This window comes from Rhodobacter maritimus, assembly GCF_058747975.1.
The window spans coordinates 1,688,976-1,743,857 of record NZ_CM179095.1; the positions used below are offsets into that span (position 1 = coordinate 1,688,976).

The following is a 54,882-nucleotide window of genomic DNA, read 5'->3' on the forward strand; positions in this document are numbered from 1 at the left end:
TTCCCGCCGGCGGCGAGATCGCGCTGTTCGACCGCAGCTGGTATAATCGCGGCGTGGTCGAGCATGTCTTCGGCTTCTGCACCCCCGAACAGCGCGAGCATTTCTTCGCCCAGCTTCCCGATTTCGAGAAGATGCTGGTCGATGAGGGCATCATCCTTGTCAAGCTCTGGCTCAATGTCGGGCGCGCCGAGCAGCTGCGTCGCTTCCTCAAGCGCGAGAAAGACCCGCTCAAGCAATGGAAGCTGAGCTGGATCGATGTCGAGGGGCTGAAGAAATGGGATGCCTATTCCGACGCGATCAAGGAAACGCTGAAACGTTCGGACACGGCGGTCGCACCCTGGACGGTGATCCGCTCGGACGACAAGGCGCGGGCGCGCATCGCCGCAATCCAGACCGTCCTGAATGCCGTCGACTACGCGAAAAAAGACACCAAAGCCATTGGCAAGATTGACGAAAAGATCGCCGGCGGGATAGATCTTCTGGATGTCTAAGCAAGGCTATCACCACGGCAACCTGAAACAGGCGCTGGTCGAGGCTGCGCTGCGGCTGATCGAAACGCAGGGCCCCACCGGCTTTTCGCTGTCCGAGGCGGCGAAGAACGCGGGCGTGACCCCGGCCGCCGTCTATCGCCATTTCGAGGGGCGCGAGGATCTGATCGCGGAATGCGCGCGCCAGGGCTATGCGATCTTTGCCGACCTGCTCGATCACGCATGGAATGACGGCCAGCCCTCGGCGCTTTCGGCCTTCGGGGCGCTCGGGCGGGCCTATCTGGCCTTCGCGCGCCGCTATCCGGGGCATTACATGGCGATGTTCGAGGCCGGGATCTCGCCCAACCGTTCGCCCGAACTTGCGGCCGTGGCGACGCGGGCCGAGGGGGTGATGCTGCGCGCGGCCGAGGCGCTTGGCCGCCATATCCCCGCCGCGCGGCGCCCGCCGGCCGCGATGTTCTCGGCCCATATCTGGGCGCTCAGCCATGGCGTGGTAGAGCTTTATGCCCGCACCGCGCCGGGCACCCGCACGCCGCTTTCGCCCGAGGATCTTCTTGAATCGGGGATCGGGATCTATCTGCGCGGCCTAGGCCTTCTGCCGCCTGACAGCTGAGACGATCAGTCGAAAGCCACCCGCGCGACCGCGAAGATCCCGAAACCACCCATCATCAGCGCCGAGACCCGCCCGGTCCAAAGCGCAAATCCCGCGGGCAGGCGGCGATGCAGCGCCGCTACCGTTCCCGACAGCACAACCCACCACAACATGGAGCCAAGGAACACCCCCAGGACGACCGCGCCCGCCGCCCCCGCCGAGGCATCCCGCGCCAGCCCCAGCCCCGCGAACATCGCGGCAAAGCTGAGGATCGTGGTCGGGTTGGCGATGGTCAGCGCGAAGGTCAGCGCGGTGGTGGACCACAGCCCCCGCACCGCCTCTGCCTGCGGCGCCGCCCCTGCCACCTGCCCCGCGCGCGGCCAGGCCGTCCAGCCCAGCCAGAGCAGGAACGCCCCGCCGATCAGCCCCAGCGGCGTGTCGATCCGCTCCAGCACGCCGGCGAAGGCCGCAAAGCCCGCCGCCGCCGCGCTTGCATAGGCGGCATCGGCAAGCGCCGTGCCAAGCCCGCCGGCAACGCCCGCGAAGAACCCCCGCGCCAGCGTGCGCTGAATGCACAGCGCGCCGATCGGCCCCAAAGGCACGGCCACCGCAAGCCCCAGCAGAAATCCTTTCAAAAACAGCATTTCACGCCCGTCCATCACCTTGACCCAAGCCATTTGTCAGGGCCTTTGCGGAAAATGCAATGCCTTGCCCCAAGCCTTTGATTGCCAAGCGCCGCTCGCCATGGCCAAATGGGCTCGTAACCCGTGACGGAGTTTGGCGATGCGTTTTCTGGCGGCGGTTCTCATGATGCTCTGGCCCGTGATCGCGCAGGCAGAGCCCTATCCCGCGCCGGCCGATCTTGCCGTCAACGACTTTGCGGATCTGCTCTCGCCCGAGGCCGAGGCCCGGCTGGGCGATACGCTTGATACGCTGCGTAGGGAGACGGGGATCGAGGCCACGATGCTGACCCTGCCCGACCGGAACGCCTATGATGCCGCACCCTCGCTCGAGGCCTTCGCCACGCGGCTTTTTAACGGCTGGGGGATCGGGGATGCCACGCGCAACGACGGCATCCTGATCCTCGTGCTGCCCGAAAACCGCGAGATGCGGATCGAGCTGGGTGCAGGCTACAACCCCGAATACGACATTCCCGCGCAGGACATCGTCAACCGCGTGATGCTGCCCGCCTTCCGCGAGGGGCGCATGGAAGCCGGGATCGAGGAGGGCACGCAAGAGGTCATCGCGCAGATCGCCCGGCGCCACGCGGCAGGATTGGCCCCCGAAGCCCCCGCCCGCAAGACGGGCGAATCCGGGGGCAAGCTGATCGCGCTGCTTGTCGGCGCCGGCATGGTCGTCCTTGCGCTGCGCCGCCGGGCGGCAGGGCTGCTTGCGCGGTTTCGCCGCTGTCCGAACTGCCACCACAGGGGCCTGCGGCACGAACGCATCACCACCCGCGCGGCCAGCCGCGATATGGCCGGACAGGGCATCACACGCGATTCCTGCCCCACCTGCAATTGGCGGCAAGAGCGCAGCCATACCATCCCCCGGCGCCGTCCGGGGCGCGGCGGCGGCTCGTTCGGCGGCGGGCGGTCCTCGGGCGGGGGCGCAAGCGGGCGCTGGTAAGGGCTGGACAGGATCCTCCCAGACCGCATAAATGAACATATGTTCATTTCAGGGAGGGTGACATGGATCTGACATCACTGCGGGCAATCGTGACAGGCGGCGCCTCGGGGCTTGGCGCGGCCACCGCGCGCCATCTTGCATCGCTTGGCGGAAAGGTGACCGTCTTCGACCTCGATGCCGCCCGTGGTCAGGCCCTTGCCGAAGAGATCGGTGGCCATTTCGCCCCTGTCAACGTCACGGATGAGGCCAGCGTGGCCGCAGGCATCGCCGCCGCCCGCACCGCCATGGGGGGCATCGACGCGCTGGTCAACTGTGCGGGCATCGCCACCGGGGAACGTGTGGTCGGCCGCGAGGGGCCGCACCGCCTCGATACCTTCAGCCGCACGATCAACATCAACCTTGTCGGCTCGTTCAACGTGCTGCGCCTTGCGGCGGCCGAGATGGCCGGAAATGAAGGCCCCGAGCGCGGCGTGATCGTCAACACCGCCTCGGTCGCGGCCTTCGACGGGCAAAAGGGCCAGGCGGCCTATGCGGCCTCGAAAGCGGGCATCGCGGGGATGACGCTGCCCCTGGCACGCGATCTGGCGGGGCAAGGCATCCGCGTCTGCGCGATCGCACCGGGCATCTTTGCCACCCCGATGATGAAGGGCCTGCCGCAAGAGGTGCAGGACAGCCTTGCCGCCGAGGTCACCTTCCCGCGCCGCCTTGGCAATCCGGCCGAATATGCCGCGCTTGCCGCCTTCATCATCGGCAACGGCTACCTGAACGGAGAAGTCATCCGCCTTGACGGGGCGCTGCGGATGCGCTGAGCGCGCCTAAAGCTGCTGCGCGCGCATCCGCCGCGCCGCAGCCATCCCCAGATCCCGCGAGACACGTTCGAACACGGGATCGAACCCGGCAAACAGCGCCCCTGTCAGGTCGCGCCCCACCGGCGAGGCCGCAAAATCGTGATAGGCGGCCAGTTCCGCATCGCTCAGCGGCGCGTAGGCAAGGAAAAGATAGCTGCCAAGCCAGGACAGCATCTCTTCGCGCACCTGCTCTTCCTGCGCCCAGACATCGGCCAGCATGTCCTGTTCGGTGATCTCGTAGGGGAAGGCACCGCCCTCGACCAGTGCACGGTAGAAGGCAAGGTTGGCATTCAGCCCGCCCGTCACGTTCGGCTCGATCAGGTCGGCGGCCTGCATCAGCTCCAGAATGGCCATCGCGCGCGGATCGTCCTGGCCAAGCGCCGCGTCGAACGCGGCAAGGGCGACCTCCTCGACCGCATCGTCCAGCATCGCGCGCCGCGCCTCCAGCTCCAGCGTGACGATCCTGTGCCCGAGTTCCGCACTGTAGAATTCCGCGATTCCGTCTTGCGATTGCGCCCCGAGCGCCGCCGAGAACCGCTCATCGAACAGCGCGCGCAGCCGGTCCGGGGCGTTGATCATCGAAATCTCGGCCCGCCACATCGTATCGGGCGGCGCCTCGAACAGCTCTGCCGCGAGTTCCTCCCCGTAGGCTTCGCCTTCCTGTTGCAGGATCTCGAAAAGCTGGTCCGTCTGCAGAAGCCCGAGGATATGCGCAGGGTCGGCCTGCGCGGGGCCTGCAAGCAAAACGATCAGGACAGCAAGGCTGCGAGGGATCCTTCGCCACCATGCCGCAAAGGCCAGAACCATCCGAAAACCCCTGCGAAACCAACACAACCAATAACACCTAGCCCGCGCCGCGGCACTTGCCAAGCCTTTGCACCCTGCCAGCCCCAGCCTTCCCGCGCAGCCGATCCGGTCTTTTGTCAAAAAAGCGGTTGCAAGCCCCGCAACGGCGCTATAAATCCGCCTCACCTAAGACCACCGATGCGGAGAGGTGCCGGAGCGGTCGAACGGGGCGGTCTCGAAAACCGTTGTGGGTGTGAGCCCACCCAGGGTTCGAATCCCTGTCTCTCCGCCACAAATCATGCATAATTAACTGTTTTTATCGGGCATTTTTCAAAGTCAGATTTCCGACTGACCGACCTTTTTGCCAAGACGTTTTCCCTTGAAACGGCAGAGATCTTCTTGCTTGTCAGGCGGCCCCATCAGCCGTGCTGAGGCGTCCGAAGGAGCCGACCATGCGAAAGACTATCCCGGCCGCCGTCGCTTGCATGACATTGGCCTTTCAGCACCATACGAGGACGGGGGCTGATACCAAGCCGAATGGACCAGAGGCCGACCATGCCCGAACAATCAAGTCGGACCGCCTGATGGGGCAGTCCATGCAGATGCTGAGACGTCAAGGCGTCTAAAAACTGGAGGTCTTAATCCGTGACAACCACGCGCATCGAGGGTCGGCGCGACGATGACAGAATAACATTTGATGGACGCGCGCTGGTGTTCGCAAGTCGGATGACGCCTGTCATTCGATTGCTTGCCTTGGTCTTTACGATTCCCTTCCTCGCGCTGCTGCCTGTTTACATTCGGGAGGCGCCATTTTCTGACTGGCACGCGCTTTCCGGTCCGATGCTATTGATAACGTTGTTTTTCAGGCTCCTGCCGCTACTCCTGTTTTGCGCGGGCCTGTATTTCACGTTCTGGCATCCCAACAAGACCATCCGTCTTGATCCTGACAGCAAGACCGCGAAGCTCACCCTTTGGGCGCCCTTGCGTCGCGTGAACCACACCTACCCTTTGCAGGACATGAAGATCGCTCATGTCGCGCTGGAAGCGGATTACCCTGCGTATGATGAGCCCCATGTCATGCTAAAGTTTCCAGACGGGCGGCGACTACGCATGGAATGTTTTTATGACGACGATGAGACCAGGTTTTGGGTAGGGGAAATCACCGCTCGCATTTCTGATGCAAGCGAAGCGGTTTGAACGTCGCCAGCGTGTAGCAAGACAGTTGGCGTGCCGCCTGAATGAAAAACCAATGCATCTACGGCCGTTCCGTTCACCCTCCCGGGGCAGAGACCAGCCCGGCTGCGGCGCGTGCGCATATGTCGGCAATGCGCGGGTCATGTGCGTATCGACCTCGCACCGCCCAACCGCACAGAACGCCCTAGCCCTGCCGCGACAGCTTGCGCAGGATGCCATGCAGGGTCTGGACATCGGCGCGGGTGAAGGGCATGCGCGACCACATGTTGCGCAGGTTCAGCTTCATGTTCGGCGCCTTGCCGGGCGGAAAGAAAAACCCTGCCGCGTCAAGGCGTTCCTCGAAGTGATCGCCCAGCTTCTCGATCTCGATCCGGCTCGCCATGTCGGCGCCCGCCAGGCCCGGATCGACGGGCGGCACATCGCTTTGCCCGCGCATCCATTCATAGCCCGTCAGCAGCACCGCCTGCGCCAGGTTGAGCGAGGGGAAGCCCGGGTTCACCGGCACCGTGATGATCGCGTTGGCGCGGCTGACATCCTCGTTCTCAAGGCCCGCGCGTTCGGGCCCGAACAGCACGCCGACCCGCGCCCCCTGCCCGATCAGCGCCCGCGCATGGGCCATCGCGCTTTCGGGCGTGTGGATGGGCTTGGTCAGCTCGCGCCCGCGCGCGGTGGTGGCAAAGACGAAATCGCAATCCCCGATCGCGCCGGGCAGATCGCCAAACACCCCTGCCCGGTCAAGCACCTGCCCCGCCGCCCCCGAGGCCATCGCCACCGCGCGCGGATTGGGCCAGCCGTCGCGCGGCGCCACAAGGCGCATCCGGTCCAGCCCGAAATTCAGCATCGCACGCGCCGCCGCGCCGATATTCTCGCCCATCTGCGGGCGCACAAGGATGAAGACGGGCCTCGGGTCGGTCATGGCAGTTCCTTTTTGTTGCCCCGCGCATAAGGCCGCGCGGCCCCACTGGCAAGGGCGCGCGCCTTGCGCTAGGAAGACCAAAACCTGAAAGGAACCCCGGATGGCCGCCGAAGATCGCCCCCAGCTGTATCTGATCACGCCCCCTGCGCCGGATCTCGATCTTTTTCCCGGCCTGCTTGCCCGGGTTCTCGACAGCACGCCGGTCAGCTGCCTCCGCCTGGCACTTGCCAGCCGCGACGAGGACACGATCGGCCGCGCCGCCGATGCCTGCCGCATGGTCGCGCATGAGCGTGACATCGCCATCGTGATCGAGAACCACCTCAAACTGGTGGAACGCCACGGGCTTGACGGGGTGCACCTGTCCGACGGCGCGCGTTCGGTGCGCGCCGCGCGCAAGGATCTGGGCGCGGATGCCATCGTGGGGGCCTATTGCGCCGCCTCCCGGCACGAAGGCATGAACGCGGGCGAGGCCGGGGCCGATTACGTCTGCTTCGGCCCGCTTGGCGACAGCGCGCTTGGCACCGGCACGCGGGCCGAACGCGACCTCTTCACCTGGTGGTCCGATATGATCGAGGTGCCGGTCGTCGCCGAAGGCGCGCTGAGCCCCGCGCTTGTGCGCGACCTCGCCCCCGTCACGGATTTCTTCGCCATCGGCGAAGAGATCTGGAGCACCGAAGACCCGGTGGCCGCGCTTGGCGCGCTCTGCGCCGCGATGGGCTAGCCCGGCCATGGCGGGCTGGATGGAGGACGGGCCGATGGGCGATGTCGGCGCCCCCATGCCCGGAGAGCTGCGCGTCGAGCGCGCCGATCTCGCCGCCCATATCCAGGGCCTGCCGGGACCGCGCGCCCTGATCGCCATCACGGGCGCGCCGGGCGCGGGCAAATCCCACCTTGCCCGCGAACTCGCCTCCGCCCTCCAGGCGCGCTATCCCGGCGGCACCGCCATCGTGCAGATGGACGCCTTCCATTACGACGACGCGATCCTTCAGGCCCGCGGCCTCCAGCACCGCAAGGGCGCACCCGAGACATTCGACGTGGCAGGCCTCGCCCATCTCCTCGGGCGCCTGAGCGCCGAGGCGCCAGAAGAGATCGCCATCCCCGTCTTCGACCGCACGCTTGAACTGTCCCGCGCCGGCGCCGCGATCGTGCCGACCAAAGCCCGCTATATCCTGATCGAGGGCAACTACCTGCTGCTGACCCGCGCGCCCTGGCGCGACCTGGCCCGCTTCTTCGACCTCAGCATCCGCCTCGACACCCCCGAACCCCTGCGCCGCACACGCCTGCACCGCCGCTGGCACGCTCAGAACCTTGCCGGTGACGAAATCGCACGCCGGATCGACACGAACGACCTTCCCAACGGCCGGATCGTCGCGCAGGAAAGCCGCGCGGCCGACCTGCTGGTCCACGATCCGGGCTGAGCGCGCGCCCTTTCAGCTTCGTCCAAATATCCCCGCCGGAGGCTCCCGCCCCCCGCCACCTGCGCGCGCCGGGCCTATAGCGGCGCAATATCGCCCTCGGCCCGCGCAGCATGGAAGGCGGCCACGAAGCCCGCAAGACGCCCCTCCGCGATCGCATCGCGCAGGCCCTGCATCAACTCCTGATAGTAATGCAGGTTGTGCCATGTCATCAGCATCGAGGCGATGATCTCCTGGCTGCGATAGACGTGATGCAGATAGGCGCGCGAATAGTTCCGGCAGGCCGGGCAGGTGCAGGCCTCGTCCAGCGGGCGCGGATCATCCATATGGCGCGCGTTCTTGATATTCACCACGCCATGGCGGGTGAAGGCCTGCCCCGTGCGCCCCGACCGCGAGGGCAGCACGCAATCCATCATGTCGATGCCGCGCTCCACCGCGCCCACGATGTCGTCGGGCTTGCCCACGCCCATCAGGTAGCGCGGCTTGTCCTCGGGCAGGAAGCCCGGCGCATAGTCGAGCACGCCGAACATCGCCTCCTGCCCCTCGCCCACGGCCAGCCCGCCCACGGCATAGCCATCGAAGCCGATGGCCTTCAGCGCCTCGGCGCTTTCCTCGCGCAGATCGCGGGTCACTCCGCCCTGCATGATGCCGAAAAGCGCATGCCCCGGACGGTCGCCAAAGGCCTCGCGGCTGCGCGCGGCCCACCGCATCGACAGCTGCATCGAGGCCGCCACCTCGGCCTCGGTCGCCGGAAGCGCGGGACACTCGTCGAAGCACATCACGATGTCCGAGCCCAGAAGCTTCTGGATCTCCATCGAGCGTTCGGGCGACAGCATGTGCCTGGAGCCGTCGATATGGCTGGAAAAGCGCACCCCCTCTTCGGTCAGCTTGCGCAAGGCGGCGAGGCTCATCACCTGGAATCCGCCGGAATCGGTCAGGATCGGGCGGTCCCAGTTCATGAAGCCGTGCAGCCCCCCCAGCCGGGCGATCCGCTCGGCCGTAGGACGCAGCATCAGGTGATAGGTATTGCCCAGCAGGATGTCCGCGCCGGTCGCACGCACCGACTCGGGCAGCATCGCCTTAACGGTGGCGGCGGTGCCCACCGGCATGAAGGCGGGCGTGCGCACCTCGCCGCGCGGGGTGGAAATCACGCCCGTGCGCGCGCGCCCGTCGCGCGCCCTCACCTCGAACCCGAACCGTTCGCCCATTCCGGCCTCCTTCGCATCAGAGCGCCTAAATAGTGATTTCGCCGCCCATGCCAAGCGAAACCCGCGCTGCGGCAAATGCGCCTTGCTCTGGACGCGGGCGATAAATTCCTTATATCTTCACTCGACAATTGCGCGAGACCCGACATGACCCCCGACACTTCCGCGCCGCTTGAAGGCACGCCCCTGATCCGCCCGTCGACCACCGACCACCCGCTTTACGACAGCGTGGTCGAGGCCTGCCGCTCGGTGTTCGACCCGGAAATCCCGGTCAATATCTACGACCTCGGGCTGATCTACACGATCGAGATCAGCGACGAGAACGAGGTCAACATCGTGATGACCCTCACCGCGCCCGGCTGCCCGGTGGCCGGAGAAATGCCCGGCTGGGTTGCCGATGCGGTCGAACCGCTCGACGGCGTCAAGCAGGTCAATGTCGACATGACGTTCGAGCCGCAATGGGGCATGGACATGATGTCGGACGAGGCGCGGCTGGAACTGGGCTTCATGTAACGCAGGCATTTTCGGCTGCAATCTGCCACATGCAGGCAAAATCACTTGCATATAACCTAATGCAGGTATTATAACCTGCATATGTCTCGGATCTGCGTTCTCACCGGCGATCTCGTCGAATCCTCGAAACTTTCGGCACGGGCGCTCGATGCCGCCCTTCAGGCCGTGAGCACCGCTTTCGATGCGCTCTCCGGCATCATTGGCCCCGCTGAACTGGCGCGTGCGCGCGGCGATGGCTGGCAGATCGCGCTCAGTGAGACGCGCTTCCAATGCCGCATGGCGCTGATGGTGCGCGCGCATCTGCGCCGCGAAGGCGCCGGCCTGTCCACCCGCATCGCCCTGGCCGAGGGCGCGGGCGAGATCCCCGCCTCGGGCGATCTGAACAGCGCCCATGGCCCGACTTTCACCGCCTCGGGCCAGTTGCTCGACCGGCTGGAGGGGCCGCGCATCGCCCATGCGGGGGGCGGCGCGCTTGGCGCGGCGCTGCGGCTTTTCGATCACGTCTCGGAAGGCTGGACCCCGGCACAGGCACGCGCCCTCTCGGTCATGCTGCGCCCCGAGCCGCCCACACAATCGGCCGCGGCGCAAGAGCTTGGCATCGCCCGGCAAAGCCTTGCACAGGCATTGCAGGCCGGCGGATACGATGCCATCTCAGAGGCGCTGGACATGCTTGAACGCCCCGGAGGCGCGCCATGATCGAAACCTTCTGCGCCCTTCTTTGCGCCCATGTCGCTACCGATTTCCTGTTTCAGACCCGCCGGATGGCGCTTGCCAAGGCCGACCGCGCGCCCGGCTTTCTTGCCGCGCATCTGGCGATCCTGGCCGTGCTCAGCACCGCGGCGATCACCCCCACGGACCCCGCCGCGGCCGCCCTGCCCCTTGCCATCGTCGTGCTCAGCCATCTGGCGATCGACCTTGCCAAAAGCCTCGCCCCGCAAGACCGGCTCTGGCCCTTCATAGCCGATCAGGGCGCGCACCTGGCGGTGCTGGTTCTGGTGGCGGCCCTCTGGCCCGGCCTCTGGGCGGCGGGATACTGGGCGGGGATCAACTGGCTGCCGGGCGTGATGGTGCTGCTGGCGGGCCTTGTGCTGGCCACCCGCGCGGGCGGCTTTGCCGTGGGGCTTCTGATGCGCCCCTGGGCGGATGTCGAGCTGCCCACCGGCCTGCCGCAGGGCGGCACGCTGATCGGCATGCTTGAACGCGGGCTGATCTTCATTCTCGTGCTGGCAGGCCAGCCCGGCGGCATCGGCTTTCTGATCGCAGCCAAATCGGTGCTGCGCTTCGAGGCGACCTCGAAGGATCAGCGCGCGGGGGAATATGTCATCATCGGCACGCTGGCCTCGTTCGGCTGGGCGCTTGCGGCCTCTTATGCGACGCTTGCACTGCTCGCGGCACTGCCCGACCTTGGAATTCTTCCCGCGCGGCCCTAGATTGAGGCTCTGGATCGGAGAGAGATGATGTTCGCCATACCCGGCACCCCCCCTGTCACCCTTACCCCCCGCGCGGTCGCACAGATCGCCCGGCTGATGCAGCGCGAGAACGCGGCAGGCTTCCGCATCGGCGTGAAGAAGGGCGGCTGCGCGGGCATGGAATACACGATGGAGATCGCCTCGGAAGCGGGGCCGATGGATATCGTGGTCGAGGAAGGCGCGGCCCGGGTGCTGATCGCCCCGATGGCGCAGATGTTCCTTCTGGGAACCGAGATCGACTATGAAACCGGCCTGCTGGAATCCGGCTTCAGGTTCCGCAATCCCAATGTCACCGAGGCCTGCGGCTGCGGCGAGTCGGTGAAATTCGGCGCGCCTGCCGAAAACGGCTGAACCGCAGCAAAGGCCTGCGTTGATTTGGCCTTTGCGCCCGCGCGCCCGCTGCCCTAGTCTTCCCTCTGATATGTCCGAAGGAGGGAAAAGATGCGCCGCAAACTGGCCGCCGGAAACTGGAAGATGCACGGCACCCGCGCCAGCCTGGCCGAGGTACGAAAGCTGATCGCCGCCCATCCCGACCCGGCCTGCGACGTTCTGCTCTGCCCCCCCGCCACGCTGATCGCCTGGATGGACGAGGCGATCGGCGCCGCCCCCCTGCGCCTCGGCGGGCAGGATTGCCACGCAAGCTTTTCGGGCGCGCATACCGGCGACATCGCAGCGCAGATGCTGGCCGATGCCGGGGCAAGCCATGTGATCCTTGGCCATTCCGAACGCCGGGCCGATCACGGCGAAACCGATGCCGAGGTGCATGCCAAGGCCGAAGCGGCCCGCGCCGCGGGGCTGACGGCGCTCATCTGCGTGGGTGAGACGGAAGCGCAACGCGATACGGGCGAGACGCTCGAGGTGATCGGCGGGCAGCTTTTCGGCTCGACCCCAGACGGCGCGACCGGCAACAACACCGTGATCGCCTATGAACCCGTCTGGGCCATCGGCACCGGTCGCACCCCCAGCCTTGCACAGATCGCCGAGGTGCATGACTTCATCCGCTCGGAACTTCTGGGCCGCTTCGGCGCGGAAGGCACGATGATCCGCATCCTCTATGGCGGTTCGGTCAAGCCGGTGAATGCCGCCGAGATCTTCGCCACCTCGAATGTCGATGGTGCGCTGGTGGGCGGCGCAAGCCTGAAGGCCGAGGATTTCGGCGCCATCATCGCCGCGCTGGAACGGGCGGCGCAGGGCTGACTTTCCGCCTCCGGCGGGGATATTTGGACGAAGATGAAGGGGCTTTCACCTTTGCTCAAATATCCCCGCCGGAGGCATCAAAGTAAAAGGCCGCCCCTTGGGGCGGCCTTTTCTCATTTCACGATCGTTTCGGGCCCCATGACCGATGTGGGCAGCCATGTGCTGAGGAACGGCACATAGGTCACGAGGATCAGGAACACGAACAGCACCGCCAGGAAGGGCGCGGCCGCGCGCACCACGCGCATGATCGGCATCCCGGCCACGCCGGAGGTGACGAACAGGTTCAGCCCCACCGGCGGCGTGATCATCCCGATCTCCATGTTCACGACCATGATGATGCCCAGATGGATCGGGTCTACGCCCAGTTCGATCGCGATAGGGAAGACCAGCGGCGCGACGATCAGGATCAGCCCCGAGGGTTCCATGAACTGTCCGCCGATCAGCAGGATCACGTTCACGATCACCAGGAACATGATCTTGCCCAGGCCTGCGCCCAGAAGCGCCTCGGTGATCTTTTGCGGGATCTGCTCGTCGGTCAGGACGTGCTTGAGGATCAGCGCGTTGGCGATGATGAACATCAGCGTGATCGTCAGCTTGCCTGCCTCGAACAGGGTAGCGCGGGTGTCGGGGTGGAAGAACGCCGTCACTATGGCCACCGGCTTGCGCCAGAGCGGGGTCTTGACCTCGGCCTCGTCCAGCGGCCCCATGTCGCGATAGATGAAATTCGCGACGAAGAAGGCGTAGACGGCGGCAACGGCGGCGGCCTCGGTCGGGGTGAAGATGCCGGCGGTAATGCCCGGGATGCCGTAAAGACCAACCATGATGACGGCGATCAGCATCAGCCCCCAGAACGCGTCGCGGAAGCTGTCCCAGACCTCACCCCAGCCCTGCCATTCACCCTTGGGCAGCTTTTTCCAGATCGCGATCACAAGGATCGTGGCCATCAGCATGCCCCCGGCCATCAGCCCGGGAATGACGCCCGCAAGGAACATCCGCCCCACCGAGACATCGGTGGCCGAGGCGTAGACGACCATCACGATTGAGGGTGGGATCAGGATCCCGAGCGTGCCTGCGTTACAGATCACACCGGCCGCGAAATCGCGCGAATAGCCCACCTGGCGCATCGCGGCGATGACGATGGAGCCGATGGCGACCACCGTCGCAGGGCTCGAACCCGAAAGCGCCGCGAACAGCATGCAGGCAAAGACGCCCGCGATGGCAAGCCCGCCGGGCAGATGGCCCACGCAGGCGATCGCGAAGCGGATGATCCGCTTGGCCACGCCGCCAGTGGACATGAAGGACGAGGCGAGGATGAAGAACGGGATCGCCAGAAGCGTCGCGTGCCCCTCCATCGCCTGATAGAGCGACTGTGCAACCGCGGCCAGCGAGGTATTGGAGAACCACAGCAGGAACAGGGTCGAGCTTAGGCCAAGCGAAATCGCGATCGGCACGCCGATCAGCATGAAGCCGATGACCATCACGAAAAGAAGTACGATATCCACGGGATCAATCCTCGGCGTTCAGGTGACGGACATCTTCGATCGCATCCTCGGCCTCGTGGCTGACGATCAGAGCATCGCGCTTGCCGCGCAGGATGCCGACTGTCGCCTCGATCAACCGCAGCAGCAAAAGCAGGCAGCCGAAGGGCAGGATGAAATAGGGGATGAAGCGCGGAACCTTGGTATAGCTTTCACCTGCGTTGAAGCCGGGCTCGATGAAGCGCAGCCAGTCGGGCATCGGCAGGGTCTCTGTCTCGTACCAGGCCTGGTCGCGGGTCTTGATGAAACCCTCGGGGAACCAGCGCCCGCCGGTCTGCTGGAACCCGCCGAAGGGGGCCCAGTAATCCCATGCCCCTTTCAGAAGCAGAAAGGCGTAAAGGATGCACAACAGCGCCGCCAACAATGCCAGCCCCCGCCGCGGACCGCGCGACAGCCCCGCGATAACTGCGTCCACACCCAGATGCGCCGTCACCTTGACCGCATAGGACATGCCGAACAGGACAAGCCAGGCGAAAAGGATCAGCGTGGCCTCGAGGCCCCAGATGATCGAACTGTTGAAGACATAGCGCAGAACGACGTTGACGAAGGTAATGACCGTCATCAGTCCCAGGATCACCGCGATCGCGGTTTCCTCGAAGCTGTGCACGGCGCGGCCAAGGGCCGACTTGGGCTCATATTTGGCGCTCATCCGTTGATTTCCCCTGATCTGCCGGATCGAAGGCGCGCCGGACACGGCGCGCCTTGCTGGTTCATGCGATCAGTTCTGTTCGTTGATGGCCTGGGCCTCGTCGATATTATCCTGGCCCACGCCGTCGACGAATTTCTCCCAGACGGGTTTCATCGCATCGACCCACGCCTGACGCTGCTCGGGCGTCAGTTCGTTGATCTTGCCACCAGCATCCAGGATCGACTGACGCGCCTGCGCCTCGACCTCGGTCACGGCGGCGTTCCGCTCGACCGTCACCTCGTTCATGATCGTGGCCAGTTGCTCGGACACAGCCGGATCGAGGCTGTCCCACCAGTCGGTCGACACCACAACGAGATAGTCGAGCACGCCGTGGTTGGTCTCGGTGATCGAGTCCTGAACCTCGTAGTATTTCTGGCCGTAGCTGTTGGACCAGGTGTTTTCCTGACCGTCCACGACGCCGGTTTGCAGCGCGCCGTAAACCTCGGAGAAGGCCATCGGCTGCGGGCTGGCGCCAAGCGCTTCCATCTGCGCCACCAGCACGTCCGAGGGCTGGACGCGGAACTTGAGCCCCGCAGCATCGGTGGGCAGCAAGAGCGGCTTCTTGGCCGAGAACTGTTTCATCCCGGAATGCCAGAATTCCAGCCCCTTCAGACCGCGACGCTCCATGGACGCCTTCATTGCCTGCCCGGTTTCCGAGTTCTGGAAGGCGTCGACAGCGGCCATGTTCTTGAACATGAAGGGCAGATCAAAAATGTTGAAGACCTTGGTGAAGGCCTCGAATTTCGACAGCGAGGGCGCGGCCATCTGCACATCGCCCTGAAGCATCGCCTCGAGCACCTGGTCATCATCGTAAAGGGTCGAGTTCGGATAGACTTCGACGCAGGCGGTGCCGTTCATCTCGTTGTTAACACGCTCGGCGAACATCGACGCGGCAATCCCCTTGGGGTGCTTGTCGGCATTCGTGACATGGGCGAACTTGATCTTGATCTCGCCGTCCTCACAGCTGGCAAGCGCCGAGCCGGCAGAGGTGACAAGGACGATCGCCGTCATCGCGGCGGTAAAGTAGTTCATGGTATCCTCCCGAATTCGCCAGTAGCGGTGCGCCATGGGCGCCCCTTTACAGAGAAGCGCCAGAGCGCGTGCGTATCAACAATTTCGTGAACACGCCCGAATTTTTTGCCATTTGCCTTTTTTATGAATAGGTTGCGAAAATCAGGGCGGCCAAGGGGCCTGCCCGCCTGTGCGGAATTCCGCACAGATGTTAGCGCCTGTCGGGCGAAATGTCGCACATCCCGAAGGGCGCCCGGCCGGTCAGCCCCGGAAATCCTCCGGGCGCAGGGCGTGGCGTGCAAGCTTGTCATAAAAGGTCTTGCGGGGCAGTTTCAGCGCGGCGGCGGCCTCGGTCGCGTTGCCGCGGGCACGGGTCAGCGCCTCGCTCAGAAGCTGGCGCTCGACAATGGCCATGCGTTCGGCCAGCCCCAGGTTGTCGCCGGCATCCTCCTCTTGCGCGCCCACCCCCATCGCAAAGCGCATCGCCTCGGACATCAGCGCGCGTGCGTTGCCGGGCCAAGCCTGTGTCATCAGCCGCGCGGTCAATTCCGGCGTGATTTCGGGCATCGGCAAGGAGGATTGCTCGCATGCGATCTGCACATAATGACGAAAGAGCTGCGGGATGTCCTCGGGCCGTTCGGCCAGCGAGGGCACCCGCACCCGCATCACGTCCAGCTTCCAGTAAAGATCGGGATGGAAGGTGCCGCGTGTCACCTCGGCCCCCAGATCGCGGTAGGTTCCGGCCACCAGCCGCGTCGCGGGCTTCGTCTCAAGCAGTTCGAGCAGGGCAAATTGCGCGGGCTGCGGCAGGTCGGCCACCTCGTCGATGTAAAGCGTGCCGCCATCGGCCCGCGCGAACGCAGCCTCGAGCGCATCGGGCATCAGCGTCGCGGCCGGCAGCTTGACGAAGGCCCGCATCGCGGCGGCCGACAGCAGGTGGATCACCTCTGCCACCTTGGAATTGCCCGCCCCCGGCGCGCCGGTAATCAGCACATCCGCCCCCGAACGCGCGGCCGCGCGGGTGGCATCGCGCAGCGCCTCGGACACGGGCGATTGCCCCACCAGCATGCGCGCGGCCGCATCGCCCCGCTTCAGTTCGCGCCGCAGCGCACGGTTCTCCAGCACCAGCGCGCGCGTGCGCAGCGCCTTTTCCACTACGGCCAGAAGATCGCGCGGCGCACAGGGCTTTTCCAGAAAATCGAAAGCGCCCCCCGCCATGCCGCGCACTGCCGTGGGCACGTCGCCCTCGCCCGTCAGCAGGATCACCGGCAGTTCCGGATCGACCTTCCGCGCCAGATCCAGAAGCGCGAACCCGTCCTTTCCCGGCATGCGGATGTCGGACAGGATCACGCCGGGGAAATCCGCGCTGACATGGTCCTTCGCCTCGATATAGCTGCCCGCAAGCACCGGAAGCAGCCCGGCAAGATCCAGCGTCTGCCCAAGCGCCTCGCGCACCGCGCGGTCGTCATCGACCAGAAGAACCTTGCGCGTCATGCCGCCTGCCGCCCTTTCCCGGCGGCCTGAAGATCCACCGTGAAGACCGCGCCCCCCTCGGGCCGGTTCGTACCGCTGATCGCACCGCCAAAGCTTTGCACCAGACCGTAAGAGATCGAAAGCCCAAGCCCCATGCCCTCGGCGCTGCCGACCGCCTTGGTCGAATAGAACGGATCGAACAGCCGTTCGGGCTCGGCGATGCCGGGGCCGGTATCGGCAACGGTCAGCAATACGCGGCCCTTGCCGGAATGGGCCAGCCGGATGGTCAGGCGCCGCTCGGGGCTTTCGACCATGGCGTCGGCGGCGTTCGAGAGCAGGTTCACCACCACCTGCTGCAAGCGCACCTCGCCCCCGCGCACCTGCACCGCCCCGCCCGGCGGCACCCAGTCAAGCGTGACGCCGTGGCGCGCAAGCTTCCCCTCGACCAGATCCAGCGCCGCGGCGATCACCGCGACCATGTCGACATCGCGCACCGGCTCGCTTTCCTGGCGGGCAAAGGCGCGCAGGTTCTTGATGATCCGCCCCATGCGGCGCGCCAGCTCGGAAATGCGCGACAGGTTGTCCGCCGCCTCGGCCGCCCGCCCGCGCTCAAGGAAAAGCGCGCCATTCTCGGCATAGGAACGGATCGCCATCAGGGGCTGGTTCAGCTCGTGGCTGATGCCCGCCGACATCTGCCCAAGCGCCGACAGCTTGCCCGCCTGCACCAGCTCGGCCTGCGCGCGCCGAAGCCGGTCATTGGCCTCCAGCAGTTCCGCAGTGCGCGCGGCCACCCGCGCCTCAAGGGCGGCATTGGCCTCGGCCTCGGCCCGCAGGCGCAGGCTCAGCAGGCGGCGGCGCTCCCACAGCGCGTAGATCACCGCACCAAGGCCCAGCATCCCGACCGCCACGGCAAGCGCCTGCGCACGCGCCGCGCGCAACACCGCGCCCGCGTCGATCAGCCCATGCCCGCGCATCCCGATCACCGGAAGATCGCGCGCCACCGGCAAGCCGGTCGCGGGAAGATAGGCCCCGCCCTGCGCCAGATCCCACCCCGCCACGCGACGGATGCCGAAGGGCCGCTCGTGCAGCGGCACCGCATCGGGATAGATCGTCACGTCGCGCGGAATCGCCGGATCGGTCCGGCGAAACACCATCTCCGAGCGGTTCGCCACGAAGGCCACCCCCGCCGCATCGGTAAACCAGACCGGCACCGGATCGCCCCGCCCCGGCGCCTCGACCCGCCCCGCATCAAGGCGCAACAGCAAGGCACCCGCCACCTGCCCGCCCGCGCCGAACACCGGCGCCGCGAAGGAAAAGATGCGCCGCACCCCACCGGCCTCGACATAGTGGAACGTGCCGGTCGCGCCGTGGCGCGCGCGCCGCAACTCGGGCGTCAGGATCAGCCGCGCCGGGGCCGAGGGCGGACCGGCCAGCACCCGGCCATCGGGCGCCACCAGCAACAGCTCCAGCGCCCCGGAACGGTCGGCCACGCGCTGCAACACCTCGTCCACCTCGGCCCGCGTCCCCGCGCCCCGCTCGGCCAGGGCCCGCATCGCCCGGTGATCGGCCGTCAGCACCGCCACCTCGCGGAACTGCACAAGCGCCGTCACCAGCCGGTCCGAGGCCAGCCGCAGATCGGCCGCCCCGCGCTCTTGCAGATTGCGCAACCCCTCCTGCACCGCCACGCGCCAGACCGCGCCGGACACCGCCGCCGTCAGCAGGACGAAAAGGCCAGGCAGAAGGACACGGCGCCACATGGCCTATACCGGAACCGCGTAAAGGATGAACCCGCTGGCCGGCGCGTAGGTATCGTAAAGCCCGCGCGCGACCGCATTGTTCTCCGCCGTCAGCCAGCGCACCGAGGGCAAGCCCTGCGCGCGCGCAAACCCGATCACATGGTCGATCATCGCCCGCCCCGCCCCCGTGCCCCGCAGCTCCGGGCGCACGAACAGATCGGACAGATAGCACACCATCCCCCCCGACAAGGAACGATGCATCAACTGATACTGCACCAGCCCCACCGCCGCACCGCTGTCAGACGCTATCGCAATATCGGCCCGGAACGGCTCATCCGGGTCCAGGATCCAGCCCCAGACCGCCTCAATCGCCGGGGCAGGATCGGTCTCGTAAAAGGCGGCATAGCCCCGGAAAAGCTCTTCCCAGACGGCGCGGTCCCCGGCCGTGACGGAACGGATCGTCAGTTGCATGCGCGGCACTCCTCTCTCACTCCAGAAGTGACCAACCGGCCACGAAGGTCAAGCACGCCGGCCCACCCCTTCATCTTCGCCCAAATATCCCGGGGGGAGTCCGCAGGACGGGGGGCAGCGCCCCCCACCCGACCGGATCAGAGCGCGGTCCAACCGCCATCGACCGAGATGGTCGTGCCGGTGATCTGCTCGGCCGCGGGCGAGCACAGGAAAACCGCCGTACCCCCAAGCTGTTCGACCGTAGCGAATTCCTTCGACGGCTGGCGGTCCAACATGACCTTCCGGATCACGTCCTCGCGGCTCATGCCATGGGTCTTCATCTGATCGGGGATCTGCGCCTCGACCAGCGGGGTCAGCACATAACCCGGACAAATCGCGTTCACGGTGATCGGCTCCTGCGCGGTTTCCAGCGCGACCGTCTTGGTGAACCCGACGATGCCATGCTTGGCCGCGACATAGGCCGACTTGTAGGGCGAGGCCGTCAGCCCGTGCGCCGAGGCGATGTTGACGATCCGGCCCCAGCCACGCTTGCGCATATGCGGCAATGCGGCGGCGGTGGTGTGGAAGGCGGAACTGAGGTTGATGGCGATCACCGCATCCCATTTTTCGGCCGGAAACTCCTCCACGGGCGCGACATGCTGGATACCGGCATTGTTGATCAGGATATCGCAGCCGCCAGCCTGTTCGATCAGCGCACGGCATTCCGCGCCTTTCGACATGTCGGCTTTGATATAGCGCACCGCCACACCGAATTCCGTCGCCATCTCATCGGCAAGCGCATGATCCTCGGGCCGGTCCGTGAACGAGTTCAGCACCACATCGGCCCCCGCACGGGCCAGTTCCCTGGCGATGCCCAGTCCGATCCCCGAATTCGATCCCGTGACGATTGCGGTTTTGCCCTTCAGTGCCATCTGTGCCTCCGGTTGGATGGGTTTTGCGGATCATGACCGCATCGCAGGGAAAGTTCCATGCTGCGTTTGCACGGATGCGGCGGATCGCCGCCATGGGCCGGGGGCAAAAAAAACGCCCGCACGAGGCGGGCGTTAAGTCATGAGGCAGGTTTCATACAGGCAAGAAACCTATCGAGCAGTAAGTATCTTATAAGCGTTTGTTCGCACGCATCCAAGGGAAAAGTTTGCGCAAGCCGGGGCGCGCCGTTAGCTTCCTGTCTGAAAATACAGGCAAAGAACGGAGAGACGGAATGTCCCTATCAGGCCTCATGAGGGCAGTTACACTCCTTTGCGCGGCACTTGGGCCTGTATTTCTTGGGGCACCCGCGCGTTCCGAGCCGCACCACGCCATTGCGATGTATGGCGAACCCGCCCTCCCCCCCGATTTCACGCAACTGCCCTATGCCAACCCCGATGCGCCCAAGGGCGGACGCATCCGCATGGGCGAATCGGGCAGTTTCGATTCGCTCAACCCCTGGATTCTGACCGGCCGCCCCGCCCAGGGCATTGCCACCTTCGTGGCCGAATCGCTCATGGGCCGCAGCATGGACGAACCCTTCACGCTTTACGGGCTTCTGGCGCAAAGCATCGAGACCGATCCCGAACGCGCCTGGGTGGAATTCACCCTACGCGAAGAGGCACGCTTTTCCGACGGCTCCCCCGTCACGATCGAGGACGTGATGTGGAGCTATGAGACCCTCGGAACCCAGGGACATCCGCGCTACCAGAACGCCTGGGGCAAGATCGCGCGGATGGAACAGACCGGGCCGCGCTCGCTTCGGTTCACCTTTGCCGCGCCCGACCGCGAACTGGCCCTGCTGATGGGCATGCGCCCGGTCCTGAAGAAGGCCCAGTGGGAGGGCAAGGATTTCGCTACCGCCAGCACCGAGGCCCCGATCGGCTCGGGCCCCTACATCGTCGACCGGGTCGAGATGGGCAAGTTCATTGGCCTCAGGCGCAATCCCGACTGGTGGGGCAAGGATCTGCCCTTCAATCGCGGCCTGCACAATTTCGACGAGATCCGCTACGACTATTTCGGCGATGGCGGCGTCGTGTTCGAGGCCTTCAAGGGCGGCGAGCTGGACACATGGCGCGAAACCAACAGCGCGAAATGGGCACGCGACTACGATTTCCCCGCCGTCACCGGCGGCGCGGTCGTGAAATCGGAGATCCCGCACCACCGGCCCTCGGGGATCACCGGGCTCGTCTTCAACACCCGCAAGCCCCTTTTCGCCGACTGGCGCGTGCGCGAGGCGCTGACGCTGGCCTTCAACTTCGAATTCATCAACGCCACGCTCAATGACGGAAGCGAGCCGCGCATCACCTCGTATTTCTCGAACTCGTCGCTTGGCATGGGGCCGGGGCTGGCCACCGGGCGCGAGGCCGAATTGCTGGCGCCCTTCGCCCGATCGCTCGTGCCCGGCGTGATGGAGGGATACAGCCTGCCCGAGGGCGACGGGACGGAACTGAACCGCGCCAACAGCCGCAAGGCCATGCGCCTTCTGGAAGAGGCGGGCTGGAGCGTGAACGCGAAAGGCGTGCTGCAAGACGCGGACGAACGCCCCTTCACCTTCGAGATCGTGCTGCAACAGGGCGCCGCCGAGGTGCAATCTGTCGTCGACATCTATGTCGAGGCGCTCGGCCGTCTGGGGATCTTTCCCAAGGTCACCACGATCGACGACGCGCAATATCAGCAGCGCACCAACAGCTATGATTTCGACATGGCCTGGTATACCCGCGCGCTGTCGCTTTCGCCGGGCAACGAGCAGTTCCTGTATTGGGGCGCGAAGGGCGTGGAAGAGCCGGGCAGCCGCAACTGGATGGGCATGGACGTGCCCGCCGCCGAGGCGATGATCCGCGCCATGCTGGCCGCGACCGACCCCGACGAGTTTCAGGCGGCGGTGCGCGCGCTCGACCGGATCCTGACCGCCGGACGCTATGTCATCCCGGTCTGGTATTCGCATGTTTCGCGGCTTGCACATATTCGTGAACTTCACTTCCCCGAACGGCTTCCGCTATACGGGGACTGGCCGGGCTTTCAGCCCGATGTCTGGTGGTATGAGGCTGAGCAATGAAAAAGCTGATCCTTGTGGCGATGATCGCGGCACTGGCGGGATGCAACACCGTGGCGGGCGTGGGTGAGGATGTCACCGGCGGCGCGCGGTCGGTCCAAAGCTGGTTCTGATCCGATTTTCCTTTGCGCCCGCGTGATTTGAAGGCACACTTGCAGCCGGAGGGCTGTCAGGAATGCGCCCGCGCGGCAGAAAGGAGGGCCGATGAAGTGGCATCACGTTCAGGAAAACTGGGCGGCGTTCTACGATGCGATCCTGGACCGCTGGCCCGAGGCGGACGAGGCCGATCTGGATGAGATCGACGGCGATCAGAAAGCCTTTGTCGGCTATATCGCGGGGCTGACCGAACAGGAACCCGGCGACGCGCGCGAGGAAATCCGCGAATGGCTTGCCGGTGAGCTGCCCTCCGATGTCGTGATGGACCCGCATCACGACAATCACTCGATCCAGCTTTCGGCCAAATATGTCGGCGAGGGCGAGGACGAATATGACGACGATGCCCGCTTCGGTGACGACCGGCCCTGACGGGCGGCATCAGCCGAGCGAGGTCACCCACAGCACGGTGGCATCCTCGGGGCTGGTCGAGATCAGGTTGTGGCCCATCGTGGCGTCGTAATAGGCGCTGTCGCCGCGGCGCAGGTCGACGGGCTCGTAGAACTCGGTGAACAGCCGCGCGGTGCCGGTCAGCACATAGAGGAACTCTTCCCCGTCATGGCGGACCCAGCCGTTGAACTCTTCGGTGCTGCGGGCGCGGATGCGCGCGCGATAGGGCAGCATCTGCTTGCGCGACAGGGCCCCGGCCAGCAATTCATGCTCATAGGTGGTGGTGACATGCGGCACGCCCTCGCCCTGCTTGGTCACGGCCATGCGCCCGGTGATCTGCCCGCGCGAGGGCGGCGTGAAAAGCTGCGGCACCGAGATCGCAAGCCCCTCGGCCAGCTTCTTCAGCGCCTCGTAGGTGGGCGACATCAGCCCGTTCTCGATCTTCGACAGGGTCGAGCGCGCCAGCCCCGCCTGCGCCGCGGCCTGTTCCAGCGTCCAGCCGCGTTCCTTGCGCAATTCGCGCACCCGCTCGGCCAGGTTCACGGGTTCGGGCACGACCTCTTCGCCGCTTTCGCGCGCGATGCGAATGATCCTGGCCTGTTCAATCTCGCCCATCCCGGCTCTCCTGCACAGCGATTGCGCGGCCGGGGGCGGCCGCCCCGGCTTGCATCGCGCCGGGCAGAGGCGTAGCAGGGTTTCATGCGCTCTGTCCACGCCGAACACCCCTGCCCCGCCCCGCCCGCATCCTTCAACATGGCCGCGCATGTGCTGGCGCATGCCCCGCGCCAGCCCGAGAAATCGGCGATGCAGATCGTGCGCGCCACGGGGGCCGAGCGCTGGTCCTATGCCCGGCTGGAGGCTGCCGTGCGCGGCGCCGGAACCGGCTTTCTGCGCGCCGGGCTTCAGCCCGGCGACCGGGTGCTTCTGCGCCTTGGCAACACGCCCGAATTCCCGGTGGCCTTTCTGGGCGCGATCGCGGTGGGGCTGGTGCCGGTGCCGACCTCGTCGCAGCTGACCGCGCCCGAGATCACCCGCATGGCGGCCGAGATCGCCCCCGCGCTCGTGGTGGCCGGCGAAGGGATCGCGCTGCCCGACCACCCCGCCCCGGTGATCGACGAGGCCGCGCTGCGCGGCTTCGAGACGCTGGAGCCCGCGGCCTATGCCATGGGCGCGCCGGACCGGCTGGCCTATCTGATCTATACCTCGGGCACCTCGGGCAATCCGCGGGCCGTGATGCATGCCCATCGCGCGATCTGGGCGCGCCAGACGATGTATCAGGGCTGGTATGGGCTGGAAGCCGAAGACCGCCTGCTGCATGCCGGGGCCTTCAACTGGACCTATACGCTTGGCACCGGGCTGATGGATCCCTGGACCATGGGCGCCACCGCGCTGATCCCCGGCGCCGGCGTGGCGCCCGAGACGCTGGGGCTTTTGCTGCGCCGCTTCGATGCGACGATCTTCGCCGCGGCGCCGGGCGTGTTCCGCCAAATCCTGAAGCATCACGCAACGCTGGACCTGCCGCGCCTGCGCCACGGGCTTTCCGCCGGAGAGGCGCTGCCCGACACGGTGCGCGCGGCCTGGATGGCGGCCACCGGCACGCCGATCCACGAGGCGCTTGGCATGTCCGAATGCTCGACCTTCATCTCGGGCGCGCCGGCCCATCCCGCGCCGCCCGGCACGGCGGGCTATCCGCAGGATGGCCGCCATGTCGCGGTGCTGGACCCGGAAGGGAATCCCGTCGAGCGCGGAACCCCCGGCGTGCTGGCCGTTCACCGCGACGATCCGGGCCTGTTCCTGGGCTATTGGCAGCAGGAAGCAGAAACAAAGGCCCGCTTTCAGGGCGATTGGTTTGTTACCGGGGACACCGTCCAGATGGCCGCCGATGGCGCGATCCTCTATCTGGGCCGCGATGACGACATGATGAATGCCGGCGGCTATCGCGTCTCTCCGATCGAGGTGGAGGCCGCCCTTGCCCGCCACCCCGACGCCGGAGAGGTCGCCGCGATCGAGATCCGCGTGAAGGCCGATGCCAGCGTCATCGCCGCCTGCTATACCGGCACCGCCACGCCCGAGGTTCTGGCCGCGCATGCACAGGGCTGCCTTGCGCGCTACAAGCAGCCGCGCATCTTCCGCCATGTCGCGGCGATTCCGAAAAACCCCAACGGCAAGCTGAATCGCCGCGCCTTGAGGGAGGGCTGGGATGAGCCTTGAGCTGTGGCTGGTCTTCCTTCTCGCCTCGGTCGCGCTGTCGCTGACGCCGGGGCCGAACGCGCTGCTGTGCCTTGATCACGGGGCGCGCTACGGGCTTGGCCGGGCGGTCTTTACCGCGCTTGGCTCGTGTCTTGCCATGGTGTCGATGGTGGGGGCGACGCTTCTGGGGCTTGGCGCGCTGATGCTGGCCTCGGAAACCGTGTTCACCGCGATCAAATGGGCGGGGGCGGCTTACCTGTGTTATCTCGGTGTCCAGCTATGGCGCCAGCCGGGGTTTTCCGCGAGCCCCCTTCCGGGCGCCGCGCGCCACATGATCACCCGCCGCAGCGCATTCACCAAGGGCGCGCTGGTGATGCTGTCGAACCCCAAGACCATCCTGTTCTTCACCACCTTCCTGCCGCAGTTCTTGACCCCTTCGGCGCCGCTTTTGGGGCAGTTCGTGATCCTGGCGGCGACGCTTGGGCTGGTGGAATTCGCGGTGGAGCTGATCCTTGCCGCCACGGCGGGGCGCTGCGCAACCTGGCTGTCGCGCCACGGGCGGGCCTTCAACCGCATCACCGGATCGGCCTTCATCGGAATCGGCGCGATGGTGGCGCTGTCCACGAAAGGGAATGCATGATCACGCTTGATATCTTCGCCGACCCGATCTGCCCCTGGTGCCTGATCGGAAAGGCCCGGCTTGACCGCGCGCTCGAGGCGCGGCCCGATCACCCCTTCGCCATCGCCTGGCATCCGTTCCAGCTTGACCCCTCCCTGCCGCAAGGCGGGATGAACCGCGCCGATTACCTCGAGGCGAAGTTCGGCCGCGAAGGCGCGGTGCGCATTCATGTCCCGGTGCTCGATGCGGCGAAAGAGGCCGGGATCGAGATCGACCTTGCCGCGATCACCCGCACGCCCAACACCCGCGATGCGCACCGCCTGATCCACTGGGCGGGGCTTGAGGGCCGCCAAAGCGCGATGATCGCCGCCCTGATGCGGGCCTATTGGCGCGAGGGGCGCGATATCGGCGATGCCGCGGTGCTGGCCGATCTGGCCGCCGGGGTGGGGCTTGAGCGGGAAATGATCGCCCGGCTGCTGACCTCGGACGCCGATTGCGACACCGTCGCCACGCGCGAGGAACATGCCCGCAGCCGCGGCGTGCGCGCCGTGCCCACCTTCGTCATCGCCAACACCCATGTCATCGAAGGCGCGCAACCCACCGAGCTGTGGCTGCGCGTGATCGACGATCTGGCGGCGCAGGCATGAGCATGCCCAACACCAGACCCGCCCTCTCGATGCCCGAATTCACGGCGATGCTGGCGATGCTGTTCGCCACCATCGCCTTCTCGATCGACGCGATGCTGCCCGCCCTGCCCCAGATCGCGGCAGAGCTGACCCCCGACAGGATCAATTCGGCGCAGCTCGTGCTGACCTCTTTCGTGCTGGGCATGGGGGTGGGCACCTTCCTCAGCGGCCCGATCTCGGATGCGACGGGGCGCAAGGTGGCAATCACCGCGGGCTTTGCCATCTACATGGTGGCGGCCGTCGTCGCGGCCCGCGCGCAAAGCCTCGAATCGCTGCTGATCGCGCGCTTCGTGCAGGGGCTGGGCGCCGCGGGGCCGCGGATCGTGGCGCTTGCCATGGTGCGCGACATCTATTCCGGGCGCGAGATGGCGCGCGTGACCTCTTTCGTGATGATGGTCTTCATCCTGATACCCGCCGTCGCCCCCGCGATAGGACAGGGGATCATCGCCATGACCGGATGGCGTGGCGTGTTCTGGGCCTTCGTGCTGTTCGGCCTTGTCGCGGCCATCTGGCTGAACCTGCGCCAGCCCGAGACGCTACCGCCCGAACGCCGCCGCCCGTTGCGCCCCGCCCCCCTCTGGTCCGCCGCGCGCGAGGTTCTGGCCAACCGAGAGGTGCGCATCTACATCGCGGTGCTGACGCTTGGCTTCGGGCAGATGTTCGCCCTTCTGTCCTCGGCGCAGCAGTTGTTCGCGGCCTATGGGCAGGGCCCGCGTTTTCCGATGTGGTTCGCCCTGATGGCGCTTTTGTCGGGCAGCGGCACGGTGCTGAACGCACGCTTCGTGATGCGCCTTGGCATGCGGCGGATCGCAACGGATGCCTACCTGATGCAGATCTGCTCTTCGACGCTGACGCTTGCGCTGCTGTTGTCGGGCATTCTTGCGGGGAACTGGGCCTTTGCGGTGATCTTCCTGTGGTCGGTCACCGTGTTCTTCATGGCCGGCGTCACCTTCGGCAACCTCAACGCGCTTGCGATGCAGGAGATGGGGCATATCGCGGGCATGGCGGCCTCGGTCGTGGCGGCAATCTCGACCGTGGCGGCGGTGGCGGTGGCCGCGCCGGTGGGGCTGATGTTCAACGGAACGGCAACGCCGATCGTCCTGGCCACGCTGATCTGTTCGGGGGTGGCGTGGCTGTTGATGCGCCGCACGATGGACCTGTCCTAGCCCGCGCTTTCCTGCCGGGCCCCCTTTTTCGCCGCGATCACCTTCTCGGCCAGATCGCGGGCGATCGAGAAGGCACCCTTGATCTTGTCGGCATCGGTGCCCCAGTCGCGCCGCACCACGACCTTGTTGCCCTGGATCTTCGCCATCCCGCGCTGCGCGGTCAGGAATTCGACAAGGCCAGTGGGGTTGGGAAACTTGTCCATGTGGAACTGCACCGTCGCGCCTTTCGGCCCGGCATCCATCCGCGCGATATGGGCACGCTTGCACATCGCCTTGATCCGCATCACCAGCAAAAGCGTGTTCACCTCTTTGGGCAGATCCCCGAACCGGTCGATCAGCTCGGCGGCAAAGCCCTCAAGCTCGACCTTGGTGCTCAACCCCGACAGGCGGCGATACAGCCCCAGCCGGACATCGAGATCGGGGATATAGGCTTCGGGGATCATCACCGGCACGCCAAGATTGATCTGCGGGGACCATTCGCCATCGCCCTCGGTCTCGGTCAGTTCGCCCGATTTCAGCCTGGCGATGGTTTCCTCCAGCATCGCCTGGTAAAGTTCGTAGCCCACTTCCTTGATATGGCCCGACTGCTCTTCGCCCAGAAGGTTGCCCGCGCCGCGCAGGTCCAGATCCTGGCTGGCAAGGTTGAACCCCGCGCCGAGGCTGTCGAGACTGCCCAACAGGCGCAGCCGCCTGGTGGCCTGCGGCGTCAGCGGAAGGCGCGGCTTGGTCGTCAGATAGCAATAGGCGCGGGTCTTGGCCCGGCCCACGCGCCCGCGGATCTGGTAAAGCTGGCTCAGGCCGAACATGTCGGCGCGGTGCACGATCATCGTGTTGGCGGTGGGAATATCCAGCCCGCTTTCCACGATGGTTGTGGCCAGAAGCACGTCGTATTTGCCGTCATAAAAGGCGTTCATGCGATCGTCGAGTTCGCCCGCCGCCATCTGGCCGTGGGCCACGATCACGCTGACCTCGGGGACATGGGTTTTGAGGAACTCCTCGATCTCGGGGATGTCGCTGATGCGCGGGACGACGTAGAAGCTTTGCCCGCCGCGGTAATGTTCGCGCAACAGCGCCTCGCGCAGCGTCACGGCGTCGAATTCGCTGACATAGGTGCGGATCGCCAGCCGGTCGACCGGCGGCGTGCCGATCAGCGACAGGTCGCGCACCCCGGTCAGCGACAGTTGCAGCGTGCGCGGGATCGGCGTCGCGGTCAGCGTCAGCACATGGATTTCCGAGCGCATCTCTTTCAGGCGCTCCTTGTGGGTCACGCCGAAATGCTGCTCTTCGTCGATCACCAGAAGGCCGAGGCGCTGGAAACGCACCCCCTTGGCCAGCACCGCATGCGTGCCGATCACGATATCGACCGAGCCGTCGGCCATCCCCTCGCGCGTTTTCGCGGCCTCCTTGGCCGAAACGAAGCGCGACAGCGGCCGCACGGTGATGGGCGTGCCGCGGAACCGTTCGGCGAAGGTCTTGTAATGCTGGCGCGCCAGAAGCGTGGTGGGCGCAATCACGGCCACCTGCACGCCGGCCTGCGCGGCGATGAAGGCCGCGCGCATGGCCACCTCGGTCTTGCCGAAGCCCACATCGCCCACGATCAGCCGGTCCATCGGACGGCCCGAGGCCAGATCGCCCACCACATCCTCGATCGCGGTCAGCTGGTCTTCGGTCTCGGTATAGGGGAAGCGGGCGGCGAAAGCCTCCCATTCGTGATGCGGGGCCTCCAGCACCGGGGCCGCACGCAAAAGCCGCTCGGCCGCGATGCGCATCAGCCTGTCGGCGATCTGGCGGATACGCTCTTTCAGGCGGGCCTTCTTGGCCTGCCACGCGCCGCCGCCCAGCTTGTCCAGAAGCCCCTCTTCATGACCATAGCGGCTGAGCAGCTCGATATTCTCGACCGGCAGGAACAGCCGGTCGCCGCCGGCATATTCCAGCGCCACGCAATCATGCGGCGCGCCAAGCGCCGTAATGGTTTCCAGCCCCTTGTAGCGCCCGACCCCGTGGTCGACATGCACCACCAGATCGCCGGGGCTGAGCGATTGCGCCTCGGTCAGGAAATTCTCGGCCTTGCGCTTCTTCTTCGGCGCGCGGATCAGCCGGTCGCCCAGCACGTCCTGCTCCGAGATCACGGTCAGCGGGTCGGCGGGGCTTGCCGCCTCGAAGCCCTGATCGAGCGCCCAGACCCCGAGGTTGAGCCCCGGCCCAAGATCGCGCGCATCGCGGATCAGCCGCGCACCGGCCAGGCCCTCATCCTCCAGAAGACCCTTGAGGCGTTCGCGCGTGCCCTCGGACCAGCTGGCGATCAGCACGGGACCGGCCCTCATCCGAACCTGAACATGGTCTTTCAACGCCCCGAAAAGGCTTATGTTTTCCTGCTGGCGCTCGGGTGCGAAGCTGCGCCCGATCCGCCCGCCCGCATTCAGAACCCCCGGCCCCGGCGGGGCGGCCAGAACCTGAAGCCGGACCACGCGGCGCGCAGACAACGCGGCGTTCCAGCCCGCCTCGTCCAGGTAAAGCAGACCGGGCGGCGCGGGTTTGTAGACGGTATCCACCCGGTCGCGCCGGGTCATCGCCTCGCGCCGGGTGTCGTATTGATCGGCGATCCCCTCCCACCGTGACTGCCGCTGCGGTTCAAGCTGGTCGTCCAGCATGATCGCGGCATCGGGCAGATATTCGAACAGCGTTTCAAGCCGTTCGTGGAAAAAGCCCAGCCAATGCTCCATCCCGGCATGCTTGCGCCCGGCGCTGACGGCCTCGTAAAGCGGGTCCTCGGCCCCGCCCGCGCCGAATTCCACGCGGTAGTTCTGGCGGAAGCGGGTGATCGCGCTTTCGTCCAGAATCACCTCGGAGACGGGCGCAAGCTCGATCGCCTGCAACTTCTCGGTGGTGCGCTGCGTGACCGGATCGAAGCGGCGCGCGCCGTCCAGCACATCCCCGAACAGATCGAGCCGCACCGGCCCGCCCTCGCCCGGCGGGAAGATGTCGATGATGCCGCCGCGGATCGCATAGTCGCCCGGCTCGGACACGGTCGAGGCGGGGCTGAACCCCATGCGGACCAGAAAATTCTTCAGCGCGCCCTCGTTCACGCGCCCGCCCACGGTTGCCGAAAAGCTCGACTGTGCAAGCACCGCGCGCGCGGGCACGCGCTGCATCGCCGCCGAAAGCGTGGTCAGCAGGATGAACGGCCCCGGCATGCCCGCCTGCAACGCGGCCAGCGTCGCCATCCGCGTGGCCGAGATGTCGGGATTGGGCGAAACCCGGTCATAGGGCAGGCAATCCCAGGCCGGAAAGTTCAGGACCACCGCATCGGGGGCGAAAAAGGCCAAAGCGGCACGCATCGCCTCAAGGCGGCGGTCGTCGCGCGCGACATGGATCACAGGGCGGCCGCGCGCCAGCTCCTTCGCCAGAAGCTGCGCGTCAAAGCCCTCGGGGGCGCCGGAAAGAAGCAGGTGTTGGTGCGTCATCGCCCCGAGGTATCCGCCTGCGAAGCGAAGTCAACCCGTGCCCGGCGCCGGGCGCCGCTTTTCAGCCAAAGACCGACATGTGAAAATTCTGCAACATGCCGTAGAACGCGGTCACGGTGATCGCCATCATGCCGATGACCTGCACCCAGAAGCGGTGCCGCGCCAGCATGCGCGCGACCGTGTCGGCATCGCTGTCGCCCTGCTCCAGCCGGCGCTCGATCGCGCGGGCGGCGGCAAGGCTTTTCATGCCTACGATGCTCAGAGGAAAGGCCAGCAGGAAGATCGCCTGGGCGAACTCGAATCGATACCAGAAGCCCAGAAGCGCCAGCGAGGTCAGCACGAAGCTGATCAGCACCGCAAGGACCAGCCCGCCCTCGCGTCCGATATACATCAGCCGCCCGACATTGACCCGCGTGATCGTCACCAGATCCTCGGCCGCCTGCCCGCCCTTGCGGCGCGCGCGCAGCACCATGTCGAACGGGACGCCCAGCACCCAGTGCGAGGTCGAGGACCATGTCACCGCAAGCGCGATCCAATACCAGAGATTCGAGAATGACCGCATGTCGATGAGGTCGAAGATGGTATCGGTAACGCTCACTCTGGCGGCTCTCCGTAAGGCTTCGGCGGAACCTTAATGCAGTTGTGCGCCAAGCGGAACCATCAGACTGCACCCCGGTCGCGCAATCGGTCGCACTTGAGAATTGGGCCGATCCGTGCGACCCAATGCCCAAGCCATCCGGAGGAAAGCCATGTTCCCGATCCTGCCCCCCTTCCCGCATACCCGCATGCGCCGGATGCGGCGCACCCCGGCGCTGCGCGACCTGGCCCAGGAAAACCGGCTGAGCGTCAAGGATCTGATCTGGCCGATCTTCATCACCGACGTGCCCGGCGCCGATGTCGAGGTGACCTCGATGCCCGGCGTGGTGCGCCGCACGCTGACCGGCGCGGTGCGGGCCGCCGAAGAGGCCGCGCGCCTTGGCATCCCGGCGATCTGCCTCTTTCCCTATACCGACCCGGCCGTGAAGACCGAAAGCTGCGAGATGGCCTGGAACCCCGAGAACATCTCGAACCGGGTGATCCGGGCGATCAAGGCCGAGGTGCCCGAGATCGCGGTGATGACCGACATTGCGCTTGATCCCTACAATGCCAACGGCCATGACGGGCTGGTACGCGACGGGATCATCCTCAACGACGAAACCGTGGAATGCCTGGTGAAGATGGCCATCGCACAGGCCGAGGCGGGGGCGGACATCCTTGGCCCCTCGGACATGATGGACGGGCGGATCGGCGCGATGCGCGCCGCGCTTGAGGCGGCGGGCCATGCCGATGTGACGATCCTGAGCTACGCGGCCAAATATGCCAGCGGCTTTTACGGCCCGTTCCGCGATGCCGTCGGCGCCTCGGGCGCGCTGAAGGGCGACAAGAAGACCTATCAGATGAACCCCGCCAATTCGGACGAGGCTCTGCGCCTTGTCGCGCGCGATCTGGCCGAGGGGGCGGATATGGTGATGGTCAAGCCCGGCATGCCCTATCTTGATATCTGCGCGCGCGTGAAAGAGCAGTTCGGCGTGCCGACCTATGCCTACCAGGTCTCGGGCGAATACGCGATGATCATGGCGGCGGTGCGCAACGGCTGGCTGAACCACGACACGGTGATGATGGAAAGCCTGATGGCCTTCCGCCGCGCTGGCTGCGACGGGGTGCTGAGCTATTTCGCCCCCGCGGTGGCGCGCCTGCTGCGCGAATGAGCGGCGCGCTTTTGCCGCCCGACACAACAGGAAGTGACAGGGCCGAAATTCTGGCCTATAAGTTGTTATGAACGGGTCGAAAAACAGGCCCGGCGGTAGCACGAGCGGAGCAGTTACATGACACAGTTTTCAAGACGGACGCTTCTGGCAATGGGGGGCGCGGGGCTGGGGCTTGCAGCTTGCGGCAACGGGATCGGCGGCGGCGGCGCGGCCAAACTCGATGCGCGGGTCGATGCGACGCGGTCCTATCTGCTGGAACGTTATCCCGGCACGCAGGATCTGATGAACAAGGCCGTGGGCGTGCTTTACATGCCGCTGGTGACCGAGGCGGGGCTTGGGTTCGGCGGCTCTTACGGGCGCGGTGCGCTGCGGATCAACAACGTGACGGTGGATTACTATTCGGTCGCCTCGGCCTCGGTCGGGTTCCAGATCGGCGCGCAGCAATACGCCCATGCGCTGTTCTTCATGACCGAGCCCGCACTTGCCGATTTCCGCCGTGCCGACGGGTGGGAACTGGGCGCGGATGCGCGCTACGCCTTGCCCGACCGGGGCGGCGCGATCGGTGCCGATACCACCACCTCGCTTGCGCCGGTCATCGCGCTGGTCTTCGGTCAGGCCGGCCTGATTGCCGGGGCGACGCTGGCGGGCAGCAAGTATACCCGCATCATTCCATGATATATCAACAGGTTGGCGCGCGATCTTCGCGCGTCACCTTGACACTGGGCGCCCCGCCTTCGGCGATCAGCTTCCCAGGATCTTGCGGACGTAATTCGTGGTTTCCCGGTAAGGCGGGATGCCGCCATGCCGGTCCACCGCCTCGGGCCCGGCATTATAGGCCGCAAGCGCCAGCCGCCAGCTTCCGAACCGGTCATACATCATGCGCAGATAGCGCGCGCCCCCTTCGAGGTTCTCGCGGGGGTCGTTCGCGTTCACGCCAAGCCGCGCCGCCGTGCCGGGCATGAGCTGCGCCAGCCCCATCGCCCCCTTGTGCGAGCGCGCATTCGCGTTCCAGCCCGATTCCTGTTGCACCAGGCGCAGGAAAAGATCCGCCGGCACGCCATGTTTCGAGGCCGCCGCCTTCGCCATCGCCAGGTATTCGCCCCGGTAGCGGCCGTCATAATTGGGCAAGGCCGCGTCAGTGGCGGCAAGCGCCGATTTGGGCTTCAGCCGGTCCGAGTTGGAATACTGCACCGCCGCGCGCGTATCGAGCACGTTGGCCTGATTGCGAAACAGCATCTGGCGGGATTTCGACGACGAGCCGGAAAGCTTCAGCCCCTCGGCCCGCGCCGCCCCTTCGGGGGCCGCTCCGACGCACAGCCCCAGCACAACCGTTCCGATCAGCAACCGCATCAATTCACCTTGCCGAGTCCGGCACCGTTGAAACCGCCGCGAGTATAGACATTTTCCGCCGGATTTAAAGGCTTTGCCGTGCCTTTGCGTCCCCTCCCTTCACCGCGATGCCGAAGTGTCGCAACGGGTTCCTGCTTTCTTCCTCCCGGCGATCTGCTCTATACCAGAGCGGTAATACGGAATCGACGCGCGCCGGAAGATCCGGGGCATGACGGCACAACTGGAGGGATTTGATGGCGGGTTCGGTAAACAAGGTGATTCTGGTCGGCAATCTTGGCCGCGATCCCGAAGTACGGTCCTTCCCGAATGGCGGCAAGGTGTGCAACCTGCGCATCGCCACTTCGGAGACCTGGCGCGACAAGGCCACGGGCGAGCGCAAGGAGCGCACCGAATGGCATTCGGTGGCGATCTTCTCGGAGCCGCTGGCCAAGATTGCCGAGCAATATCTGCGCAAGGGATCGAAGGTCTATATCGAGGGCCAACTTGAAACCCGCAAATGGCAGGACCAGTCGGGCAATGACCGCTATTCGACCGAGGTGGTCCTGCGCCCCTATCGCGGAGAGCTGACGCTGCTGGACAGCCGTGACGGCAGCGGCGGGTCCGGTGGTAGCTATGGCGGTGGCTCGGGCGGCGGTTACGGCGGTGGCGACGATCCGCAGGGCGGCTATGGCGGTGGCGGCGGCCGTTCCGGCGGCGGCGGGCGCCCGGACATGGATGACGAGATCCCGTTCTGATCCTGTTCCGGAACGATCCAGGAAAGAAGGGCGCCGTTGTGGCGCCAGCCCTTTGTATTTCGTGGTGCACCTCGCGGCCGAAATCCTTGCGGGCATGGCGCTATGGCCGAAATAGCTCCCGAGGAAATCTTCGGGAGCTGTCGGCCCCGACGGACGGCTTGGCGGGATGAGAAGCGGCCTTCGTAGTCAGGTGGACAACTTGGTCTGCAGGCGCTTCAACATACTGCGAACAAGCCACCGATGAGCGATACCGACAGGCAGCATGTAGACGTGCCCGAAGACGTTATACACCCGCACCGATGACGTGATGGTCAAAGTCGGGCCATTGGTGGAAATGCACGTCATCACATCGAGATGACGATCGCGCTCAGTCAACGCCAACGCGGTGTCATCTGCATATTCCACCAAGAAGAAATCCAGGTTCTCTCCGGCAGTTGCAGATTTCGCCTGCTGGCCGCTGAAGCCTCGGATGGCTTTGACCCCGAAAGCAGCAGAAATCACATCACGCACCAGGAAGGCAAATTTCAGAAGGGGCCGGGGGGCCGCCATTGTCAGATTCCACGCGTCCAGAGGCGTGATCTCGCACGGCAGAACCACGGCTTGGGAGTCGAAGTAGTCGAGCTTCGGCACCTGTTCCAGAACACGGATATTGCTGTTGGCAAGGACGATCATGACGCGACCTTAGCTGCACTGCGGCATCATGCAAGAAGGGCGCGAAGTGGACATAGCGCTTTGAACCTCCGAAAAGTTCACCTGCACCACGAAATGCCTGCGGCTGGATTGTGGCACCCTTTTGCTTTTGCCCCCGCCCTGCGCCGGTAACCCCTTGCGGAAGCCTCCGGCGGGGATATTTGGGCGAAGATGAAAGGGGCGCCGTCAGGCGAGCTTGCGCAGCCGCGCGATCAGGCTCGAGGTGTCCCAACGCCCGCCGCCCATGGCCTGGACCTCCTTGTAGAACTGATCGACAAGGGCCGTGACGGGAAGGCTTGCGCCGGTTTCCTCGGCCGTGGCGAGGCAGATGGCCAGATCCTTGCGCATCCAGTCCACCGCGAAGCCGAAATCGAAACGGTTCTCCGCCATGGTGGGGTAGCGGTTCGCCATTTGCCAGCTGCCCGCGGCGCCCTGGCTGATGACCTCGACCACGTCGGGAATGGAGAGGCCCGCCTTCTCGGCGAAATGGAGGCTTTCGGACAGCCCTTGGACGAGGCCCGCGATGGCGATCTGGTTGCACATCTTGGTGATCTGGCCCGCGCCGCTTTCGCCCATGCGGCGGCAGATCTTGGCATAGGCCGCGATCACCGGTTCGGCCCGGGCATAGGCATCCGCCGTGCCGCCGCACATGACCGAAAGCTGGCCGTTCTCGGCCCCGGCCTGCCCGCCCGAAACGGGAGCGTCGACGAAGCCGAGGCCCATACCGGCCGCCTCGGAGGCAAGTTCGCGCGTGACGGCGGCCGAGACGGTGGTGTGATCGACGAAGATCGCGCCGGGTTTCATGCCGGCGAACGCGCCCGAGGCGCTGCGGCAGACCGCGCGCAGGTCATCGTCATTGCCCACGCAGGCCAGGACGAAATCGCAATCCTGCGCGGCCTCGGCGGGGGTTGCGGCCGCTGCCCCGCCATGGCGCTCAACCCAGGCCTTCGCCTTCGCATCCGTGCGGTTGTAGACCGTGACCGCATGGCCCTGCGCCGCAAGGTGCCCCGCCATGGGAAAGCCCATCACGCCAAGCCCCAGAAATGCCAGTTTCGCCATTGCGCACCCTCCTGCCATGTCGCGCAAACGCGCGTTGAACATTTGTCTGGCCTGACTTAGTAACCATGCGGCCCGCACCGTCAACCTTGCGGGGGGCCAGAGCCGGGGGCGCCGCACAGATGTTCACATTGTTCAGATGGCTGGTCCGCATCGTTTCGGTGGCGCTTCTGGCGCTGATCGTGGCGCTTGCAGGCATCTGGTATTTCGCCGCCCGCTCGCTTCCCGATTACGACGAAACGCACCGGGTCGCCGGCATATCCGGCCCCGTCGAGATCGTGCGCACGACCGAGGACGTGCCGCATATCTTCGGGCAGACCGATGCGGACGTGTTCTTCGCGCTAGGCCTGGCCCATGCGCAGGACCGGCTGTGGCAGATGGTCATGATGCGCCGCACCGTGCAGGGGCGGCTGTCCGAGGTGTTCGGCACGCGCACGCTGAAGACGGACGAGCTGATGCGGCGGCTGGATCTTTACACGCTGGCCACGCGTGCGGCCGCGGCGCAGGACTCCGATACGCGCGCGATGCTGGAGGCCTATGCGCGCGGCGTGAACGAATGGATCCGGCTGGTGAACGAAGGCGCGCGCGGGCGTGGCGCGCCCGAGTTCTTCCTGTTCAAGAACGAGATCGCCTTCTGGACGCCCGAGGATTCGCTGGCGATCCTGAAGCTGATGGCGGTGCAGCTGTCCTCGCAGATCCAGACCGAGGTTCTCAGGGCGCGGGTCTCGATGCTGGGGCAGGACTGGGTGCGCGACATCCTGCCCGACGTGCCGGGGCCGGGCAGCGCGGCGCTGCCCGATTTCGCCAGACTCTTCCCCGGTGCGCCGGGCACCACCCTGCGCCAGTCCGCGGCGGCCGGCCTGCCGCTGTCGCCCTTTGCACCGATGGGCCTTGGCGGCGCCTCGAACGCCTTCGCGGCGGCGCCGGGCCGGTCGGCGGCGGGGGGCTCGCTTCTGGCCAACGATCCGCATCTGGGGCTGAGCGCGCCCGCGATCTGGTATCTGGCGCGGTTGCAGCTGTCTTCGGGCGGCGTGATCGGCGGCACGATCCCCGGCATCCCGCTGATCCTGACGGGGCGCAACGCCGAGCTGGGCTGGGGCGTGACCTCGGCCTATCTCGACGATCAGGATCTTTACATCGAAGAGCTGAACCCCGCCGACCCCGAGCGTTACCGCACGCCCGCGGGCTGGCGCGCCTTCCAGACCCGCCGCGCGATCATCGAGGTCAAGGATGCCGCGCCCGTCACCCTGACCCTGCGCTGGACCGAGAACGGCCCCGTCCTGCCGGGCGGGCATTTCAATCTTGCCGCCATCACCCCGCCGGGCCATGTCGTGTCGCTGGCCTGGACCGCGCTTGACCCGGCCGATACCTCGATGAGCGCGGGGTTGCAGATGATGCGCGCGCAAAGCGTGGCCGAGGCCGTGCGCGCCGCCGAGGGCTTCGTCGCGCCCGCGCAGAACCTGACGCTGGCCGATCAGAGCAGCGTGGCGCTCTTGACGGTGGGGGCGATGCCCGCGCGCGACCCCGCGCATGACACGCAGGGGCGGATGCCCTCGGCCGGGTGGAAGGCGCAGAACCGCTGGCAGGGCCGGCTGCCCTTTGCCGACAATCCCCGCTTCACCAACCCGCAGGGCGGCATCGTCATCAACACCAACAACAAGACGGTGGACCGCCCCTTCCCCGGACATGTCTCTTTCGACTGGGGCGACAGCCAGCGGGTGCAGCGTCTGACCCGCCTGATGGGCGAGCGCGAGGTGCACAGCCGCGAAAGCTTCATCGCCGCGCAGCTTGATACCGTCAGCCCGGCGGCGCGCGGGCTTCTGCCCCTGGTGGGCGCGGATCTGTGGTTCACCGGCACCCCCGCCCCGAACGGCACCCCCGAGCGGCAGCGGCAACGCGCGCTTGAGCTTCTGGCCGACTGGGACGGCGAGATGAACGAGCATCTGCCCGAACCGCTGATCTTCGCGGCCTGGATGCGCAGCCTGCAAAACCGCCTGATTCGGGACGAGCTTGGCCCACTTGCCAACGAGATCACGCATCTTGAACCGCTGTTCATCGAGCGCGTGTTCCGCGATACGGATGGCGCGTCGCGCTGGTGCGACGTGATGCAATCGGCCCCGCGCGAGACCTGCACCGATATCGCGCGCATCGCGCTTGACGAGGCGCTGCTGGATCTGAGCGCGCGCTACGGCGCCAATGTCGAAAGCTGGCGTTGGGGCGACGCGCATGAGGCGCGCCACGACCATCCGGTTCTGGGCACGGTTCCGGGCCTGTCCTGGCTGGTCAATATCCGGCAATCGACCTCGGGCGGGGATTTCACCTTGCAGCGCGGCAAGACCATCGGCACCGGCCCCGATCCTTTCGCCAATATCCATGCGGCGGGCTATCGCGGGGTTTACGATTTCGCCGATCCCGACAGCTCGGTCTTCGTCATCTCGACCGGCCAGTCGGGCCACCCGCTCAGCCGCCATTACGACGACCTGTCAGAGCTGTGGCGGCGCGGGGAATATGTGCCGATGTCGCTGGACCCCGATCTGGCGCGGGCGGCCGCAGCCGGCATCACCCGGCTGGAACCGCTGGCGGCAGCCGCCGGGAACTAGCCGCTACAGGTCGCGGAAGCGGCCCTTCTGGCTTGCGCTCCAGCGCAGATCGAGGTTCCAGCCGGTTTCGGTTTCGCGTTCGGCCTCGACCACGCCCTGGTCGTGCAGCCATGCGCGGCGGCGGCCCTCGGCGAACGGCAGGTCCAGCCGCTCCTCGATCACCTCTTCGGCCAGATGCGCCTCGATCGCGGCCAGAAGCGCCGCCACCCCCTCGCCCGACAGCGCCGAGACCGCCTGAACGTCGCCCCGGCGCGCATCGGTGGCAAGGATCGCCTCGCGCGTGGCGGGCGAAAGCGCGTCGATCTTGTTCCACACCTCGATCAGCGCCACATCCTCGTCCACGCCAAGCGCCTCGAGGATATCGCCCACATCGGCGGCCTGCTCCTCGGTTTCGGGATGCGAGATGTCGCGCACATGCAAGATCAGGTCCGCCTCGAGCACCTCTTCCAGCGTGGCGCGGAAGGCCGCGACAAGCTCGGTCGGAAGGTCCGAGATGAAGCCCACCGTATCCGACAGGATCACCTTGCGCCCCGAGGGCAGCACGAGGCCGCGCATCGTGGGGTCGAGCGTGGCGAACAGCATGTCCTTCGCCATCACCTCCGCCCCGGTCATATGATTGAAAAGCGTGGATTTCCCCGCATTCGTATAGCCCACCAGCGCGACCACCGGGAACGGCACCTTGCGCCGCGCGGCGCGGTGCAGCTCGCGCGTTCTGACGACCTTGGAAAGCTGACGGCGCAGGCGGACCATCTGCTCGTCGATGGCGCGGCGGTCGGCCTCGATCTGGGTCTCGCCGGGGCCGCCGACGAAGCCGAGGCCGCCGCGCTGCCGCTCCAGGTGGGTCCAGGCCCGCACCAGCCGCGTGCGCTGATAGCTGAGCGCGGCCAGTTCCACCTGCAACACGCCCTCGCGCGTGCGCGCGCGGTCCGCGAAAATCTCGAGGATCAGGCCGGTGCGGTCCAGAAGCTTGACGCCCCATTCCTTTTCCAGGTTGCGCTGCTGTACGGGCGTGACCGGCCCATCGACCAGCACAAGATCCACCTCGGCCTCGGACAAACGCTGCCCAAGCTCGGCCAGCTTCCCGGTGCCGAACAGATGGCCCGGATGGGGCCTGGCAAGGCGCACGACCTCGGCCCCCACGACCTCGAGCCCCGGCAGCGCGGCGGCCAACGAAACGGCCTCGGCCAGCCCATGCTCGGGCAGCCTGCGGGCCTGCGTGGCCTTCAGATCCGGATGGAGGACATAGGCGCGGGTCGCCCCGCCGCTGGAGGGGACGGGATCGCTCAGTCGTCGCCCTCGTAAAGCGAAATCGGCTGACCTGGCATGATCGTCGAAATGGCGTGCTTGTAGACCAGCTGGGACTGCCCGTCGCGGCGCAGCAGCACGCAGAAATTGTCAAACCAGGTGATGACGCCCTGCAGCTTCACACCGTTGATAAGGAAAATTGTAACCGGAACTTTTGTCTTGCGGACATGGTTCAGGAACGCGTCCTGAAGGTTCTGTTTGTCGGCAGCCATTTTTCAGCCTTTGTTCTTCTGTTCTTGTCGCGCGTCCTGCGGCCGGGCGCAAATGCGCTGCCACGCCCCAAGTATGCTTAAGACGCAGGGAGTTTCCACCCCTAATTTCAGACCATTACGGACAGTTGCGGGAAGTCGCGGATTACTGGCGCCAGAACTCGGGGTTGAGAAGCGCGATGATGGCCAGCGTCTCAAGCCTGCCAAGGATCATCGCACCGGCCAGGATGGCCTTGGTCGCGGTGTCCAGCGCGCCCCAGGACAGCGGTTCGGTGGCGGCGACAAGGGCCAGCGGGCCGGTATTCGACAGGGCCGCGATCGACAGCACGGTCGCGGATTCGAATTCAACCCCCGCAAGCGAGACCGCCACCATCACCACCGCGATGGACAGCGCGAAAAGCATGAAAAAGATCCACGAGATATAGGCGCCTTCGCGCCGCAACCGTCGCGCCATCATGCCGCCGCCGCCAACCGAGGCGGGGTGCACGAGCTTGTCCAGTTCCCGCTCTCCGTGGCGCACCAGCGCATAGACCCGCAAAAGCCGCACGCCGCCGGCCGTGGTGGCAACGCCGCCGCCAACGATGGCAAGCCCCGCCAGCATCAGCCCCGGTGTTCCGAGGCCCGACCAGTTGCGCGCCTCGTCCCAGCCCGCGGATTCGAAGCCGGTGGTGGTCAGGAAGGACATCGCCGTGAACATCGCCCCCCAGATCGACATCAGGATCGCCGAGGGATCGGGCGTCATCGCCACCTCGAGCGCGGCGATCCAGTGGCGCAGGAACAGCGTCGCGGGCACCGCCAGCACGATCACCGCGGCCAGGCGCAGCTCGGGGTCGGCGATCAGCCGGTCGGTGGCGCGCAGCTCTCCCGATCCGGGCCAGAAGCGGCGCGACAGCGCGGGGATCAGGAACAGGAAGACCAGCATCTCTCCGCCCACCCCCGAGGCAGCGACCGCCGTCCCCCCGATGGGCGAGATCCCCGAGGTCGCCAGCGTCGACATCGCATGGCACAGCGCCACCAGCGTCGGATCGCCCGCGATCAGCAAAAGCACCCAAAGCGCCAGCGTCAGCCCCAGATAGGCCGGAAAGGTCACCGTGGCGTAATGCACGATCCTCTCGCCGGGATCGGCGCCCCCCTCTCCGCCCGAGATGTTGCGCGTCGCCCCCGAGGGGCCACCCGAAAAGAACACCTCGAACCCGCCAAGCCGCATCGGCGCCAGCACGGCGATCGCCATAACCAGCATGAAGAAGCCGCCCATCCAGCCGACCAGCGCGCGCCATAGATGCAGGCTTGGCGCAAGGCGGCCCGCCTCGTAAAGCGTGCCGCCCGTGGTGGTCAGGGCCGAGACCATCTCCCACCAGGCATTGAACAGGCCGGTATCGGGCACCGCCTCGTTGAACGGGATCGCCAGCATCAGGGGAAGAACGGTGAAGGTGCCCAGCATCGCCAACAGGTGGCTGCGCCCCTGCGGGCCGCGCCCGTTCGTCACCGTCGCAAGGCCCAGAAGCGCGACAAGGAACACAAACAGCGTGCCCGAATAGAAGAACGGGCGCGCGATGTGATGATCGCGCAGCACCAGCGCATGCGCGGCAGGCAGATACATCGCAACCGCCCCGATCCCCATCAGGATGACCACCAGCGGAAGATCGCGGAACCTGCGCAGCATCAGAAGAAGTCGATCGAGACCTGAAGCAGGCGCTCGACTTCGGGAACGTCGGCTGTCAGCGCGAAAAGAACGACCACATCCCCTTCCTCGATCTTGGTATCGCCCTGCGGCTTGACCACCTTGTCGCCTTTCTTCAGCGCGCCCACCAGAACGCCTTCGGGGAAGGCGATGTCGCGCACCAGCTTGCCCGACAGCGGCGAGGTTCCCATCACCTGCGCCTCGATCACCTCGGCCTCGGCATCGCCGATCGAATAGATCGCCCGCACCCGCCCGTGGCGGATATGGCGCAGGATCGACGAGACGGTGGTCGCGCGCGGGTTGATATAGGCATCGATGTCCAGCGGCGCCATCAGCGGCACCAGTGTCGGATCGTTGACCAGCGAAATCGCCATCCGGCACCCCGCCTGCTTGGCGCGCACCGCGACAAGGATATTGGTCTTGTCGTCATCGGTCACCACCAGCACCGCATCGGCCCGGCTTATATTGGCCTCTTCCAGCAGGTCCGCGCTCATCCCGTCGCCATTGAGCACGATCGTGCGCTCCAGCGCGTCGGCGGCGCGTTCGGCCTGCGTGCGATCCCGCTCGATCACCTTGGCGCGAACCCGGTCGGTGCGCATCTCAAGCGCGCGGGCCACGGCCAGTCCCACGTTCCCGCCGCCGACAATGACGATGCGCTCCTGCTTTTTCGTCGCCTTTCCAAAGATTTCCAGCGTGCGGTTCACGTCCTCGACATGGGCGAAGACATAGATCTGGTCACCGGCGAAAAGCTGATCTCCCGGTTCGGGCGCGAACAGCCGACCTTCGCGGCGCACGCCGGTGACGATGGCGCGCAGCGTCGAGAACAGGTCCGTCAACTGGCGCAGCGGCGTATCGAGCACCGGGCAATCGGGATCGAGCACGATCCCCAGAAGCTGCACATCGCCGCCAAGGAAGCTTTCGGTATCGAAGGTCGCGGGGGCGGCCAGGCGTTGCAGGGCGGCCTCGGCCACCTCGCGCTCGGGGCTGATGATCACGTCGATGGGCAACTGGTCGCGGCGATAGAGATCGGCGTAAAGCGGCTCCATATAGGCCTGGGCGCGCAGGCGGGCGATCTTGCGCGTGATCCCGAAGACCGAATGCGCGACCTGGCAGGTGACCATGTTCACCTCGTCCGAATAGGTCGCGGCGATGATCAGGTCACAGTCCCGCGCCCCCGCGCGTTCAAGCACGTTGGGATGCGAGGCGAACCCCGCGACCCCCTGCACGTCAAGCGTATCCGAGGCGCGCCGGACAAGTTCGGGGTTCGAATCCACGATCGTCACGTCGTTGCGCTCACCCGCAAGGTGGCGCGCGATCTGCCAGCCGACCTGACCGGCACCACAGATGATCACCTTCATACCGTCACTCCGTGCCGCCCGATGCGCCCTTCTTAGGCCCGCCGCGCGTCAAAGGTCAATCGCGGCCGGGCCTCAGGCGGTTTCCTCGTCGCCCTCGACATGGGCGACACGACCGCCCGACTTGGCGCTTGTCACCACGCCAAGCGATTTCAGCTTGCGATGCAGGGCCGAGCGTTCCATGCCCACGAAATTCGCGGTGCGCGAGATGTTCCCGCCGAAGCGGTTGATCTGGGTCAGCAGGTATTCCCGCTCGAACAGCTCGCGCGCCTCGCGCAGCGGCAGGGTGGCTAGCGCGCCGCCCAGAACGATGCGGCCATCATCGGGGGCGGCGGTCTCTCCGGGCAGTTCGCGCGCCTCGATCGGGCCGGTGCCCTCGCCCAGGATCAGCACCCGCTCGATCACGTTGCGCAGCTGGCGGATATTGCCCGGCCAGTCCATCGTCTGCATCATCGCCCCCGCCTCTTCCGAGATCGGACGCGCCGGCAGGCCCTGGGTCTTGTTGAAGGTCTCGATGAAATGGGCGGCCAGAACCGGCACGTCCTCGCGCCGCTCGGACAGGGCGGGCACCGCGATCGGCACGACATTGAGCCGGTCATACAGCTCTTGGCGGAAGCGCCCGGCGCCGATTTCCGCGGGCAGGTCGCGCGTCGTGGACGAGATCACGCGCAGATCGACCCGCACCCGGTCCGCGCCGCCCACACGGGTGAACTGCTGCTCGGTCAGCACCCGCAGGATCTTGGACTGGGTGCCAAGCGGCATGTCCGCGACCTCGTCGAAATAGATCGCGCCGCCATGGGCCTGTTCCAGAAGCCCCTTCTCCACTCCGCGATCGGCCGATTCACGGCCGAAAAGCACCTCTTCCATCCGGTCCGGCTCGATCGAGGCCGAAGAGACGATGACGAAGGGCCCGGCGGCGCGGGTGGAATGCTGGTGGATGTAGCGCGCCGCGACCTCCTTGCCCGATCCGGGCTCTCCGGTCAGCATCACGCGGCCGTTCGATTTGGTCACCTTGTCAAGCTGGTCGCGCAGCTTGCGGAAGGCGGCCGAGCTGCCCATCATGTCGCCCGTGCTCAGATCGCGGCGGCGGAGCGAGGAATTCTCGCGCCGCAGGCGGGCGGTTTCCATCGCGCGGCTGACCACGACCATCAACTGGTCGATATTGAAGGGCTTTTCGATGAAATCGTAGGCGCCCTGCTTGATCGCGGCCACGGCGATCTCGATATTGCCGTGCCCCGAGATGATGATGATCGGAATGTCGGGGTTGTTGCGCCTGACCTGCTTGAGGATGTCGATCCCGTCCATCCGGCTGTCCTTGAGCCAGATGTCCAGCACCATCAGCGCGGGCGGATCGTCGTTGATCGCCTCCATGCATTCGTCGGAATTCGCGGCCATCCGCGTGGCGAAACCCTCATCCTTGAGGATGTCGGCAATCAGCTCGCGGATGTCCTTTTCGTCGTCAACAATCAGAATATCACTCATATCGACCCCGTCGCGGCCTCGGCCGCCTTTTCCTTGATGGCCCGGTTTCCGGCGCGCGCGCGCGGAAGCCGGATTTCGGCAAGGGCGCCGGCATGGGCCCCCTCATGAAAGGCCGGGGCGTCGGTCAGAACCAACGTCCCGCCATGTTCCTCGATGATCTTCTTGACGATCGGCAGGCCAAGCCCGGTGCCCTTCGCGCGCGTCGTCACATAGGGCTCGAACAGGCGCGAGCGGTCATGCGGCAGCCCGATCCCGTTATCGGCAATGCGGATCACGATCTGCTCGGGCCCGGTGGTCATGCTGACGCGGACCTCGGGGGCATAGCCCTCGGGCGGGCCTTTTTCCAGAAGGCTTTCAACGGCTTCCCCGGCGTTCTTGATAAGGTTCGTCACCGCCTGGCTGATCATCGTGGCGTCCAGCTCGACGATCACCTCTTCGGCCGGGATCTCGGCCGTCAGCACGGCCCCGTGCAGCGCGCCCTCCTGCAACAGTACCGCATCGCGCATCAGCCGGGCCAGATCGTGATCGCGCCGGTCGGGCTCGGGCATGCGGGCGAAGCGCGAGAACTCGTCGATGATGCGCCGCAGGTCGTTGGTCTGGCGGATGATCACGCCGGTATATTGCTCCAGCGCCTCGGCCTCGTCGCCCGCGATCGGGGCGAACTTGCGCCGCAGCCGTTCGGCCGAAAGCTGGATCGGGGTCAGCGGGTTCTTGATCTCATGCGCGATGCGGCGGGCCACATCGCCCCAGGCCGCCATGCGCTGCGCGCTGACAAGTTCGGTCACGTCCTCGAAGGCCACCACATAGCCCTCGGGCGCACCGTCGTCGCCGCGGCGCACGGCCATGCGCACCAGAAGGCTTTCCAGCCGCCCGCCCCGCGACACGCGGATCTCTTCCTGCGCAACCTCTCCCAGACCCTGTTGCAGGCGCTGGAACAGCTCGGAGAATTCGGGCACGGCCTCGGTCAGCGGGCGACCGTTATCCGTATCGTCATCCATCACCAGAAGGCGCACCGCCGAGCGATTGAGGAAATCGACCCGCCCCTCAGCATCAAGCCCGATCACGCCCGAGGTCACCGAGGATAGCACGGAATCGAACAACCGCCGCCGTTCTTCGGTTTCTCGATGGCCCGCGACAAGCTCTTCCCGCTGCGCCTTGAGTTGTTTGGTCATGCGGTTGAAGGCCTGCCCGAGGGTGGCGATCTCGTCATCCGCCTCGCTCTCGATCACGCGCGCGTTCAGATCGCCTGCGCCCACGCGCTCGGCCGCCTGGGCCAGCCGCCCGATGGGGCGCGACAGGCGCTCGGCGAACCACAACCCCATCCAGACCGCCGCCAGGATCAGGATCAACGCGAACCCGAAATAGACCAGGCCGAATTCGAACAGTACCTTGCCGCGCGTCGCCTCAAGCTGCTGGTAAAGCCCCACGGTTTCGCGCGTATCGTCCAGAAGCGACAGGATCTGTCCGTCGACACTGCGGCTGATATAGAGATAGCGGTCGACGAACTCGTCCAGTTGCATGAGCGCCCGGAATTCACCGATCGCCCAGTCTTCGATCAGCACGGTCTCTCCGGACTGGGCCTGCGCAAGCTGTTCGGTATCGGGTTTTTCGAAGTTGAACAGGTAGCTGCGCTCACCCCGCGCGCGGATATTGCCCACGCCGTCGATCACATAGGCCTCGCGCAGGCCGCGCTGGATACCCGCCTGCCCCGCGGTCAGCAATTCGCGCAGGTCGCCGTCCGAGATGAAGGCCACCGCCTGGCGGCGCACGTTCAGGAACCCCGCCAGTGCCTCGGCATCCTTGACCAGATCGCGGCGATGTTCGTCCTGATAGGCCTCGGCGGCGGCAAGCGAGGTGCCCACGACCTGCCGTACCCGGTCCGAGAACCAACCCTCAAGCCCGATATTCACCGTCAGCCCGGCAAACAGCGCCACCAGAACCGTGGGCACCAGCGCGATGCCCGCAAACACGCCTGTCAGCCGCAGATGCAGCCGAGAGCCCGCCGAACGTGCCCGCCGCGCCGCCAGCACCTGCACAAGGCGCAGCCCGATCAGCGCGGCCAGAAGCAGGAAATAGACGAAATCGGCCAGCAGGATCAGCCGCAGCGCCGAGGATTGCGCCCCCTGCGCCATCGGGCCGAAGGCGAGAAAGGTCGCCACGACAAGGACGGGCCCCAGCACGACAAGGCCGATCGTCGCCGCATTCTGGAAACGGCGCTGACGGCGCAGGCGGCTCAGCCTGTCGAATATGGTCCTGTGCGCTACCTGCTGCACGAAGCCCCCCGGTCCAGACACAAACGCGGCGGCGCCACCGAATCTAACGGGGGTAAATTTGCCACGCAGCCCTGTTGCGGGTTTACATCAGTTTGCGCCGCCGTGTCACCTGAATATCCAGATCGGTGATCTTTTTGCGCAAAGTATTGCGGTTGATGCCCAGCAGATCGGCACATCTTGCCTGATTTCCGCCGGTTGCATCCAACGCGATCTCGATCAGCGGGGCCTCCATTTCGCGCAGGATCCGGTCGTAAAGGCCTGGCGGCGGCAGGCTGCCGCCATGCAGGTCGAAATAGCGCCGCAGATGGCGCGCAATCGAAGCCGAGAGCTTTTCGCCCTCGCCGCCCGCGCGCAGCGGCTCGGGCGTGGGCTGCGCGCCCAGAACCGCCTCGACCTCGGGGCGCGCGATCTCTTCCTCGGAGGCGGTCACGACAAGGCGGCGCACGGTATTTTCAAGCTGGCGCACATTGCCCGGCCAGGAATAGGTCTGCACAAGCGACAGCGCCTCGGCCGAGAACCGGCGCGTGCCCAGCCCCTCGCGCTCGGCCCGAAGCAGGAAATGCTCGGCCAGCAGGGGGATATCCTCGACCCGGTCGCGCAGCGCCGGAACCGCAAGCGTCACGCCGCCCAGACGGTAGTAAAGATCCTGCCGGAACGCCCCGGCCTCGATCATCGGGGTCAGATCGCGCTGCGTGGTGGCCATGATGCGCGGCGCGGGGTCCGGCATCGCGTCGAGCATGCGCACGATGCGCACCTGCGTTTCCTCGTCATAATCACTGACCTCGTCGAACACGAGGCTGCCGCCGCGCGCCCGCGCCATCAGCGCCGAAGGCCCCTCGGCCCCTGCCAGATCGCCGGCCTGCGCCACCACGAAGGGCAAGGTGCGCCGGTCCGAGAAATCATGGATCGCGCGCGCGATCAGCGACTTTCCCGTGCCGCTTTCGCCCTGGATCATCACCGACAGGTCCGCATTCATGACCCGCGCGACCAGCCGGTAAAGCGCCTGCATCGCGGCCGTGCGGCCCACCAGCGGCAGATCGCCCCCCTCTTCGCGCGGCTCTGCGGGGCGTTGCGGGCTGAGGCGGCGCTTCTGCTCCAGCGCGCGCGCCGCGCGCTTCATCAGGTCGGGCAGGTCGAACGGCTTGGGCAGGTAGTCGAAGGCCTCGGCCTCGGCGGCCTGAATCGCGGTCATGATGGTGTTCTGCGCCGAGATCACGATGACCGGCAGGCCCGGACGTTCCTCGCCGATCCGGGGCAGCGCCTCAAGCCCGTTTCCGTCGGGCATCATCACATCGGAAATCACCAGATCGCCCTTGCCCTCTTCGATCCAGCGCATCAGCGTGGTCAGCGAGGCGGTGGCGTGCACCTTGCACCCCGCTCGCGTCAGCGCCTGGGTCAGAACCGTGCGGATCGTGCGATCGTCGTCGGCGACAAGAACGGTGCCGTCCATCTGTCAGGTCTCCTGCTGTTTGGGCGCGACGGGAAGCGAGATGCGGAACACCGTGCGGCCGGGCACGCTGTCGAGGGTGATCCAGCCGTCATGGTCCGAGATGATCTTCGAAACAAGCGCCAGGCCAAGCCCGGTGCCGTTCTCGCGCCCCGAAACGAAGGGCTCGAAAACCGAGGCGGCGATATCGGGCGGAATGCCGGGACCGTCGTCGATGATCTCGACCTGAAGGGGCAGCGCCTGGCCGTGCCCGTCCGCCCGGCGCAACCGCAGCGACAGGTCATAGAAGGTGCGGATGCGGATCGTGCCGCGCCCGCCCGCGGCCTCGCTCGCGTTCTTGAGAAGGTTCAGGAAGACCTGCGTCAGCTGATCGGCATCGCCAAGCGTGGGCGGCAGCGAAGGGTCGTAATCCTCGACGATCATCATCTGCGCGCCAAAGCCCAGTGCCGCCGATTTATGCGCGCGGTCCAGAACGTCGTGAATGTTCACCGGCCGCTTTTCGGGCGGCCGCACGTCGCCGAAGCGTTCGACCTGTTCGAGAAGCTTCACGATGCGGCGGGTCTCGTCCACGATCAGGTCGGTCAGTTCCAGATCCTCGCCCGACAGGTTCATCGACAAAAGCTGTGCCGCCCCCGCGATCCCGGCAAGCGGGTTCTTGATCTCATGCGCCAGCATCTCGGCCATGCCGATGGCCGAGCGCGCGGCCGATTTCACCAGGCTCGCCCGGCCAAGCCGGTCCGAGATTTCGCGCGGCGTGATCAGGAACAGGATCATCTGCGGGTCCTCGCCCAGGGGGGCGGCCTGAAGGTTGCACTGCACCGGCGCGCGCTCGCCCGTGGTCAGGTCCACGTCGTTGACGAAGAGCGCCGAGCGATTGGCCCGCACCCGCGCGAAGACCTCTTCCAGCGGGGCCGAGATCGCCAGACGCTCCAGCAGCGGCTGGCCGCGCAGGGCGCGCGCGGAAAGGTTCAGGAACAGTTCGGCCGCGGGGTTGACCTCGGCCACAAGGTCACTGCCGTCGATCAGCAGCGCGGGCGTGGGAAGCGAGTTCCAGATGATGCCGGGGGCCGGAAGGGTCATGCCGCGATCCCCTCGGAAAAGGCCGCGCGGATCAGCTCCAGCGTCGCGGCAGGGGTGGACGAGACCATCATCTGCGCGCGCAGCGGCGCACGGGCCGCATCGGCATACCAGCCCAGATGCTTGCGCGCGAGGCGCAGGCCGACATCCTTGCCGTAAAACCTTAGAATATCCTCGTAATGCTCTGAAATCATGTCTGAAAAGGCGCCACCGGTGGGCACGTCCGGGGCCGCGGCGCCGTGCAGTTCATGCGCGATGCGGGCCAGTTGCCAAGGCGCCCCCTGCGCACCGCGCCCCACCATCACGCCATCCGCGCCCGAGGCCGCCCGCGCCTGCCGCGCGGTGGCCCCGTCGACGATGTCGCCATTGGCGATCACCGGGATCGAGACCGCCTGTTTCACCGCCCGGATCGCCGCCCAATCGGCCTCTCCCTTGTAGAACTGCATCCGCGTGCGCCCGTGGATCACCACCATGCGGATGCCCGCCGCCTCGGCCCGGCGCGCGATGTCGGGCGCGTTGCGGCTGTCCGCGTCCCAGCCAAGCCGCATCTTCAGCGTCACCGGAAGGTCGACCGCGCCCACCACCGCCTCGATCAGGCGCAAGGCGTGGTCCGGATCACGCATCAGGGCCGAGCCGGAAAAGCCGCCCGTCACCTTCTTCGCGGGGCAGCCCATGTTGATGTCGATGATCCGGGCCCCCATACCGGCGACGATTCGCGCGGCCTCGGCCATCGGCGCGGCCTCGCGCCCGGCAAGCTGCACCGATCCGGGCAGATCAAGCCCCAGATCCGCGCGCGCCTTGGCCCGGACCGATGGCTTCGCCGTCAGCATCTCGCCCGAGGCGACCATCTCGGACACGACCAGCCCGGCGCCGAACCGCGCCACCATGCGCCGGAACGGAAGATCGGTGATTCCGGCCATCGGCGCCAGGAAGACCGGCGGATCCAGCACACGCGCACCCAAGACTATTTTTTCGGCAATCTGCGTCACGAAGCGCCCCTTTCCGCCCCGAGGTAGCCGCCTTCCGGGGAAATCGCAATCTTTGGCGCGGATGAATGGCGGCAAAAATCGGCACACGCACAAATTTTAGGCATAATACCGCATGCAGACCGACGTTTCGCAGCAACGATTGCGCCGCGCGCGCGCTTGGCCTACTCCATAGCCCGGTTTGCCGGAGGGTTACATGACAACGGCCGTCATCATCGTTGCCGCCGGGCGCGGCAGCCGCGCCGGGGGTGCGGAGCCCAAGCAATGGCAGGCCCTTGCCGGCCAGAGCGTCCTTGAGCGCAGCGTCGCGGCCTTTGCGGGCATCGGGCGCATCCTTCTGGTGCTGCACCCCGAGGAGATGGTGCGCGGGCTGGAGCTGTTTGGCGGCAGCGTGACACTGATCGCGGGGGGCGCGACGCGCTCGGCCAGCGTGCGCAACGCGCTTGAGGCGTTGCAGGGCACGGGCATCACGCAGGTGCTGATCCATGACGGCGCGCGCCCGCTTGTGCCGCGGGGCGTGATCGCGGCGGTGCTGGCCGCGCTTGGCGATGCGCAGGCCGCCGCCCCCGCCCTGCCCGTCACCGATGCGCTTTGGCGCGGCGCCGGGGGCCGTGTCCAGGGGGCCGAACCGCGCGAGGGATTGTGGCGCGCGCAAACGCCGCAAGGCTTTGCCTATGACGCGATTCTTGCGGCGCATCGCGCATTCCCCGAAGGGGCCGCGGACGATGTGGAGATTGCCCTGCGCGCGGGCCTTGCGGTGGACATCGTCCCCGGCGCAGAGGACAATCTGAAGATCACCTGGCCCGAGGATTTCACCCGGGCCGAGCGTATTCTGGGGGCACGAATGGATGTAAGAACCGGCAATGGCTATGACGTGCATGCCTTTTGCGAGGGCGATCATGTGATGCTTTGCGGCATCCGGCTGCCCCATGATCGCGGCCTTCTGGGCCATTCCGACGCCGATGTGGGCATGCATGCGCTGACCGATGCGATCTATGGCGCGCTTGCCGAGGGCGATATCGGGCGCCATTTCCCCCCCTCGGACCCGCAATGGAAGGGCGCCGCCTCCGAGATCTTTCTGGCCCATGCCGCGAACCTTGCCGCGACGCGGGGCTATCGCATCGCCAATGCCGATGTGACGCTGATCTGCGAACGCCCCAAGATCGGGCCCCATGCCGTGGCCATGGCGCAGGAACTGGCCCGCATCGCCGGGATCACGCCCGACCGGGTTTCGGTCAAGGCGACGACCTCGGAGCGGTTGGGCTTCACGGGGCGCGAGGAAGGCATCGCGGCCATCGCAACGGCAACTCTGGTGACGGCATGATACGGCAGATCAACACCTTCTTCGGCGTGGGAATGATGCGCCCGGCACCGGGCACATGGGGCTCGGCCGTGGCGCTGATCCTGGGCATCGCGATCGACCGCTATATCGGTTTCTGGGCGCTTGCGGCGGCGACGCTGGCGGTGACGGTGATCGGCTTCTGGTCGATCGGGCAGGAACTTGCGGGCCGGCCCGGCGAGGACCCCTCGGAAATCGTCATCGACGAGGTGGCGGGGCAGTGGCTTGCGCTGTGCTTCCCGGCGGCGGCCTTCTGGTGGACGGGCCTGTCGAACTGGGCCGTGGTCGCCTATCCGGGCTGGGTTGCGGCCTTCGTCTTCTTCCGGCTGTTCGATATCTGGAAACCGTGGCTCGTGGGGCGGGCCGACCGGCGCGGCGATGCGGCGGGGGTGATGCTGGACGACCTGTGGGCAGGCCTGTTCGCGGGCGTTGCCACGATCCTGGCCGCCGCCCTTGCGCATGGGGTGCTGATGCGATGACGACACCGGGCGCGATACTGGCCGCCGCCCGCGCCGCGGGCCTGCGCATCGCCACCGCCGAAAGCTGCACCGGCGGCATGGTCAGCGCCGCACTGACCGATGTGGCGGGATCGTCCGATGTGTTCGAGCGCGGCTTCGTCACCTATTCCAACGCCGCCAAGACCGACATGCTGGAGGTGCGCGCCGAAACGCTGGCCGCGCATGGCGCCGTGTCCGAAGAGGTCGCGCGGGAAATGGCCGAGGGCGCGCTGCGCCGCTCGCAGGCGGATCTGGCGGTCTCGGTCACCGGCATCGCCGGGCCGGGTGGATCGGAGTTCAAGCCCGAGGGCCGGGTCTGCTTCGGCCTTGCGCAGAAGGGCCGCGCGACCCGCACCGAAACCGTGGAATTCGGCGCCCCCGGTCGTGACAAGGTGCGCCGCGCCGCGCGCGATCACGCGCTTGGGCTTCTGGCAAAGGCGGCCACGGGGTGATCCCCGGACCGCCCGTTTTCGCGTCAGATACCGCAAATATCGCCTGCAAATTATGCAATTGCAGAATTGCCCAACCTCTGGGCGGCCGGAACCCTTACTGCCCCTTTTCGCGCCATTTGTGCCGTGCTCTTGCGCAGCCATTGGATTTCCGAAGGGAGGAACCGACCGATGAACGGAGCAGATACCGCCTGGATCATGGTGGCGACCGCGCTTGTGCTTTTCATGACCCTGCCCGGGCTTGCCCTGTTCTACGGAGGGCTTGTGCGCGCGCGCAACGTGCTCTCGGTCTTCATGCAGTGCTTCTCGGTCGCGGCCCTGATGAGCGTGCTATGGCTGCTTGGCGGCTATTCCATTGCCTTCGGCGAGGCAAACGGGTTTTGGGGCGGGCTGGCGCGCTTTGGCATGATCGGGATTGGCGCAAACAGTCTGCACGGCACCCTGCCCGAGATCCTGTTCTTCGCCTTCCAGATGACCTTTGCCATCATCACCCCTGCCCTGATCCTCGGGGCTTTCGTCGAGCGGGTGAACTTCTCGTTCATGCTCGCGTTCTCGGGGCTTTGGATGCTTCTGGTCTATGCGCCGGTCGCGCACTGGATCTGGGGTGGCGGCTTCATGGCTGATGGCGGGATTTTCGGCGCCACCGGCACGCGAGATTTCGCGGGTGGGATCGTGGTGCACGAAACCGCGGGCCTTGCGGCGCTGTTGCTGGCCATCCTGATCGGTCCACGCGGTCACCGCACCACGCCCCCACACAACCCCGGCTTTGTAGCGATCGGCGCGGGCATGCTTTGGGTGGGCTGGTTCGGCTTCAACGGCGGCTCGCAACTGGCGGCCGATGGCGGGGCGGCCATGGCGATCACGGTCACGCATATCTCCGCGGCGGCGGCCTCTCTGTCTTGGGCTGCGTGGGAACGGATCAAGTTCGGCCGGGCCTCGCTTGTGGGGATCGTGACGGGCACGATCGCGGGGCTGGCCTCGATTACGCCGGCTTCTGGGTTTGTCGGTCCGCTTCAGGCATTGCTGATCGGCGCGGTCGCCGGCGTCCTGTGCCAGGAGGCGGTGGTTTTGGTGCGCGAAAAGATCCGCATCGACGACACGCTCGATGTCTTTGCGGTGCATGGCGTGGGAGGGATCTTCGGCACGCTGATGATCGCGATCTTCGGCGCGGGCAGCTTCGTGGCGCAGGCCGGCGCCCTGCTGATCGTGGGCGTCTACACGTTGGCCGTCAGTTGGCTGATTGCACGCGGCGTGGCGCTGGTCCTGCCTATGCGCGTCGGCAAGGAGGCCGAGACCAACGGGCTTGACCTGTCCACGCATGGCGAGCGCGCCTACGACATCACGTCATGATCCCCCGACACCGCGTGACGGCACAGAACGTCACGCGGTGCCGTAAAGCGCCTCGGCGCGGGTCTCGAACGCCTTGACGATACGGCGCATTGCCTCATCGAAGACCACGCCGATGACCTTTTGCAGGATCGCGTTGCGGAACTCGAAATCCACGAAGAAATCGACATTACAGCCGCCGCCTTCCAGATCCTCGAACTGCCACCAGCTTTTCAGATAGCGAAATGGCCCATCCAGATATTCGACGTCGATGCGCTTTGTTTCGGGCCACAGGGTCACGCGGCTGCCGAAACGCTCGCGGAAGACCTTGAACGAGATCACGAGATCGGCGCTGAGAAGGATTGAGCCGTCGGGGCCGGGCTTGCGGCTGCGCACGCGCGCGGCGGCGTTCCAGGGCAGGA

General features: G+C 66.3%; 54 protein-coding genes and 1 tRNA gene (2 of these 55 running past the window's edge). 28 read left to right on the forward strand and 27 right to left on the reverse strand.

Going from position 1 to position 54,882, the window contains the following annotated elements:
• Nucleotides 1–491, forward strand: partial view of a polyphosphate kinase 2 gene (gene ppk2 / locus AC4PTO_RS08540; RefSeq protein WP_492733585.1) — the 3' portion only. 379 nt of this gene lie to the left of the window's left edge; 491 of the gene's 870 nt are visible here — the last part of the coding sequence; the start codon falls outside the window, past its left edge; it ends in the stop codon at nt 489–491.
• The gene (locus AC4PTO_RS08545; protein WP_492733365.1) at nt 484–1,101 is read left to right on the forward strand and encodes a TetR/AcrR family transcriptional regulator; all 618 of its coding nucleotides are present in this window, start codon (nt 484–486) and stop codon (nt 1,099–1,101) included. Before ppk2 ends, AC4PTO_RS08545 begins: the two co-directional genes overlap by 8 nt.
• Nucleotides 1,102–1,106: 5 nt before the next feature.
• Here the strand turns inward: AC4PTO_RS08545 and AC4PTO_RS08550 are convergent, their stop codons facing one another.
• Nucleotides 1,107–1,757 carry a LysE family translocator gene (locus AC4PTO_RS08550; RefSeq protein WP_492733367.1) on the reverse strand — a complete coding sequence of 217 codons (651 nt, stop codon included), beginning with the start codon at nt 1,755–1,757 and terminating at the stop codon, nt 1,107–1,109.
• A gap of 106 nt (nt 1,758–1,863) precedes the next feature.
• On the opposite strand from AC4PTO_RS08550, the gene AC4PTO_RS08555 reads away from it, so the two are divergent.
• Nucleotides 1,864–2,706 carry a TPM domain-containing protein gene (locus AC4PTO_RS08555; RefSeq protein WP_492733369.1) on the forward strand — a complete coding sequence of 281 codons (843 nt, stop codon included), beginning with the start codon at nt 1,864–1,866 and terminating at the stop codon, nt 2,704–2,706.
• A gap of 62 nt (nt 2,707–2,768) precedes the next feature.
• Nucleotides 2,769–3,515 (forward strand): SDR family NAD(P)-dependent oxidoreductase, encoded by a 747-nt coding sequence (locus tag AC4PTO_RS08560; protein WP_492733371.1) that lies wholly within the window; start codon nt 2,769–2,771, stop codon nt 3,513–3,515.
• 6 nt (nt 3,516–3,521) lie between these two features.
• Here AC4PTO_RS08560 and AC4PTO_RS08565 read toward each other — a convergent pair whose 3' ends face one another.
• Nucleotides 3,522–4,361, reverse strand: a complete 840-nt coding sequence (locus tag AC4PTO_RS08565; protein WP_492733372.1) for a hypothetical protein — start codon at nt 4,359–4,361, stop codon at nt 3,522–3,524.
• Nucleotides 4,362–4,542: 181 nt separating this feature from the next.
• On the opposite strand from AC4PTO_RS08565, the gene AC4PTO_RS08570 reads away from it, so the two are divergent.
• Both AC4PTO_RS08570 and AC4PTO_RS08575 read left to right on the forward strand, forming a co-directional pair.
• Nucleotides 4,543–4,632, forward strand: a tRNA-Ser gene (locus tag AC4PTO_RS08570).
• A gap of 353 nt (nt 4,633–4,985) precedes the next feature.
• Nucleotides 4,986–5,537: a hypothetical protein gene (locus AC4PTO_RS08575; protein ID WP_492733374.1), complete on the forward strand. Its 552-nt coding sequence runs from the start codon at nt 4,986–4,988 to the stop codon at nt 5,535–5,537.
• Nucleotides 5,538–5,718: 181 nt separating this feature from the next.
• Here the strand turns inward: AC4PTO_RS08575 and AC4PTO_RS08580 are convergent, their stop codons facing one another.
• On the reverse strand, nt 5,719–6,450 hold the full coding sequence (locus AC4PTO_RS08580; RefSeq protein ID WP_492733376.1) for an RNA methyltransferase: 732 nt from the start codon (nt 6,448–6,450) through the stop codon (nt 5,719–5,721).
• A 100-nt stretch (nt 6,451–6,550) separates the two neighbouring features.
• On the opposite strand from AC4PTO_RS08580, the gene AC4PTO_RS08585 reads away from it, so the two are divergent.
• A complete protein-coding gene (locus tag AC4PTO_RS08585; protein ID WP_492733378.1) occupies nt 6,551–7,171 on the forward strand; it encodes a thiamine phosphate synthase in 621 nt (206 codons plus the stop codon).
• A gap of 7 nt (nt 7,172–7,178) precedes the next feature.
• Nucleotides 7,179–7,868 (forward strand): nucleoside/nucleotide kinase family protein, encoded by a 690-nt coding sequence (locus AC4PTO_RS08590; RefSeq protein ID WP_492733380.1) that lies wholly within the window; start codon nt 7,179–7,181, stop codon nt 7,866–7,868.
• A 74-nt stretch (nt 7,869–7,942) separates the two neighbouring features.
• Here the strand turns inward: AC4PTO_RS08590 and tgt are convergent, their stop codons facing one another.
• Nucleotides 7,943–9,073 carry a tRNA guanosine(34) transglycosylase Tgt gene (gene tgt / locus AC4PTO_RS08595; protein WP_492733382.1) on the reverse strand — a complete coding sequence of 377 codons (1,131 nt, stop codon included), beginning with the start codon at nt 9,071–9,073 and terminating at the stop codon, nt 7,943–7,945.
• Between the two features lie 144 nt (nt 9,074–9,217).
• Here tgt and AC4PTO_RS08600 point away from each other — a divergent pair, with 144 nt between their 5' ends.
• From AC4PTO_RS08600 to tpiA, 5 genes are all read left to right on the forward strand, one after another.
• The gene (locus AC4PTO_RS08600; RefSeq protein ID WP_492733384.1) at nt 9,218–9,583 is read left to right on the forward strand and encodes an SUF system Fe-S cluster assembly protein; all 366 of its coding nucleotides are present in this window, start codon (nt 9,218–9,220) and stop codon (nt 9,581–9,583) included.
• A gap of 81 nt (nt 9,584–9,664) precedes the next feature.
• Nucleotides 9,665–10,279 carry a MarR family transcriptional regulator gene (locus AC4PTO_RS08605; protein ID WP_492733386.1) on the forward strand — a complete coding sequence of 205 codons (615 nt, stop codon included), beginning with the start codon at nt 9,665–9,667 and terminating at the stop codon, nt 10,277–10,279.
• A complete protein-coding gene (locus tag AC4PTO_RS08610; RefSeq protein ID WP_492733388.1) occupies nt 10,276–11,013 on the forward strand; it encodes a DUF3307 domain-containing protein in 738 nt (245 codons plus the stop codon). The genes AC4PTO_RS08605 and AC4PTO_RS08610 overlap by 4 nt, the downstream gene beginning before the upstream one ends.
• Before the next feature lie 27 nt (nt 11,014–11,040).
• Nucleotides 11,041–11,403: a HesB/IscA family protein gene (locus AC4PTO_RS08615; protein WP_492733390.1), complete on the forward strand. Its 363-nt coding sequence runs from the start codon at nt 11,041–11,043 to the stop codon at nt 11,401–11,403.
• Nucleotides 11,404–11,493: 90 nt separating this feature from the next.
• Complete coding sequence (gene tpiA, locus AC4PTO_RS08620; RefSeq protein ID WP_492733392.1) at nt 11,494–12,249, forward strand: triose-phosphate isomerase; 756 nt, start codon at nt 11,494–11,496, stop codon at nt 12,247–12,249.
• Nucleotides 12,250–12,362: 113 nt separating this feature from the next.
• On the opposite strand, the gene AC4PTO_RS08625 is transcribed toward tpiA, so the two are convergent.
• The 7 genes from AC4PTO_RS08625 to AC4PTO_RS08655 form a co-directional block, all read right to left on the reverse strand.
• The gene (locus AC4PTO_RS08625) at nt 12,363–13,751 is read right to left on the reverse strand and encodes a TRAP transporter large permease (protein ID WP_492733394.1); all 1,389 of its coding nucleotides are present in this window, start codon (nt 13,749–13,751) and stop codon (nt 12,363–12,365) included.
• A gap of 4 nt (nt 13,752–13,755) precedes the next feature.
• Nucleotides 13,756–14,436, reverse strand: a complete 681-nt coding sequence (locus AC4PTO_RS08630; protein ID WP_492733396.1) for a TRAP transporter small permease — start codon at nt 14,434–14,436, stop codon at nt 13,756–13,758.
• 69 nt (nt 14,437–14,505) lie between these two features.
• Entirely contained in the window at nt 14,506–15,507 is a 1,002-nt protein-coding gene (locus AC4PTO_RS08635) for a DctP family TRAP transporter solute-binding subunit (RefSeq protein ID WP_492733398.1), read from the reverse strand.
• A 240-nt stretch (nt 15,508–15,747) separates the two neighbouring features.
• On the reverse strand, nt 15,748–16,980 hold the full coding sequence (locus AC4PTO_RS08640) for a sigma-54-dependent transcriptional regulator (protein ID WP_492733400.1): 1,233 nt from the start codon (nt 16,978–16,980) through the stop codon (nt 15,748–15,750).
• A complete protein-coding gene (locus AC4PTO_RS08645) occupies nt 16,977–18,716 on the reverse strand; it encodes an ATP-binding protein (protein WP_492733402.1) in 1,740 nt (579 codons plus the stop codon). The genes AC4PTO_RS08640 and AC4PTO_RS08645 overlap by 4 nt, the downstream gene beginning before the upstream one ends.
• Nucleotides 18,717–18,719: 3 nt before the next feature.
• Nucleotides 18,720–19,166 carry a GNAT family N-acetyltransferase gene (locus tag AC4PTO_RS08650; RefSeq protein WP_492733404.1) on the reverse strand — a complete coding sequence of 149 codons (447 nt, stop codon included), beginning with the start codon at nt 19,164–19,166 and terminating at the stop codon, nt 18,720–18,722.
• A gap of 137 nt (nt 19,167–19,303) precedes the next feature.
• Entirely contained in the window at nt 19,304–20,077 is a 774-nt protein-coding gene (locus AC4PTO_RS08655; protein WP_492733406.1) for a 3-hydroxybutyrate dehydrogenase, read from the reverse strand.
• A 308-nt stretch (nt 20,078–20,385) separates the two neighbouring features.
• On the opposite strand from AC4PTO_RS08655, the gene AC4PTO_RS08660 reads away from it, so the two are divergent.
• From AC4PTO_RS08660 to AC4PTO_RS08670, 3 genes are all read left to right on the forward strand, one after another.
• A complete protein-coding gene (locus AC4PTO_RS08660) occupies nt 20,386–22,191 on the forward strand; it encodes an extracellular solute-binding protein (protein ID WP_492733408.1) in 1,806 nt (601 codons plus the stop codon).
• Nucleotides 22,188–22,301: an entericidin gene (locus AC4PTO_RS08665; protein WP_492733410.1), complete on the forward strand. Its 114-nt coding sequence runs from the start codon at nt 22,188–22,190 to the stop codon at nt 22,299–22,301. The genes AC4PTO_RS08660 and AC4PTO_RS08665 overlap by 4 nt, the downstream gene beginning before the upstream one ends.
• A 91-nt stretch (nt 22,302–22,392) precedes the next feature.
• Nucleotides 22,393–22,713, forward strand: coding sequence for a hypothetical protein (locus AC4PTO_RS08670; RefSeq protein ID WP_492733412.1), 321 nt, complete (start codon nt 22,393–22,395; stop codon nt 22,711–22,713).
• A gap of 9 nt (nt 22,714–22,722) precedes the next feature.
• Here AC4PTO_RS08670 and AC4PTO_RS08675 read toward each other — a convergent pair whose 3' ends face one another.
• The gene (locus AC4PTO_RS08675) at nt 22,723–23,346 is read right to left on the reverse strand and encodes a helix-turn-helix domain-containing protein (protein WP_492733414.1); all 624 of its coding nucleotides are present in this window, start codon (nt 23,344–23,346) and stop codon (nt 22,723–22,725) included.
• 84 nt (nt 23,347–23,430) lie between these two features.
• On the opposite strand from AC4PTO_RS08675, the gene AC4PTO_RS08680 reads away from it, so the two are divergent.
• From AC4PTO_RS08680 to AC4PTO_RS08695, 4 genes are read left to right on the forward strand one after another with little or no spacing between them, the layout of a single operon-like run.
• Nucleotides 23,431–24,942, forward strand: a complete 1,512-nt coding sequence (locus AC4PTO_RS08680) for a class I adenylate-forming enzyme family protein (RefSeq protein ID WP_492733416.1) — start codon at nt 23,431–23,433, stop codon at nt 24,940–24,942.
• Entirely contained in the window at nt 24,932–25,561 is a 630-nt protein-coding gene (locus tag AC4PTO_RS08685; RefSeq protein ID WP_492733418.1) for a LysE family translocator, read from the forward strand. Before AC4PTO_RS08680 ends, AC4PTO_RS08685 begins: the two co-directional genes overlap by 11 nt.
• Nucleotides 25,558–26,187 (forward strand): DsbA family oxidoreductase, encoded by a 630-nt coding sequence (locus AC4PTO_RS08690; RefSeq protein WP_492733420.1) that lies wholly within the window; start codon nt 25,558–25,560, stop codon nt 26,185–26,187. The genes AC4PTO_RS08685 and AC4PTO_RS08690 overlap by 4 nt, the downstream gene beginning before the upstream one ends.
• Nucleotides 26,184–27,392, forward strand: a complete 1,209-nt coding sequence (locus AC4PTO_RS08695; protein WP_492733423.1) for an MFS transporter — start codon at nt 26,184–26,186, stop codon at nt 27,390–27,392. The genes AC4PTO_RS08690 and AC4PTO_RS08695 overlap by 4 nt, the downstream gene beginning before the upstream one ends.
• Here AC4PTO_RS08695 and mfd read toward each other — a convergent pair.
• A complete protein-coding gene (gene mfd, locus AC4PTO_RS08700; RefSeq protein ID WP_492733426.1) occupies nt 27,389–30,856 on the reverse strand; it encodes a transcription-repair coupling factor in 3,468 nt (1,155 codons plus the stop codon). The two genes, AC4PTO_RS08695 and mfd, sit on opposite strands and share 4 nt — an antisense overlap.
• A gap of 61 nt (nt 30,857–30,917) precedes the next feature.
• Nucleotides 30,918–31,454: a component of SufBCD complex gene (locus AC4PTO_RS08705; RefSeq protein WP_492733428.1), complete on the reverse strand. Its 537-nt coding sequence runs from the start codon at nt 31,452–31,454 to the stop codon at nt 30,918–30,920.
• A gap of 151 nt (nt 31,455–31,605) precedes the next feature.
• Here AC4PTO_RS08705 and hemB point away from each other — a divergent pair, with 151 nt between their 5' ends.
• Both hemB and AC4PTO_RS08715 read left to right on the forward strand, forming a co-directional pair.
• The gene (gene hemB / locus AC4PTO_RS08710; protein ID WP_492733430.1) at nt 31,606–32,604 is read left to right on the forward strand and encodes a porphobilinogen synthase; all 999 of its coding nucleotides are present in this window, start codon (nt 31,606–31,608) and stop codon (nt 32,602–32,604) included.
• Between the two features lie 117 nt (nt 32,605–32,721).
• On the forward strand, nt 32,722–33,279 hold the full coding sequence (locus AC4PTO_RS08715; RefSeq protein ID WP_492733432.1) for a lipid-binding SYLF domain-containing protein: 558 nt from the start codon (nt 32,722–32,724) through the stop codon (nt 33,277–33,279).
• Between the two features lie 66 nt (nt 33,280–33,345).
• Here AC4PTO_RS08715 and AC4PTO_RS08720 read toward each other — a convergent pair whose 3' ends face one another.
• The gene (locus AC4PTO_RS08720) at nt 33,346–33,954 is read right to left on the reverse strand and encodes a lytic transglycosylase domain-containing protein (RefSeq protein ID WP_492733434.1); all 609 of its coding nucleotides are present in this window, start codon (nt 33,952–33,954) and stop codon (nt 33,346–33,348) included.
• 233 nt (nt 33,955–34,187) lie between these two features.
• Between AC4PTO_RS08720 and ssb the strand changes: the two genes are divergently transcribed.
• A complete protein-coding gene (ssb, locus tag AC4PTO_RS08725) occupies nt 34,188–34,688 on the forward strand; it encodes a single-stranded DNA-binding protein (RefSeq protein ID WP_492733436.1) in 501 nt (166 codons plus the stop codon).
• 186 nt (nt 34,689–34,874) lie between these two features.
• On the opposite strand, the gene AC4PTO_RS08730 is transcribed toward ssb, so the two are convergent.
• Together AC4PTO_RS08730 and AC4PTO_RS08735 are read right to left on the reverse strand one after the other, a co-directional pair.
• A complete protein-coding gene (locus tag AC4PTO_RS08730) occupies nt 34,875–35,360 on the reverse strand; it encodes a DUF2867 domain-containing protein (protein WP_492733438.1) in 486 nt (161 codons plus the stop codon).
• A gap of 204 nt (nt 35,361–35,564) precedes the next feature.
• Nucleotides 35,565–36,437 (reverse strand): NAD(P)-dependent oxidoreductase, encoded by an 873-nt coding sequence (locus AC4PTO_RS08735; protein WP_492733440.1) that lies wholly within the window; start codon nt 36,435–36,437, stop codon nt 35,565–35,567.
• A gap of 119 nt (nt 36,438–36,556) precedes the next feature.
• Here AC4PTO_RS08735 and AC4PTO_RS08740 point away from each other — a divergent pair, with 119 nt between their 5' ends.
• Nucleotides 36,557–39,034, forward strand: a complete 2,478-nt coding sequence (locus AC4PTO_RS08740) for a penicillin acylase family protein (protein ID WP_492733442.1) — start codon at nt 36,557–36,559, stop codon at nt 39,032–39,034.
• 3 nt (nt 39,035–39,037) lie between these two features.
• Here the strand turns inward: AC4PTO_RS08740 and hflX are convergent, their stop codons facing one another.
• From hflX to dusB, 9 genes are all read right to left on the reverse strand, one after another.
• Complete coding sequence (hflX, locus tag AC4PTO_RS08745) at nt 39,038–40,321, reverse strand: GTPase HflX (protein ID WP_492733587.1); 1,284 nt, start codon at nt 40,319–40,321, stop codon at nt 39,038–39,040.
• Entirely contained in the window at nt 40,318–40,551 is a 234-nt protein-coding gene (gene hfq / locus AC4PTO_RS08750) for an RNA chaperone Hfq (protein WP_066012082.1), read from the reverse strand. The genes hflX and hfq overlap by 4 nt, the downstream gene beginning before the upstream one ends.
• 142 nt (nt 40,552–40,693) lie before the next feature.
• Nucleotides 40,694–42,211, reverse strand: a complete 1,518-nt coding sequence (locus AC4PTO_RS08755; protein WP_492733444.1) for a TrkH family potassium uptake protein — start codon at nt 42,209–42,211, stop codon at nt 40,694–40,696.
• Nucleotides 42,211–43,587 (reverse strand): Trk system potassium transporter TrkA, encoded by a 1,377-nt coding sequence (trkA, locus tag AC4PTO_RS08760; RefSeq protein WP_492733446.1) that lies wholly within the window; start codon nt 43,585–43,587, stop codon nt 42,211–42,213. Before trkA ends, AC4PTO_RS08755 begins: the two co-directional genes overlap by 1 nt.
• Before the next feature lie 72 nt (nt 43,588–43,659).
• Nucleotides 43,660–45,066, reverse strand: coding sequence for a nitrogen assimilation response regulator NtrX (gene ntrX, locus AC4PTO_RS08765; protein ID WP_492733448.1), 1,407 nt, complete (start codon nt 45,064–45,066; stop codon nt 43,660–43,662).
• A complete protein-coding gene (locus AC4PTO_RS08770) occupies nt 45,063–47,339 on the reverse strand; it encodes a sensor histidine kinase NtrY-like (protein WP_492733450.1) in 2,277 nt (758 codons plus the stop codon). The genes ntrX and AC4PTO_RS08770 overlap by 4 nt, the downstream gene beginning before the upstream one ends.
• A gap of 82 nt (nt 47,340–47,421) precedes the next feature.
• The gene (locus AC4PTO_RS08775) at nt 47,422–48,789 is read right to left on the reverse strand and encodes a response regulator (protein ID WP_492733452.1); all 1,368 of its coding nucleotides are present in this window, start codon (nt 48,787–48,789) and stop codon (nt 47,422–47,424) included.
• A gap of 3 nt (nt 48,790–48,792) precedes the next feature.
• Nucleotides 48,793–49,866 (reverse strand): two-component system sensor histidine kinase NtrB, encoded by a 1,074-nt coding sequence (locus AC4PTO_RS08780; RefSeq protein ID WP_492733454.1) that lies wholly within the window; start codon nt 49,864–49,866, stop codon nt 48,793–48,795.
• Nucleotides 49,863–50,783 (reverse strand): tRNA dihydrouridine synthase DusB, encoded by a 921-nt coding sequence (gene dusB, locus AC4PTO_RS08785; RefSeq protein ID WP_492733589.1) that lies wholly within the window; start codon nt 50,781–50,783, stop codon nt 49,863–49,865. The genes AC4PTO_RS08780 and dusB overlap by 4 nt, the downstream gene beginning before the upstream one ends.
• A gap of 262 nt (nt 50,784–51,045) precedes the next feature.
• Between dusB and AC4PTO_RS08790 the strand changes: the two genes are divergently transcribed.
• The 4 genes from AC4PTO_RS08790 to AC4PTO_RS08805 all read left to right on the forward strand — a co-directional run bounded on the left by AC4PTO_RS08790 (nt 51,046) and on the right by AC4PTO_RS08805 (nt 54,484).
• The gene (locus AC4PTO_RS08790; RefSeq protein WP_492733456.1) at nt 51,046–52,173 is read left to right on the forward strand and encodes a bifunctional 2-C-methyl-D-erythritol 4-phosphate cytidylyltransferase/2-C-methyl-D-erythritol 2,4-cyclodiphosphate synthase; all 1,128 of its coding nucleotides are present in this window, start codon (nt 51,046–51,048) and stop codon (nt 52,171–52,173) included.
• Nucleotides 52,170–52,667, forward strand: coding sequence for a phosphatidylglycerophosphatase A family protein (locus tag AC4PTO_RS08795; protein ID WP_492733458.1), 498 nt, complete (start codon nt 52,170–52,172; stop codon nt 52,665–52,667). Before AC4PTO_RS08790 ends, AC4PTO_RS08795 begins: the two co-directional genes overlap by 4 nt.
• Nucleotides 52,664–53,137: a CinA family protein gene (locus AC4PTO_RS08800; RefSeq protein ID WP_492733460.1), complete on the forward strand. Its 474-nt coding sequence runs from the start codon at nt 52,664–52,666 to the stop codon at nt 53,135–53,137. The genes AC4PTO_RS08795 and AC4PTO_RS08800 overlap by 4 nt, the downstream gene beginning before the upstream one ends.
• 168 nt (nt 53,138–53,305) lie before the next feature.
• Nucleotides 53,306–54,484, forward strand: a complete 1,179-nt coding sequence (locus AC4PTO_RS08805) for an ammonium transporter (RefSeq protein WP_492733461.1) — start codon at nt 53,306–53,308, stop codon at nt 54,482–54,484.
• A 30-nt stretch (nt 54,485–54,514) separates the two neighbouring features.
• Here AC4PTO_RS08805 and AC4PTO_RS08810 read toward each other — a convergent pair whose 3' ends face one another.
• Nucleotides 54,515–54,882 carry the 3' portion of a type II toxin-antitoxin system RatA family toxin gene (locus AC4PTO_RS08810; protein ID WP_492733462.1) on the reverse strand. It continues 88 nt past the right edge of the window, so the window shows 368 of its 456 coding nt (coding positions 89–456); its start codon lies off the right edge, out of view; the stop codon is at nt 54,515–54,517.

Bases quoted from the DNA above. Each gene is read 5' to 3' on its own strand.
- AC4PTO_RS08655 (WP_492733406.1), bottom strand. From the start codon at position 20,077: ATGGCACTGAAGGGCAAAACCGCAATCGTCACGGGATCGAATTCGGGG.
- trkA (WP_492733446.1), bottom strand. From the start codon at position 43,587: ATGAAGGTGATCATCTGTGGTGCCGGTCAGGTCGGCTGGCAGATCGCG.
- AC4PTO_RS08615 (WP_492733390.1), top strand. From the start codon at position 11,041: ATGTTCGCCATACCCGGCACCCCCCCTGTCACCCTTACCCCCCGCGCG.
- AC4PTO_RS08735 (WP_492733440.1), bottom strand. From the start codon at position 36,437: ATGGCGAAACTGGCATTTCTGGGGCTTGGCGTGATGGGCTTTCCCATG.
- AC4PTO_RS08675 (WP_492733414.1), bottom strand. From the start codon at position 23,346: ATGGGCGAGATTGAACAGGCCAGGATCATTCGCATCGCGCGCGAAAGC.
- AC4PTO_RS08730 (WP_492733438.1), bottom strand. From the start codon at position 35,360: ATGATCGTCCTTGCCAACAGCAATATCCGTGTTCTGGAACAGGTGCCG.
- tgt (WP_492733382.1), bottom strand. From the start codon at position 9,073: ATGGGCGAACGGTTCGGGTTCGAGGTGAGGGCGCGCGACGGGCGCGCG.
- AC4PTO_RS08720 (WP_492733434.1), bottom strand. From the start codon at position 33,954: ATGCGGTTGCTGATCGGAACGGTTGTGCTGGGGCTGTGCGTCGGAGCG.
- AC4PTO_RS08660 (WP_492733408.1), top strand. From the start codon at position 20,386: ATGAGGGCAGTTACACTCCTTTGCGCGGCACTTGGGCCTGTATTTCTT.
- AC4PTO_RS08560 (WP_492733371.1), top strand. From the start codon at position 2,769: ATGGATCTGACATCACTGCGGGCAATCGTGACAGGCGGCGCCTCGGGG.
- AC4PTO_RS08800 (WP_492733460.1), top strand. From the start codon at position 52,664: ATGACGACACCGGGCGCGATACTGGCCGCCGCCCGCGCCGCGGGCCTG.
- AC4PTO_RS08605 (WP_492733386.1), top strand. From the start codon at position 9,665: ATGTCTCGGATCTGCGTTCTCACCGGCGATCTCGTCGAATCCTCGAAA.
- AC4PTO_RS08690 (WP_492733420.1), top strand. From the start codon at position 25,558: ATGATCACGCTTGATATCTTCGCCGACCCGATCTGCCCCTGGTGCCTG.
- ntrX (WP_492733448.1), bottom strand. From the start codon at position 45,066: ATGAGTGATATTCTGATTGTTGACGACGAAAAGGACATCCGCGAGCTG.
- AC4PTO_RS08650 (WP_492733404.1), bottom strand. From the start codon at position 19,166: ATGCAACTGACGATCCGTTCCGTCACGGCCGGGGACCGCGCCGTCTGG.
- AC4PTO_RS08565 (WP_492733372.1), bottom strand. From the start codon at position 4,361: ATGGTTCTGGCCTTTGCGGCATGGTGGCGAAGGATCCCTCGCAGCCTT.
- AC4PTO_RS08645 (WP_492733402.1), bottom strand. From the start codon at position 18,716: ATGTGGCGCCGTGTCCTTCTGCCTGGCCTTTTCGTCCTGCTGACGGCG.
- AC4PTO_RS08580 (WP_492733376.1), bottom strand. From the start codon at position 6,450: ATGACCGACCCGAGGCCCGTCTTCATCCTTGTGCGCCCGCAGATGGGC.
- AC4PTO_RS08550 (WP_492733367.1), bottom strand. From the start codon at position 1,757: ATGGCTTGGGTCAAGGTGATGGACGGGCGTGAAATGCTGTTTTTGAAA.
- AC4PTO_RS08600 (WP_492733384.1), top strand. From the start codon at position 9,218: ATGACCCCCGACACTTCCGCGCCGCTTGAAGGCACGCCCCTGATCCGC.
- AC4PTO_RS08695 (WP_492733423.1), top strand. From the start codon at position 26,184: ATGAGCATGCCCAACACCAGACCCGCCCTCTCGATGCCCGAATTCACG.
- hemB (WP_492733430.1), top strand. From the start codon at position 31,606: ATGTTCCCGATCCTGCCCCCCTTCCCGCATACCCGCATGCGCCGGATG.
- AC4PTO_RS08610 (WP_492733388.1), top strand. From the start codon at position 10,276: ATGATCGAAACCTTCTGCGCCCTTCTTTGCGCCCATGTCGCTACCGAT.
- AC4PTO_RS08715 (WP_492733432.1), top strand. From the start codon at position 32,722: ATGACACAGTTTTCAAGACGGACGCTTCTGGCAATGGGGGGCGCGGGG.
- AC4PTO_RS08790 (WP_492733456.1), top strand. From the start codon at position 51,046: ATGACAACGGCCGTCATCATCGTTGCCGCCGGGCGCGGCAGCCGCGCC.
- AC4PTO_RS08775 (WP_492733452.1), bottom strand. From the start codon at position 48,789: ATGGACGGCACCGTTCTTGTCGCCGACGACGATCGCACGATCCGCACG.
- mfd (WP_492733426.1), bottom strand. From the start codon at position 30,856: ATGACGCACCAACACCTGCTTCTTTCCGGCGCCCCCGAGGGCTTTGAC.
- AC4PTO_RS08780 (WP_492733454.1), bottom strand. From the start codon at position 49,866: ATGACCCTTCCGGCCCCCGGCATCATCTGGAACTCGCTTCCCACGCCC.
- AC4PTO_RS08795 (WP_492733458.1), top strand. From the start codon at position 52,170: ATGATACGGCAGATCAACACCTTCTTCGGCGTGGGAATGATGCGCCCG.
- tpiA (WP_492733392.1), top strand. From the start codon at position 11,494: ATGCGCCGCAAACTGGCCGCCGGAAACTGGAAGATGCACGGCACCCGC.
- AC4PTO_RS08740 (WP_492733442.1), top strand. From the start codon at position 36,557: ATGTTCACATTGTTCAGATGGCTGGTCCGCATCGTTTCGGTGGCGCTT.
- AC4PTO_RS08755 (WP_492733444.1), bottom strand. From the start codon at position 42,211: ATGCTGCGCAGGTTCCGCGATCTTCCGCTGGTGGTCATCCTGATGGGG.
- ssb (WP_492733436.1), top strand. From the start codon at position 34,188: ATGGCGGGTTCGGTAAACAAGGTGATTCTGGTCGGCAATCTTGGCCGC.
- AC4PTO_RS08590 (WP_492733380.1), top strand. From the start codon at position 7,179: ATGGCGGGCTGGATGGAGGACGGGCCGATGGGCGATGTCGGCGCCCCC.
- AC4PTO_RS08665 (WP_492733410.1), top strand. From the start codon at position 22,188: ATGAAAAAGCTGATCCTTGTGGCGATGATCGCGGCACTGGCGGGATGC.
- AC4PTO_RS08685 (WP_492733418.1), top strand. From the start codon at position 24,932: ATGAGCCTTGAGCTGTGGCTGGTCTTCCTTCTCGCCTCGGTCGCGCTG.
- AC4PTO_RS08680 (WP_492733416.1), top strand. From the start codon at position 23,431: ATGCGCTCTGTCCACGCCGAACACCCCTGCCCCGCCCCGCCCGCATCC.
- AC4PTO_RS08635 (WP_492733398.1), bottom strand. From the start codon at position 15,507: ATGAACTACTTTACCGCCGCGATGACGGCGATCGTCCTTGTCACCTCT.
- AC4PTO_RS08630 (WP_492733396.1), bottom strand. From the start codon at position 14,436: ATGAGCGCCAAATATGAGCCCAAGTCGGCCCTTGGCCGCGCCGTGCAC.
- AC4PTO_RS08555 (WP_492733369.1), top strand. From the start codon at position 1,864: ATGCGTTTTCTGGCGGCGGTTCTCATGATGCTCTGGCCCGTGATCGCG.
- AC4PTO_RS08640 (WP_492733400.1), bottom strand. From the start codon at position 16,980: ATGACGCGCAAGGTTCTTCTGGTCGATGACGACCGCGCGGTGCGCGAG.
- AC4PTO_RS08545 (WP_492733365.1), top strand. From the start codon at position 484: ATGTCTAAGCAAGGCTATCACCACGGCAACCTGAAACAGGCGCTGGTC.
- AC4PTO_RS08670 (WP_492733412.1), top strand. From the start codon at position 22,393: ATGAAGTGGCATCACGTTCAGGAAAACTGGGCGGCGTTCTACGATGCG.
- dusB (WP_492733589.1), bottom strand. From the start codon at position 50,783: ATGGCCGGAATCACCGATCTTCCGTTCCGGCGCATGGTGGCGCGGTTC.
- AC4PTO_RS08805 (WP_492733461.1), top strand. From the start codon at position 53,306: ATGAACGGAGCAGATACCGCCTGGATCATGGTGGCGACCGCGCTTGTG.
- hfq (WP_066012082.1), bottom strand. From the start codon at position 40,551: ATGGCTGCCGACAAACAGAACCTTCAGGACGCGTTCCTGAACCATGTC.
- AC4PTO_RS08585 (WP_492733378.1), top strand. From the start codon at position 6,551: ATGGCCGCCGAAGATCGCCCCCAGCTGTATCTGATCACGCCCCCTGCG.